This window comes from Anaerococcus tetradius, assembly GCF_947087635.1.
GTDB lineage: Bacteria > Bacillota > Clostridia > Tissierellales > Peptoniphilaceae > Anaerococcus > Anaerococcus tetradius.
In genome coordinates, this window is the sequence record NZ_CAMUDP010000006.1 from 1 (window position 1) to 57,671 (window position 57,671).

Here is a 57,671-nt window from a genome sequence, read left to right on the forward strand (position 1 = left end):
TATACCAGAAAAAAAGTGATGAGCAGAATAGATTTACCTATTCTGCAACATCACCATTTTCGAGACGAAGCAAAGCTGAGTCCGAAAAACTAAGCGAGAGGCCAAAGGCCTCGAGAGGATATTATAGTTAATGACTTCTGTAAAATTACGACGTCAAAAATCAATGGTTACAGAAGATTAAAAACTGTAACTGGGATTAAAATGGGAACATTTTTAAAAAAGAATAAATTGAATAATAGTTCGAAGTGGTTTACATTTGGGCAAAAAATTAGATCATAACTTAATGGTATAAGATAAATCGTGTTGGTAGAAGTAATTGATACTTATTTCAGAACGATTTTTTTGTAAAAGAGAATAAACTTAATAATAGCTTAATGTACTTTATACGAGGAAAAAAGTAGACCCTTGTTTTTGAACTTATCCCTAAACTTGGACCTAGTAGCAGAGTTAGTGTTAAAATTTACTCTGCTTTTTTTAGCTAAGAATAGGCTTTTTTGTTATAATTATACTAACAAGGAGTGTATATATGGAAACTACTATTAATCTTTACCAAAAACTATGGAAGGCTTCTGATGATCTTAGGTCTCAGATGGATGCCAATGAATATAAGAACTATTTACTAGGAATAATTTTTTATAAATATTTATCAGATAAGATGCTTGATGAGGTTGGCAAGTTACTGGAAGTTGATGATGCTGATCTTAATGAGATTCAAGCTATGTATGAAGAGGAAATGCAAGGAGATGATGCTGACCTTATTGTTGATGAGCTTAGGAATAAATTTTCCTTTGTAATTTCTCCAGACCATACTTTTACTCATTTTATAAAGCAAATCGAAGAAGGAAGCTTCCAGCTAGATGATCTGGGTCAGGCCTTCAATGAAATCGAGCGAGCTGACAAGGACTTCAATGGACTGTTTGAAGATATAGACCTCTACTCAAACAAGCTAGGCAAGCTTCCCCAAGAGAAGAACAAACGCATATCAAAGGTTATGAAGCAATTTGCTGAGGTTAACTTTGCCAACTATTCTGGCGATGTCCTTGGGGATGTTTATGAATATATGCTTGCAAACTTTGCCTCAGAATCAGGCAAAAAAGCAGGGGAGTTCTATACTCCACAGCCAGTATCAAGGCTTATGGCAATGATATCTATGGATGGCAAGGAAGATAAGGCGGGCCTTACTGTATTTGACCCGACTCTTGGTTCTGGCTCCTTGCTTTTGAATGTAAGAAACTTCTCCAATGAAGCAAATCGCATCAGATACTTTGGCCAGGAGCTAAACAACTCTACCTACAACCTATCTCGTATGAATATGATCCTCCACGATGTGCCACTAGAGTATCAGAGCTTAAACCAAGGCAATACCCTATCAGATGATTGGCCAGTAGATGAGCCAACTAACTTTGATGCTGTTTTGATGAATCCGCCATATTCTGCCAAATGGGATGCGAGCAAGGGATTTTTGGATGATCCACGCTTTTCCGAGTACGGAGTCCTTCCACCCAAATCAAGGGCGGACTTTGCCTTCCTCCTCCATGGCTTCTACCACTTAAAAAATAACGGAACTATGGCAATCCTTCTCCCACATGGAGTATTATTTAGGTCTGGGGCAGAGGAAAAGATTAGAAAAATAATGCTAGAAAATGGCTCCATAGATGCAGTCATTGGCCTTGCACCAAATTTATTCTACTCTACAGGAATCCCAGTAAGTCTTATAATATTAAGGAAAGATAAGACAGATAGAAGTGTTTATTTTATAGATGCTAGCGAAGAATTTGTAAAAAAGGGCAACAAAAACGAACTAACCGAAGAAAATATCCAAAAGATATACAAGGCCCTAAGGTCTAGGGAAGAAATAGACAAATTCGCCCACCTAGCAGGGTTTGATGAGATAGAAGAAAATGGCTTCAACTTAAATATTCCAAGATATGTCGACACCTTCGAAGAAGAAGATCCCATAGACCTAGCAGAAGTATCAAAAGATATCAAATCCATCAATGAAGAAGCCGATAAGCTAAAGGCAGAAATACTTGCTGATATGAAAAACCTTGTGGCAAACACAGATGAAGCCAAGGCAGAGCTTGAAGGATTTATGGAAATCTTAGGTGGTAATTTATGAGAAAGGTTCCAGAGTTAAGGTTTGATGGTTTTGAGGGGGAGTGGGAAGAGAAAAAATTAAAAGAAACTTCTAAAATTGTTGGAGGAGGTACTCCAAGTACAAAAAATGAAGAGTATTGGGATGGTGAAATAAATTGGTTTACTCCGTCAGAGATTGATTCTAGAAGGTATTTTTCATCAAGTGAAAGAAAGATTACAGAAAAAGCTTTAAGTAAAAGTTCAGCAAAACTATTAGACAAAAATAAAACTGTTTTGTTTACATCAAGAGCTACAATAGGAGAGGTGGGATTATTAAAAGAGGATTCTACCACTAATCAGGGTTTTCAATCCTTAGTAATTAAAGATGATTTTGACTTAAATTTTATGTACTCTATAGCTAAAACTTTAAAAATAAAAGCATTGAGTTTATCAGTTGGTTCTACATTTAAAGAAATATCTAAATCATCTTTTGAAGATATAGAGGTATATACACCTATAAAAAACGAACAAGAAAAAATCGGGGAATTGTTTAAAAAGATTGATGCTCTAATCGAAACCCAAGAAGGAAAAGTTTCCAAGATGGAAGATTTCAAAAAATCTATGCTTCAAAATATGTTTCCTAAAAAAGGCAACCTTGTCCCTGAGTTTAGGTTTGATGGCTTTGACGGAGATTGGAAATCTATAATACTAAGTGATGTATCAAATAGAATTACTAGAAAAAACATAAAAAATCAATCAAAATTACCTTTAACTATATCATCTGAGCTTGGTTTGGTTAATCAATTGGATTACTACAATAATAGAGTTGCTAGTAAAGATATATCAAATTATTATTTAATAATGAACGGAGAGTTTGCTTATAATAAAAGTACATCTTTAACAGCACCATATGGAGCAATAAAACGATTGGATTACTATGAAAATGGTGCGCTATCAACTCTATATATAGTTTTTGAAATAGTTAATAATGATTTGGATTTTATGAAATATTATTTTGAAACAAGTTTATGGCATAAAGAAATATATAAAGTCTCACAAGAAGGTGCAAGAAACCACGGTCTATTAAATATTGCCACAGATGATTTCTTTTCTATGAAGTTGAAAATACCAAATCTAGAAGAACAAGAAAAAATAGGAAACTTCTTCAAAAACCTAGACACCCAAATCGAAAACGAAGAAAGATTACTAGAGTCATATAAAATGATGAAAAAGTCCCTCCTCCAAAAGATGTTTGTATAGGAGATATTATGGTAGAGATAAAATTTGAAGATGAATTAAAATTGGAAAAAGACCTGATCGACCACCTTATTTCCGGCAAGAGCCAATGGACCTATGAGCCATCTATCAAGACCCATGAGGACCTTTGGAATAACTTTAGGAGGATACTTGAAACTAACAACAAGTCAGTCCTTGCCGACTATCCTTTGACTGATTCTGAGTTTCGCCAGATTCAAAATGCCATGACTTTTTCCTCCTTTTATGAGGCGGGCAAGTTCTTGGTTGGGGAAAATGGCCTTGCCAAAATTATTCTACAGAGAGAAGATTCAAGCCTTGGCAAGGTTAGTCTTGTAGTTTTCAAGAGGGAGGATGTAGCTGGTGGCTCTTCAGTATATCAGGTTATCAACCAATTTGTCGCTCCAAAGACCATGGGCCTAGACCAAAACGCCCGTTTTGATGTGACCCTCCTTATAAATGGACTTCCTCTTATTCAAATAGAGCTAAAGAAGAAATCAGTTTCTCATATGGATGCCTACAATCAAATAAAAAACTACATAGCAACGGATAAGTACAGGGGACTTTTCTCCTGCCTTCAATGCTTTGTGATTTCCAATGGGTCGACTACCAGATACATTGCTGCCAATACTGATACTAAGCTTAACAAAAAGTTTCTAACCAGGTGGAATGACAGGGACAACCATCCAGTAGATGACCTCTTTGGCTTTGCTAGAGAAGTCCTTTCTATTCCCCAAGCCCACCAACTAATCAGCCACTACAGTGTGCTGGATAATGATGGGGAAAATATCATCCTCCTCCGTCCTTATCAAATACACGCCATCAAGGCCCTGAAAGAAGCTGCAAGTAAGCACGAGTCTGGCTATGTCTGGCATACAACTGGTTCTGGTAAGACCTTAACTTCCTACAAGGCTAGTAGAAACCTCTATCAGATACCAAGGATTGAAAAAACAATATTTATAGTAGATAGGGTCGATCTTGACCAGCAAACCACATCGTCATTTTTGGCCTATGCGGCAAACGATACGGTAGATATAGAATCGACTGACAATGTCAAAAATTTGAAATCTCATCTCCTATCAGATGATAGGTCTGTGGTGGTGACTACTGTTCAAAAGCTTAACTATATGATCAATAACAGGGATAAGTGGTTAACAGATAGTCAGGTATGTAAGCTTAGGAAACTAGAAATAGCCTTCGTTATAGATGAGTGCCACAGAGCTATATCTCCATCTCAGCAAAATATTTTGAAGAAATTTTTCATCAATTCCTTGTGGTATGGCTTTACCGGTACGCCAATTTTTGCAGAAAACAAAAAGGCTGCCGTGGGAGATTTGCCACAGACTACAGAGGAACAATTTGGCAAAAGGCTTCACGAGTATACAGTCAAGGAAGCCATAGGCGATGGGGCAGTGCTAGGCTTTCAAGTAGAAAATATGGATATGATTGGCGAAGGTGTATATGACATAGTGGCAAGTGTCAAGTCGGATATGGATGTTTACAAATACGAGAGAGAGGACCTAGAGCCATATATACCAGATACGGTTTACGAAAATGATAAATACAAGCTTGCTGTCATAGATAAAATTATTAATGGAATGGCCAGAAGATTTGCCCTAGATAGAGGCAGGGGCAAAACCTATGGAGCCATACTTACCACATCATCTATCAAGGATGCTAAGGATTATTATAGGCTCTTTAGACAAGTGATTGAGGGTAGGTCTGATGTAAAAGTTTCTGATAGGATCAAATCTATGGTGGCTGATTTTCCAAAACTTGCCATGACATATTCTATTGCGGAAAATGATGAAAGCACCACAGAAAACAAGGAAGCTATGAAAGAAGCCTTGGCTTACTATAATGATGAATATGGAACAAGTTTCTCCTTAGAAACCATAGGCTCCTACAACCGCAACCTAAACGAAAGGCTTGCCAGGAAAAAGGATAAGTACAAGTCTAGGGCTGAGCAGGTGGATATAGTTATAGTGGTCGATAGGCTCTTGACTGGATTTGATGCACCTAGTATGTCCCTACTTTTGATAGACAGGGCTCCTATGACTCCTCAAGGGCTTATCCAAGCATTTTCTAGGACCAACAGGCTCTATGATGAGCGCAAGGCCTATGGGCAGATAATAACATTTAGGATTCCAAAAGCCTATGAAGAAGCCATCGAAAATGCCTTCAAACTCTACTCAAATGGTGGGGAAAACTATGTGACTGCACCAAGCTATGAAGAATCCAAAGAGAAATTTGAGCGAAGTGTAGAAGAACTCTTGACCTATGAGCTAGTAGAAAATCCAGAGATTGAGTATGGCATAGAAAAAATGGTTAAATTTGCTTCAGCCTTTCAAAAATTCGACAAGGCCAATGCAGCTGTAATGGTCTACAGTGAATATGAAGAGGATGAAGAATATTACAAAAACGCTATAGATAAGAAGACCTTGGAAAAGTATTTTGACCAATATAATTATATAAAAGCCTTGCTGCCAAAAACAGAGGAAACAGACATCAATCTCCCACTAGACCTGTACTATGAACCAATATCAATCCACCAAGGAACTATAGACTACAATTATTTATCAAGCCTCATGCAAGAAAAAGCTAAAAATAGGTCAAGTAACGATGCAAAACAAGATAGTGAAATAGAAAAAACTATAGAAGAACTAGCAAGAACCAACCCAGAAAAAGCAGAAATCTATAGAGAAATTTATCAAGAAATGACAAAAGATCCAGACAAATTTGTAGATCAAAATATCGAAGAGTTGGCAAGAATTAAAATAAATAAAATAATAGAAGAAAAAATAAACAAATTCGCCGACCACTACAAGGTAGAAAAAGACGACCTAATTTTCTACATCAGCAACTACAAAGACAAACAAGAAAATAGCAAACCTCTAGGAGAAGACGAGCTAATAAAAAATGCAGACAAAGATGCCTACAACAAAGAAAATGGAGAAAACATCAGTCTGTTGAGATATAGAAAATTAATAAGAACTGCAGCAGCTGACTTTGTGAAAGGGGAAGTGTTATGTATGTTGATGGATTAATATTTGCGAAAGATGAACAAACAATAGATGTTGATTTTATTAGAGATTTTGTTGAAAGTAATCCAATTGTAGAGGATATCAAGAGTAAATATTATAATAAGGATATTAGATTTGCTTATTCCCAAGGATTAAAAGGCAATGTTATAAACGTATATATTTATTTAGAAGGTGATAGTTTTAATACGGCTAAAATTTTATCATCCATTAAAGAATTATTAAATGTACAAGAAATAAGAAAGAAGTTTTATGTAATATATGCTTTTGATGGAGTGTCTGATTATTATAGTAGGCGACTATTCCCACTAATCACTGAATTTGAAAGTAAGTTAAGAAGCTTAATTTACATGTCTCTAATTAATAATCATGGTATATCTTGGATTAGTGAAACAATTGATAAAATAGACTACGAATTAGATGATTCAAATAAAATAAAAAAAGAGTTATTGAGGAACAGTAATGGATCATTTGATATAGATAATGCTTTACAAAATTTTACACTATCTACATATGAGAAGTTTCTATTTACTAGATACTCAGATAGTACTTATGAAGAGATTGTTAAAAATATAGAAGCGCAATATTTTGAAAATATACTAGATGACTATTCAATATCTCATATATTAATGCAGAAAGATAAAAAAAGTATTTGTAATAGATATATAAAAAATATTAATGAAATAAAATTTAAATCATTGTTTAAAAAAATACAAAAAATTAGAAATAAAGTTATGCATGGCAAAGAAGTAACATTAAAAGATTATAATGTAAATAAAGGAGTTTTAAGCGAAAGTATTTTTTTAATTGAAAGTTCAACTGAACTATATATGAATAATGAATATTATATTAACGAAAATAATATATATGGTTCATTTAGAAAAACGAAGTACGAATACCTAAATTTAGATGAAATTGCTTCCAAATTTTTAGATGTATATGAACGTACTTATAAGAAAGAAAATGAAATGAACGTTAAGGCTAGGGTAAAAAAGCTATGGGATTAGTTGTTTCAAATAATATAAATATTATTTAATCATATTATTAATAGAAATTCAGTCTGGTAAGTTAATGCAGCAGAATATTTTTGTTCATTTTGTAAAGTCATCTCCTTTATGTCTGTTTAATCAAAATTATTTAGCAATATCTTGACCTTTTAAATCTTGCCCGACTTTTACCCAAACCTATTTCATTCACTTACCCCCTTGACACCACCAACCCCTCCCCGGTACCATAACATATAGAAATATTTCTATATGAGGTGGATTATGAGTGTTGATTATGAAAATTTATCTAAAAAGCTAAGGGTGATTTCTGATTCTAAGAGGCTTAAGATTATTTATATGTTATCTTGTGATGAGCTTTGTGCTTGCGAGATACTTGAGAAGTTTGATATTACTCAGCCTACTTTATCTTATGACATGAGAAAGCTCGAAGAAGCCAGTCTTGTAACTAGCAGGAGAGATGGTAAGAATACCTACTACTCTTTAGATAAGGATAGTTTGGATGAGATTGAGGATAGCCTAAAGCTTATATTTCATATCCAAGATGATTGTATTTGCAAGGAGTAAATCCAAAGCAAATATTATATAATATAAAACTTGCTAGAGGGAATATTTATAGGATTAAGAAAAGTCCATTTATCTTAGGTGTTGGTCTTATTTTAGCCCTAGTTATTTTTCATCTTTGCTTTAATTACTCAAAAGACTTCTTGGGTTTTCTTGTGGGGTTTTGGCTATAGGCTTATTTTTAATTTTTACTCTAGGTCAAGGTATAAGGGAAAACGGATTTGTTTTATTTTTAGGTAATACACCTATACTAAAGTTTGTCTCTTTTGAGGATATAAAGTGATTAGATAGTTCTTATGATAAACTTAGTGATTTGATCCTTGGGATTAAGGCATATTCTACCACTTATAAACAAACTTACAAGATAAGCGATAGGGACAAACTTGTTAGCTTTCTTTCTAAAAATCTTAATTCTAAATCTAATTTTAAATGATTTAAGGCATGAAAAAACCCCTACATCCGTATTCCAGATTTTGGGGGTTAAGTCACTTGCTTGTTAAAGCGTTTTTATTTAGAATCAAAAATATATTAGAATAAATGAAGGCGATATTATAAGGTTTGTTATTCTTCCATTAATAAGTAAGCACTAATAATTAACATTTTTATATTTATTCCTTTACTGGCAACAGTATGCTGACTTTAGCCCCACATTCATCAGTTCTATTTTCTAAAATAAGATTTCCTCCATGCATCTTAATAATTTGTTCTGCAACAAATAAGCCTATACCATAGTTTTCTTTTGAATGCCTACTTTTATCTCCTTGATAGAATTGATCTGTTGCATATAATAGGTCTTCACCTGTAAAACCATGTCCTTGATCAAGTATTGATATTTGAAGATTATCATTCTTGGAACTTATAAGTAGCTTAATGGTTGAGTTTTTAGGACTGTTTTCTTCTGCATTACTAAGAATATTTAGAAAGGCTCGTTCAAAATTTTTTAAATCTACTATTAAAAAATCATTCTTATAGCTAATATCTTCTAAAAAATTTAACTTATAAGTTGATGTGAATTCTGTAGCTAGTTTTTCAATGTTTTCTACAAATTCTTTTGCTCTAATTTGAGTAAAGTTTAATTCATTTGCTTGGTTAGATTTATTAACAAGCATTAAAGTTTGGATATATTTATCAATACGGCTTGTGTTTTTTCTAATATAATTTAGATATGTTTGCTGTTCTTCTGTTAGGTTTGTTTCTCCCAATAACTCTGAATTTCCATTTATAATTGAAAGAGGAGTCTTTATATCATGGCTTAATGCTGAAATCTGATTTCTTTTTTTCTCTTCCTCTCTCCAGTTTGTCCTTAAAGATTCACTTAATCCTACTTTCATTTTTTCTAAACTATCTAATATGGCATTAAATTCCTGAACATTTGACTTTTTAACTTGGAAGTCTAAGTTTTGTTTTCCGATTTCTTCCGAAGCTTCTAGCAAAGGATTTAATTCTTTTGCTAATTTCTTTGCCCAAATTAATGTGATAGTAATAATACTTATAAGACAAAATATTATAAGTAAGCTTAGAAATAAATTATTTACTTGTGGTAGATTTTTTTGCATCCAAGGACTTTTATAAAAAGGCTTTAGGTCATAAGCTACAAGTACATATCCATCAGATCTTTGTATTTCCATAAAGGATAAGTTTGAATTAGAATTAACAGATCCCTTATGATAGTTAAAGGCTATATCTTGGATATTCTTATTCATATTTGTTTCTATAACTTTTTCGTCTTTTGATAGAAATAGATAAGATGTATTATCTGGAAGTAATGATTTTTCGAAATTTTTTGAAGTGGCAATATCTGTCCTTTTTTCAAGAATTAAATTCTCAGTATAATTTGCTGGAAATATCCACTCAAACTTATAAGAAGCAGATATAAAAACTAGGATTAGTCCGACGGAGAGTACTAGCCCTAGCCCAATACTTAACAAGTATTTAAAAAGTATATGTTTAAGAGATTGACCTTTTGTTTTTAATTCCATTTATATCCGATCCCCCATACTGTTTCGATTGGATTTTCCTCATATTTTTGAAATTTTGACCTAATATTTTTTATATGTTCTGATATTGCAGATGCATCTCCTATACCATCAAATCCAAAGACAAGCTCATATATTTGCTCTCTTGAAAATACTTGTCCTTTTCTTTTTGCTAGTAATTCTGAAATTTGATACTCAGATTTTGTTAAATGAACTTTTTCATCTCCTACAAAGACTTCATTGGAAGATAAATCAAAACGAATCTCGCCGAGATTTAGACTAGTGTGTCGTTCTCTTTTTTCTCGTCTTAAATGTGCTTCTATACGAGCTAGGAGTTCTGCTGCACCGAATGGTTTTGTGATGTAATCATCTCCTCCAATTAATAAGCCTTCAACTATATCTTCTTCCATAGTTTTTGCCGTTAAAAAAAGAATAGGGCAGTCTACTTTAGCTCGAATATCTTTACAGAAACTAATTCCATCAATACCTGGCATCATAACATCAAGTAGAATCAAATCATATTTACTAAGCTTACTATTATCAATCTCTAAAGGATTTTGATATACATCGACTTGATGGTTGTTCTTTTTCAAAATGTTTTTTATTAGATCAAGCATATCTAGTTCGTCATCAACTGCAAGAATTAAAGACATTTTATCACCTCCTAATTTTAAATTAAAAACTTTTATTCACTAACAGATTTCCCATCCCACTTATTAAACCAAATAATTGAGGAAATAAATAAGATTAAGATAACAAACAAGGCTACAAAGCTCCAAATTCTAAACTCCTTATAAAAATAGGAAGGATCCGAAACTTTGCGCATAATAATATACATAGCTGGAAGCCTAGATGACCAGGTACAAGGAATAAAATACCAAATACTATCGCCAATGACAGTCATTGAAAGTAAAGCAATCATTGTTTCTAGAAAACCTAATCCAATAGATGCACCACTACTTAATACGATTGATACCCAAAGATGTATCATGTATAGAGAAAGGCTGCTAATAACAATTAGGGAAAATTCAATAAGCCAATCTAAGGTATTTTGATAACCAGTTAGTACTGCAAAAATTATAATAGCTAAAGCAAGAGAAATAACAAATCCCAATTCTAATACAAGGAGTTTTCCTATATAGGCTTTGCTTCTAGATTTTGTAGTAGATAAAAGCACTTGAAATTTTCCAGCACTCATTTCCATATCAACTACTTTTGAAGTTATAAAACTTAATATTATTGGCATTACCGCTCCTAAAAGTACAAAATAAGTTTGTATTATATCGCTTTCTTCAAAATTTTTTAATCCTGTGGTTTTTAATGCCACATAAAATAGTAAAGAATAGGCTATAGGTAAGAATATGTGAATACAAGGAAGCCAGGTGCCTTTAATTTTGTATATTTCTGATTTTATTATATTTATCATTACTTTACCTCTTGTTTTGAAAACCAATTTGCGCTTATTATTGTAAGTAATGTAAATAGACATACAGATAATATACAAGGAATATATAATGATGTGCTTGATATTATTGGATTTGATGCTTCCGTCAAAACACCACTTGGTAAAATACCCATAACAGGAATCATTAACCTAATTCCCCAAGAATATGGGCAATAAATCCAAAAAGCACCGTCAGACAACAATATTCCTGCTCCTAAACCTAATACTGCATTTACTGCAATACTTGCGATAAAGCCAAATTTTTTTGCTAAGAAAAAGCATAGAGGGATTTGCCAAATATTAGTTATTATTAGTAAGAAACTTGCAAATAGTAATGTTGAAAATCCATAGTTTGGTGTTAATTGTCCTCCAAGAAAAAATTGAAAAATATACACTCCTAGCATATGAATTATAGCAGCAATACTCATATAAATAAATGCTGTAATTATTTTTGAAACCCATAACTTTTCAAGCTTAATATTTAGAGGGAAAACTGCTCTGTAGTTTAATTTCCTACTTTCTTTTCTATCCATCATTGCTGGGATTAAGGCAAAAGTTGCAGGCATTATTATGACGTACCACCAGTTATAGGAATTAGTAGTGAAATAACTTGGCATAAGAAATAATGACAATAAGATTAAAGTTATTGGCATAATTACTAATAATTTCTTCAAGAAACTATGCTTATGTTTTAAATTTTCTGCAAGAATATAATTTATCATTTTTTACATCCCCATTCCATTTTTTATAACATTCATAAAAAGTTCTTCTAAGTTGTCATCATGATTAATAATGTTTTGATATTGCAATTTTCCATTATTAATAATCCCAATATGATCAGCAGTTTGTTCAACTTCTGCTAAAATATGACTAGACAAAATAACGGTTATTCCTTTTTCTGGGAAAGATCTTATTAAATCACGCAATTCCTGAATTCCTAGAGGATCAAGTCCGTTTGTTGGTTCATCTAAAATCAAAAGCTTAGGATTATTTAATAAGGCAATGGCTATACCTAGCCTTTGTTTCATTCCTAAAGAAAATTGACCACTTTTCTTTTTGCCAGTATCTTTTAAACTAACTATTTTAAAAACTTCATCAATCCTAGAATCTGGTAACCCTAGTAGGAGTGTCCTTACCTTTAAATTTTCCCTAGCTGATAAGTTCTCATACAAGGCAGGCATCTCTATCAAGGCACCAATATCCGATAAATCCTCACGACTCCACTCATGACCTTCAAAAAAGATTTGACCAGATGTTTTATGAATCATTCCAGTAATCATCTTCAATGTAGTCGATTTACCAGCCCCATTAGGTCCTAGCAAGCCATAGATAGAATTCTCTTTTATTTTTAAAGAAATACTATCTACTGCTTTTTGCTTACCAAAGCTTTTAGTAAGATTTTTTGTTTCTAATATCAATTTATCCATAAATGAACCTCCTCTTCATTTTATAAACTTAGTATAAAATACAAATTTAAGGATTCCATAAGGAAGATAAGATTCTTTAAAAAATTAACATATTGTTTTTATCCTAAAAGTAGACATATTCCCTGGTACTGGGACTGGGACGGGACTAAAAATTTGAAAACGTCCTATAATTAGATGGATTTAGTGATATCTGGAAAGCTGATGTTGCAGTAAAGATTAGGCTATTTGCAAATACCGGCTTCGAACTGGCCTTTAAGTTTTTAGCTTTAATTTGTGAGCGGTTCACCTATAAGAGGTGAATAAATATGATATAATATAGTAGATTGAATGTAGATTTTAAACTTACAAGGCTGAGAAGTTTATGCAAAACTTTGGTGTGATTATTTTTGGAAGGTTAATGGCATGATGTCACTCTTTGTAGCAAACGATATCATGGACTTTTTATGCTTTTCTTGCATGATTTTTATAAAATAGATCTCATCCTTGCACTTTTATAAGCACTTATAATCGGAGGGAAGAAGTATGAAGAGAAGAATTAGAGAGTTTATGGTCAAGCTATTTTCCTTGACCCTAGCCATCACTATGTGCATACCAACCAATGTCTATGCCATATCCATGGCAAAAAAGCCAAAACAAATGCCAACATCAATAAGAATAGCAGACTCAGGAGAAAAAAACCAACAAAGCTATATAGACGATGACCAAGAAAGCACTGAGGAAGATCCTAACAATGAAGAAAGAAAAGAGCAAACAGAAACACAAACATCCATGGACCAAAACCCTCAAAGGCTAGAAGAAAACAAAAACAACTACACCATAAGCCAAAAAGCCAAACTAAATAACAAAGAAGATGCCATAATCTATGAAATAAAAGTAACAAAAAAACAAGCATCAACAAAATCAGACTCCCCACTAAATCTAAGCCTTATAACATACAAGACCCAAGCCCTAAAGGACATCAAAATAACAAAAATCCTCCTAGACGGCAAAGAAACAAAAATACAAGAAAACAAGGCGGACGATGACAAGAGCCTACATAGCAAAACAATAACAACACCAAGCATAGAAAAAGAAATAACCTACACCCTAGAAGGAACAATCGACAAAAAAACAATAGACAACAAAAAACTATACTCCTTTGACCTATCCCTAGACCAAGGTCAAACAAACATAGACCTTCAAAGAATATCCTACAAATTCATCGAATACCAAAAAGAAGATGACCCAGAAGAAAAAGAACTAAGACTAACCCACATCAAAGAAGGCGAAGACGAACTTAGAACCATAAACTACAAAAAAGAAGAAAGCGAAGAAAAGGCAGACGAAATAAACTACACCGACTACCTAATCTCCAAAGACAAGGCAGACGAAGAATCCAAAGCCCAAGAAAAAAACAAAATCGAATACAAACTCTCCCTAACAAACATAAAAGAAGAAAACACAGAAATCTATCTCGACTACTACAAGGCAAGCGACAAAGGCTTTGCCCTCCAAAAAGAATACTCAACAAAAATCCCTTACCAAGAAAAACTAGACCTAGACCTACCAGCTTCCTACATCCTAAAACTATCAGTAAGAAGCAAGGTAAACAAAAAAGATACGAGCATAGAAAAATACGCGATAAACTCCAGAGAAGTAAAAAGCCCACGTTTCGTAAAAGAAGAAGATTCAGATGTTAGCAAGTATGCCTTAAAAAAATTTCCCTATATTAAGGGCTTTAATTTTTTTGTGATAAATTCTATGTCAAGTAAGCTAGCTTGGGAGATTGATGAAATATATAGGAACTTTACTTGGAATTATTCTTTCGAGCCTGATGTAGACATACAGATAAAGGCAGAAGATGTAGATATTAGAACTGGCGATAGGAGGATAAATATTTCTATTAGTCCTAAGCTAAAAACAGATTCATCTTATGGGAGTAGGCAAGATTACTTAGTCGAAGATGGAGAATTTACTTTTCCATTAACTAGATATCTTGAATTCGTTAAGCTTAGGGCAGAGATAGGGGATGAAATTTTGACCCCTTCTATAGAAATAAATCCCCTTATAAAGGCTGCCACTCTAAAACTTTCTAATATTAATCTAAAAGAGGGAGATAAATTAAATATAAGCTTTATCGTAAGATTGAAAAACCCTAGGAGGGAAGAAGGCTGGAAAGTAAGGGTTAATGATGACATAGTATTTAAAACTTCTAGGAATGTTTATAGAATCACAGATAGGATACATACTAAGAAGTTTAGGAATACGCAAATTCCAATAGATGATGACTACACTCTTGTTGCAAACTTCGTATATAAAAATTTTAAGGATGGTAATGAAGATTCTACACCGCCTCCAAGTGTGGGCGATACGGGAAGTATAAGTCTTCAAATTAAAGGGACTGATGGCAAATGGATTGATGTAGATCCTTCTTTTTCTGCCAAATATAGGGGTCCTGTTACATTTGATAAGCTCAAGTCGAATCTTGAATATAGGCTCAAATACAAAGTTTATGAGAAGCTCGCAAAAGAATGGGGAACAGATCAAGTAAGAATTATTCCCTTTGATATCAAAAAAGTAGATAGAAAAACTAAAAGCCTAACAGTGGATATAGTAAATGGAAATGTACTTGGTATTTTTAATAATAAGTTAGGCTTTAAGATTCCCCTAAGGATTAGCAAGGTTAATGAAAAGGGCTTGCCATTAAATGGTTCGAGATTTCATGCTAGAAAGATTATAAATGGAGAACCTCTTCCTATGCTAGATGAACAAGGAAAGCCAACTGGTGAACAATACTATCCCAAATACTACAAGGAGAAATTTGACGCTAGCTCACAAGCAAGTGCCAAGCTAGGGGATAACTACTTTAGAGGACTAAGCCCTGGAATCTATGAACTATGGGAAGAAAAGACTCCAGATGAAAGCTATATAAAACCGTTAGATGAGGACGGCAAGGCTTTGAAAGGCTACTTCAAAGTTCAAGCCAGAAAAGATGAGAATGGCGAGGGTAAAAAACCATCAGATGATAATTATTTGGAGATTGAATTTGATTTTGACCATGAATTTAAAGAAAGCGATGCTTGGAATGTAGATTATCCAGAGGCGGATAGGAAAAAACTAATTGGAAAAACCATAAAGGGTATAGGAAGGGCTAGGAAAGATAAGGATAAAAAATTTTGCAAATATATCGAAATTGTTCCTGATGATGGACGTTCTAAACCAGCTGCGCCAGATCTCCCCTACAAGAAGATTGATGAGCTTAGGGTAAGAAATTATAGGAAGAGGACTAGGCTAAAGTTTTTCAAAATAGACGGTAAAAGCCACAAAAATATTAAAGATGCCGAGTTTACTTTAAGAAAGATTCAAAGTGAAGAAGTCGAAAAAGACGGGAAAAAAGTTAACAAAGTTAAAGTTGATGCTAATAACAAACCGTTCTATGAATCAGTAAAAACGATAGATGAAGGTGGAAGAGAGTCTACTGATGACAAGGATAAAAATTATGCCTTAGCCAAATCGAGCGAAAATCAGGGTGTCGAATTTACGGGCATAGAAGAAGGGACTTATATCCTTGAAGAAGTAAGGTCAGCTGCTGGCTACAAGCTAAGGGATTTTTTTCTTACTATAAGCTTTAGCTTAGACCAAGACGGTTTTTGGAAAGAACTTGTCAAAGGCTACAAGAAAGATAATCATGGCAAATACATAGAAATGGATGCATCGGATAGCTTCTTTAATGTAGATAGGCAAGGAAACTTAGTAAGTATTGCCAACGAGAAGGAAAATATCGACTTCAAATTCAGAAAGCTATCAGACCAAAAGGATGAAGGAGGAGAGCAAATTCCCCTAAAGGATGCCGGCTTTGTTTTAAAAAAAGTTAGAGATTCAATGAAAGTCAATGCCAAAGCCTATGAATATTACGAAGATGACCTTGACGGGAAGGCTAAGGGGGAATTGAAGAAATACTCTCATGATGGAGAAGTAATCGAATTTTATAAGTCGGGTTCGGTTCGAAAATTAAGCGAAGCTTATAAAGTTTATGATTTTGATGAAGCTGGAAAATTAATTAGGCTTAATGGAAAAGATGCCAGTGAGAAAGATAAAAAAGATATAAGGGATAAACTTATACAAAAAGACTTAGGAGCAGCTACGAGGGGCAAATACTACCAAACAGCTTCTTCCCAAGCTTATGGTAGTGTAAGCTTTAGCGATTTGGGAGAAGGTATCTATGAACTTATTGAAAATCAAATCCCCACAGGTTACCTTGGTGCCAATAGACAATATTCATGGATTTTTAAGGTTGAGAAGAAAGATAAGGGGCTAGAAATAAAACATGACCTTAAAGTAGAAAAAGACTACTACCGACAATTTCCTAAGCTAGATTCCAAAATATCCTACAAGGAAGCCTATACTGATAATTCAAATGTTAAGGAGTCTTTGAATGATAAATTTTCCTACGAGATAACAAATACCAAGCTAAACAAAGACGAAAAGCCCATAGATGGGACAGAAAATGAAAACCAAGCTTTTAGCTATCCGTATACAGGAGGACTTGGCACAAACCCAGCCTTTACTATAATAGGACTAGCTATGATGACAGCAGGAGCTATTTACTTGGCAAGAAAGAAATAATAAAGAAAAAACTAGGAGTTTTCCTTTTGGAAATTCTCCTAGTTTTTTAGAATAAGGTACTGTCGTGAGTTTCATCTCTCTTTTTGCCGAAGCCTAGCTTGCCTAAGATTAGGCCAAGGATGAAACAGACTAGGGATGGCAAGAACCATGTGAAGCCGAATTGAGCGAGGGGTAGGTTTTTGATTGCAGCTACTAGACCTCCTAGGCCAAAACTTTTGCCGAAGGTTTCGATTATTGCTGTGATTATTACCCCAGCTGCCATTAGGATGTAGGCCATATTGTAAGGCACTCTCTTTTCGAAGGACATATAAAATACTAGGGCTATGATTAGGGGATAGCCTATGTATAATACAGGAACTGCAAGGTTTATGATGGCATCTACTCCTAGGGATGATAGGAGGAAGCTTGATATTGTAACGAAAATAACAGTGTAATCGTATTTGATTTTGCCATTACTTAATTCTTCGATGAAATTACCTGCTGATGAGGTTAGGCCAACTGCTGTTGTAAGACAGGCTAGGCTTACTGCAAAGCTTAGGGCTATCTTTCCAAAGTTACCTAAAAGAAGGTCGACAAGTTTGATTAGAATTTCTACACGAGAATCATTCATACCAAAGATTGAGCTTGCACTAGCTCCAAGATATGTTAATCCGCCATAAACTATAGCAAGGGCTATAGAAGCAACAATGCCTACTGAGATTATGAAGCTTCTTCTTTCTTCTTTGCTAACTTTGCCATAACCCTTTCTCAATAAATCAGCTACTACTATTCCTGCAAAAAGGGGTGAGGCAAAGGCATCGAGGGTTTGATAGCCTTCGTAGAATCCTTTTACGAAAAATCCTTTTTTGATTTCTGTTTGGACAGGCGTGCCAATAGGAGTAATAATCGCCTTTACTATTAGTACAAAGAGGAAAAATAAGAGGGCGGGAGTTATGTACTTGCCTATAATTGTAACTACGTTACTTTCCCTATATGAAAGTGCGAAGGTTATTGCAAAAAATACGAAAGTTACAAGCCAGATTGAAACATTTGGTAGAAATGGCTTGAAGCCGACTTCATAAGTTGTCGCTGCTGTTCTTGGAATCGCAAAGGCAGGGCCAATACAAATTATTGCAGCAAGGGTTAGAATTTTAGAAAATCTTGGGCCTACACGTTTGCCTATATCGACCGCACGACCACCAGCCAAAGCTGTTATAAATACTGTTAAAATTGGAATGACAGGGTCCGCCAATAGAAAGCCTATCATAGTAGAAAGCCAACCGCTACCGGTGATTACTCCTAAATAGGGAGGGAAAATCAAATTTCCAGCACCAAAAAAAATAGCGAAAAGCGCTAATCCACTGACAAGAATGTCTTGTTTTCTTTTGTTCAAATTACTCTCCTTTATATTTATCCAAAATGGTGTAGTATTTATTATACCATCAAAATCTGAATGTACACTAGTAAATTACATTATTTTAACAAAAAATTTTTATTATTGCAGGAAAAAGGATTTAGGAGGATCTTAAGAAAATAAAAAATTATTGTTTAGAAAAATATAGATTTATTTGACATAGGATTTACTAGCTACAAATTTTCTGGCCTTTGAATTTAGGTTTTGCCCCTGTGGATTTGCATTAACTTATATTTAGAATAAATATTCGTAAATATAGCTAAAGATTTATAAAACAATAAAGGATAAAGTTTCTTTAAATTGCATATATATATATATCGATAAAAATACATAAAAAGTTGTTGCCATTATTGGCTAGTGCTATAATGATTTTGTTATTATTAAGACAAAGGGGCTGTTGCAGAATGAATAAATCGTCCCAATATCATTAGAAGAACCTCCAAGGAAAGTCTCACCTTGCCGACGGGCTAAATGCCTCCATCATCCGGAAGGCACTAATATGCCCACCGGCAAGGAGAGGCAAAAATTCCTAAGAGAACTTTCTAATGATGGGACGATGATTATTCATAATTCTGCAACAGCCCCTTTTTGGATGTAGGAAATTATTTATTAGGAAGAATGGCCTTGATTTAAGGCTCCATCGACGTTAGTTTGCAGATTAGAGCTTGAGATTTCCATCTCGCAAGGACTCGATTAAGCTCTGCCATTAATTTGCTTCGTTACTTGTGGCAGACCATTAGAAATGACAGGGAAATACCATAGTGAGACAATAGAGTGGCGATTGCCATGCATCCTTAATGGAATATTAGAGGGAGGGACTTTATAATTTCTTATAAGGGCCGACGCAAACGACGTAAAACCGACGCAAATTTTTGCGTCGGTTTTGAGGTATAATATTTTAGAGGTGGTGATTTTTTTGGAGAGTAATACTTTAGAATATAAGGAAAAGATTAGCAATTCATTTTTGAAAACAGTATCTGCATTTTCTAATTTTAATACTGGTCAAATAGTTTTTGGTATTAGAGATGATGGGCATATAGTTGGTCTTGATGATCCTGAAAGGGCTTGTCTTGATATTGAAAATAAGATAAATGATTCAATTAAACCTAAACCCGATTATAGTTTTAGTATAAATAGGAAAAATAAGCTTCTTACTTTGACGGTAAAAGAAGGCCATTATAAGCCATATTTGTACAAGGGCAAGGCCTATAGGAGAAGTGGTACTTCAAGTGTTGAAGTTGATCAAGTGGAGCTTAGAAACTTGGTTTTGCTTGGGGAAAATCTGTATTTTGATGAGTTAATAACTAATGAAAGTAATTTAAGTTTTGAATATTTGTTTGAAGCTTTGAAGGATAGGCTCGATATAGAGATTCCCTCCAAGGACCTGCTTAAAACCCTGGGCTTATTAAGAAATGATGGGAAATACAATATAGCCGCAGCCTTATAGCTGATAAGAATAAATTTTCCGGTATAGATATTGTCAAGTTTACTTCCTCTATTAATAATATTGTCAAGAGAAAGACTTTTTCCAATGAATCTATATTAAAACAGCTCGATAGCTGTGAAAGTATGTTTAAAGATTATTATAGGATTGAAGAAATTCGTGGTATGAAAAGAAGAGTAAGGTATCTAGTCCCATTGGAAGCCTTCAGAGAGACAATAGCAAATGCCTTAGTTCATAGGATGTGGGATGTGGATAGCAATATTAGGGTTTTGATGTTTGATGATAGGATAGAAATTTATTCGCCAGGATGGCTCCTTTCAAGTTTGGATGAGCAAGAGTATTTGAATGGCTATATTTCTTGCCTTAGAAATCCTATAATTGCAAATGTATTTTTTAGGTTGGGAATAATTGAGAAGTTTGGTACTGGCATAAGAAGAATAAAAGATTCTTACCTTGAATTTAGTCATCAACCTGTTTTTAAGGTTAGTTCTAATAGTATTATTACTGTTCTCCCGACGGCTGATATGAAACTTAATCTTAGTAGAGAAGAGAAAAAAATATTAGATGCTTTTGGAGAAAATATGCTTCTTTTCTCGACTGATCTTACAGGAAAGACTGGATTTGGTAAGGATAAGGTCTTAATAATCCTAAAGAATCTGATAGAAAAGTCCTATGTTGAAAGGATAGGAAGAGGTAGGGGAACAAAGTATAAGCTCTTATAAAAAATCTTTGTCCTTTCCTTAGATTGTAGTTTGAAGCCTAATCAAGCAGTAATCCTTAATGGGATATTAGAGGGAGGTACTTTATAATTTCTTATAAGGGCCGACGCAAACGACGTAAAACCGACGCAAATTTTTGCGTCGGTTTTGTCTTTTTCTATATTTTCTTTTTTAGGATTCTCATTGCCCAAAGAATTGATATTATTGAGACTCCTACATCTCCAAATACTGCTAGCCACATATTTGCTAAGCCTAGGAGGCCTAGGATTAGGATTATGATTTTTATTAGCATTATGAAGATTACGTTTTGTTTTACTGTTGAGTTGGTTAGTTTTGCGATTTTCATTAGTTTTGCCATTTGCGAAAATTCCCCATTTGCTATTAGGATATCGGAGGATTCTATGGCGAGATCTGATGCAGTTTCTCCCATGGATATGCCTACGTTGGCATTTTTTAGGACGGGTGCATCATTTATTCCATCTCCTACAAAGACAGTTGTTTCTCCTTGGTCTTGGTAGGATTTCATTATCCTAAGTTTTTCATCTGGCATTATTTCTGCATAGTAGTTTGTAAGATTGAGTTTTTTTGATGTCTCTGCTACAGCTTGGCGGCTATCGCCTGATACTATGGCGATTTCCTTGAAGTCTTCTTTTAGAGCCTTTATTGTTTCCTCACTTCTATCCTTGATGTCATCTTCTATATAGATGCTTGCTTGAAGTTTTTCGTCTACGGCAAGGTAGATGGCTCTTTCGTTTTTGTCTGAAAGACCAAGGTACTTATTAGATCCTACCTTGATTGTTTTTCCATCTTTGCTTTTTGCCACAAGACCCAGACCTTTTTCATTCTTGATTTCTAGGAAGAGGTCTTTTTCTTTTCTGTCTAGTTCATCTACAATGGCTTTTGCTATAGGGTGAGTGGACATGTTTTCAATGTTGTAGAGATAGTCGAGGATTTCTTCTTCTTTTAGGCCTTTTTCGATTTTGATTTCTTTTATTTTAAATTTGCCTGTGGTAAGGGTTCCTGTCTTATCTGTTAGGAGGACATCTGCCTTGCCGAGACTTTCGAAGTATTGGCTGCCCTTAACTAGGATGCCATTTTTGCTTGCTAGTCCAAGTCCCGACATAAAGGATAGGGGAACTGATAATACTAGGGCACATGGGCAGGATAGGACTAGGAAGGTTGCTGCACGAAGAAGATAGTCTTGCCAGCTTCCACCCAAAAATAGGGGAGGAATTATAGCAACAGCTAGAGCGAGACCCACTACTATCGGTGTGTAAACTCTTGCAAAGCGGGAGATGAATTTCTCACTGTTAGATTTGCTTGAGGCTGAGTCTTCGATTAACTCCATAATCTTGGCTGCTACTGAGTCATCAAATTCTTTTTCGGCACGAATTTTGATTATGCCTTCTACTACTAGTGAAGAGGATATGGCTTCATCGCCTACTTCTACGGCTACTGGCATTGATTCACCTGTAACTGATGATGTATCGAGGATAGCAGATCCTTCTATGACCTTGCCATCTACGCCGATTTTTTCACCATCACGAACGAGGATTATATCTCCTATTTCTATATCATCTAGGTCGACTTCTTCTGTTGAGCCATCAGGAAGAACTTTGTTAGCTATCTCTGGCACTAGGTCAAGAAGATTCTTGATGTTATCTCTTGATCTTTGGGTTGCTATTTCTTCGAAAAGTTCACCAAATGAGTAAAAGAGAATAACTGCGACTGCCTCTATGTATTCACCTATAATAAAGGCTGTAATAGTAGCAAGGGCCATGAGGAAGTTCTCATCTAGGGCTGAGCCCTTTTTTATACCTTGAAAGGCCTTATATATTACTTCCTTAGAAGCTAGGAGGTAGAGGATAAGAAAAGCCCACATCCTAAAACGTCCCAAAAAGTAAAACTTGCTCATAGCTTGAAGAAAGACTGTCAATAGGGCAAGGGCTATAAGTTTTAGGAAGGTGTCCCTATGCTTATCTGTAATATTGTTAAACATTTTTCCCTACCTCAAAAGGAGTTTGCAACCTGGCTCGATCCTATCTGCTATTTCATTAACTTTTGCCAAAATTTCATTTGCCATATTGTCATCTGCTATTTCTATTTTTGCTTTTTCAGTTAGGAATGATAGGCTTGCATCTATAACGCCTTCGATTTTTTTGATTTCGTTTTCTATTTTGTTGCCGCAGTTGGCACAGTCTAATCCTTGGATTTTTAATTTCATTTTCATAATTTACTCCTCTATATGTTCTAAACCTGTTTTTATAATTATTTTTACGTGATTGTCTGCTAATTCGTAGATGATGGACTTGCCATCTCTTTCGCCTTTTACTAGATTGGTCTCTTTGAGATATTTTAGTTGGTGGGAAATAGCTGATTGGCTCATGTCGATAGCTTCTGCTATGTCTCCTACGCTCATTGGTCCATCAAAGAGCCTGTACATTATCTTCATCCTTGTCGAATCTGAGAAGACTTTGAATAAGTCTGCTAAGTCGATTAGGGTGGTGTCGTCTATGTTTTTTAGTGAATTTCCCATGAGCCTCCTTTCATATGAATAGCTGTTCATATGAGTATTATATCATATATAAAAGCGATGTCAATAGGCTTATTGAATTTTTTATGAAAGTTGTCAAAAGGCTAGATGGATTGAAATGTAAAAGATTTTCAGTATATTTATATAGCAAGAAAGACGGATTTATATAAAAAGGAATCTTATATGAAATTTAATTTACAATCAAATTATAAGCCTAGAGGCGATCAGCCTATAGCTATAGATAAATTAACAAAGGGCATAGAGGATGGCAAGCATCACCAAATCCTAAGAGGGGTTACAGGTTCGGGTAAGACTTTTACCATGGCTAACATCATCCAAAATGTCCAAAGACCTACTTTGGTCCTTGCCCACAACAAGACCCTAGCCTACCAGCTTTTTACGGAGTTTAAGGAGTTTTTTCCAGACAATGCCGTAGAGTATTTTGTTTCTTATTACGATTACTACCAACCAGAAGCCTATGTTGCAGCTACTGATACCTACATAGCCAAGGATTCATCTATAAATGATGAGATTGACAAGATGAGGCATTCTGCGACTATGGCTCTTTTTGAAAGACGAGATGTTATAATAGTTGCTAGTGTGTCTTGTATTTACGGTTTGGGAGATCCTATAGAGTACCAAAAGCTTGTAGTTTCTCTAAGGCCTAGTCAGGAGATTAGCCCAGAGGATGTTATGAGGAAGCTAATTGATGTCCAATATGTTAGAAATGATGTGGATTTTTCTCGTGGAACTTTTAGGCGTAGGGGGGATATACTCGACATTTTCCCAGCTGGTTTTGATCAAAAGGCTATTAGGATAGAGTTTTTTGGAGATGAGATTGACGAGATAAGCGAGTTTGACGCTCTTACAGGTAAGGTTACTGCAAAAATTAGCCACGCCTATATTTATCCTGCCAGCCACTATGCGACTTCAAGTGAAAAGACCGAAAAGGCGATTGTTTCTATAGAAGAAGAGTTAGAAGAAAGACTTTTTGAACTTAATAGGGAAAATAAGCTTCTTGAAGCCCAAAGGCTTGAGCAAAGGACCAAGTATGATATAGAGATGCTTAGGGAGATTGGTTTTTGTTCAGGAATTGAGAATTATTCAAGACATTTAAGCCAAAGACCAGCAGGGTCTAGGCCTTATACTCTTATAGATTATTTCCCAGAAGACTTTATCCTTATGGTTGACGAATCCCACGTTTCTATTCCTCAAGTAGGGGGAATGTATGAGGGGGATAGGTCCCGTAAGCAAAACTTGGTCGACTATGGCTTTAGGCTTCCTTCAGCCCTAGACAACAGACCCCTAAAGTTTTTTGAGTTTGAAGATTTAATCAAGCAAGCAATCTATGTTTCGGCAACACCTGGCCCTTATGAGTTGGAAAAGACCCATGGTCAGATGGTCGATCAGATTATAAGACCTACCGGCCTACTAGATCCATTAATCGAGGTAAGGCCAACCAAAAATCAGATTGATGATCTTATAGAAGAAGTTCATAAGACCATAGAGAAAAAGGAAAGAGTCCTTGTTACTACCCTTACCAAGAAGATGGCAGAAGACCTTACGACCTATCTTACAGAAAATGGCATCAAGGTTAGGTATCTTCATTCTGATATTAAGACTATCGAAAGAAGTGAGATTATTAGAGAGCTTCGCCTAGGAGAGTTTGACGTATTAGTTGGAATTAACCTCCTTCGTGAGGGATTAGATATACCAGAAGTATCTCTTATAGCAATTCTTGATGCGGACAAGGAGGGTTTCCTTCGTTCAGAAACTTCTCTTATCCAAACCATAGGTAGGGCTGCGAGAAACTCTGAGGGCAGGGTAATCATGTATGCTGACACTATTACCAAGTCAATGAAAAAGGCTATAGACGAAACTGAACGCCGTAGGAAGATTCAAGAGGACTTTAACAAGGCCCATGGCATAGTTCCAACTACAATTAAGAAAAATATTGCTGAAATCATCCAAATCACCAAGAAGAAGGAAGAAGAGGAAATTGAAGAGTTTAGCAAGGACGATATAGAAACAATCTTAATCAACATGGAAAGCGAGATGTATAAGGCAGCTGAGGAGCTAGACTTTGAGCGTGCAGCAGCCCTTCGTGATCAGATTAAGGCTATGAAAGATAATTTTACAGGAGTGATTAATTGACAGAGATTAAAATAAAGGGAGCGAGGACTAACAATCTAAAAAATGTAGATATAAACTTGCCAAGGGATAAGATGATTGTCTTTACCGGTCTTTCTGGCTCAGGCAAGTCTACCCTCGCCTTTGATACTATATATGCAGAAGGACAGAGACGTTATGTAGAAAGTCTTTCCTCCTATGCTAGGCAATTTTTGGGGAATTTGGATAAGCCTGATGTGGATTCGATCGAAGGTCTTTCCCCATCCATATCCATTGACCAAAAGACGACTAATAGAAATCCAAGGTCTACTGTAGCTACAGTTACAGAAATCTATGATTATTATAGGCTTCTCTATGCCAGAGTAGGAGATGCCTATTGTCCAGTCTGTGGCAAGGCTATTGAGGCCCAGACCATAGATCAGATGGTTGATAGGGTAAAATCTTTAGCTGATAGAACTAGGATTCAAATTCTTGCGCCAGTTATTAGGGCTAAAAAGGGAACTCACAAGAAGGCCCTCGAAAATATCCAAAAGGACGGCTATGTGAGAGTTGTTATAGATGGAGAAAAGTACGAGCTTTCAGATGAAATCGAGCTTTCCAAGACCAAGAAGCACGACATATCGGTAGTAGTTGATAGGATTGTAATTAAAGAAGGAATTGAGGCAAGACTAGCTGATTCTATAGAGACTGCCTTGGCTCTTTCGGATGGACTTGTGATAATTGATGTGATAGACGGAGAAGATATCCTACTTTCATCAAAACTTGCTTGCCCAGAAGGTCATATAAGCCTTCCTGAGCTTACACCCAATATGTTCTCCTTCAATGCTCCAATAGGGATGTGTCCTGATTGTAATGGTTTGGGCTTTCACTTGCAAATCGATCCAGACCTAGTCTTGCCAGATCACAAGCTATCCATAAATGAGGGAGCTGTGGATTGCTATGCTACATCAACTAAGGGTTCTTACTATTATGAAATTATAAGAGCCATAGCAGACCATTACAAATTCCCTCACGATAAGCCGATAAAGGATGCTCCAAAGAAAATGATAGAGGATATCCTCCACGGGACAAAATACGACCTATCCTTTGTTTTTGACAGTCATTATTCTGGAAGCAAGAGATATACGGGACCTTTTGAGGGAGTAATTAAAAACCTCTACGACCGTTATCAAAGAACTAATTCTGATGTCCAAAAGAAGAAGTTTAGAGAGTATATGTCAGAAGAAGAATGTGAGACTTGTCACGGAGATAGGCTAAAGCCAGAGGTGCTTGCAATAAAAGTAGGGGATAAAAATATATCAGAACTAAGCAAGCTATCTGTTGAAAAATCGGTTGAATTTTTTGAAAATCTAAAACTCAGCCCGATGAAGGAAAAAATTGCCGAGCTTATTATAAAAGAAATCAAGGCGAGACTCTCCTTCTTAAAAGACGTAGGTCTAACTTATCTTACCCTAAACAGGGCGGCTGCCACCCTTTCTGGTGGAGAAAGCCAAAGAATAAGACTTGCTACCCAAATAGGTTCGGGTCTTGTGGGAGTTTGCTATGTCCTAGATGAGCCTTCCATAGGACTTCATCAAAGAGATAATGACAAGCTTATCAAAGCTTTGAGAAATCTAACTGATATTGGCAACACCCTAATCATAGTTGAACATGACGAAGACACTATGAAGGAAGCTGATTATATCGTTGATATTGGTCCTGCCGCAGGCATCCATGGTGGAGAGATTGTAGCTAAGGGTAGCCTAGAAGACATAATGAAGGCTAAAAATTCCATAACAGGAGCTTATCTTGCAGGCAGGAAGAAAATCCCAGTACCTAAAGAACGCAGGAAGAGAGATTCTTATATAGAAATAAAGGGAGCAGCTGCCAACAATCTAAAAAATATTGACGTAAAAATCCCTCTAGGAGTCCTAACAACAGTAACAGGAGTTTCTGGATCGGGAAAGTCTTCACTTGTAAATGAAATCCTCTATAAGGCTGCAACCAAAAAGATTAACAAGAGCAAAGTCAGAGCAGGAAAACACGAAGATATCCTAGGACTTGAAAAAATCGATAAGGTTATAGCAATCGACCAATCACCAATAGGAAGAACTCCACGTTCAAATCCAGCTACCTACACTAAGGTCTTTGATGCAATTAGAGATGTCTTTGCCATGACCAACGAGGCTAAGATGAAAGGCTACGATAAGGGAAGATTTTCCTTTAACGTAAAAGGAGGAAGGTGTGAAGCTTGTAAGGGAGATGGAACAATCAAGGTAGACATGATGTTTCTGCCAGATGTTTACGTTCCTTGCGAAGTCTGCCATGGTAAAAGATACAACAGGGAAACCCTCGAAGTCAAATACAAGGGTAAGGACATATCAGAAGTCCTCGATATGACTGTGGAAGAGGGGATAGAATTTTTCCAAAACCACCCAAGTATTGTAAGAAAACTTCAAACCCTCTATGATGTAGGACTTGGCTATATAAAAATCGGTCAGCCTTCCACAGAACTTTCTGGAGGAGAGGCCCAGAGGGTAAAGCTTGCGACAGAACTTGCCAAAGTATCGACGGGAAAGACCCTCTACATCCTAGATGAGCCAACAACAGGCCTTCATATGGCAGATGTCCACAAGCTAATAGAAGTCCTCAACAGACTAGTAGATCAAGATAACACAGTTGTAGTAATTGAACACAATCTAGATGTAATTAAAGTCTCCGACTATCTAATAGACCTAGGTCCAGAAGGAGGAGACGGAGGAGGAAGGCTAGTAGCAAGCGGAAGCCCAGAAGAAATAGCAAAAGTGAAAGAATCATATACAGGTCAATACCTAAAAAAGATTCTATAAGAGATTTATAAAGCCTAAGCGAAAGCTTGGGCTTTTGTAGTAGAGCAAGCAGAAAAACTACCGTCGAGGAGATATTCGACCGCCTTGTCATCCTGAGGAGCCTAGCGACGTGAGGATTTCTTCCCCCCCCTGTCATCCTGAGGAAGAAGCTTTGCTTCTGACGTGAGAATCTTTTTCTTTGACGTCTTATCGTTACTTGGCTCTTAGATTTACTAATCAGATTCCTCGTCGAAATCTACGATTTCTCTGTCGGAATGACATTATCATGTCATCCTGAGGAGCCTAGCGACGTGAGGATCTCTCCCACCTGTCATCCTGAGGAGCGTAGCGACGTGAGGATCTTTTTCTTTGACGTCTTATTGTTACTTGGCTCTTAGATTTACTAATCAGATTCCTCATAGAAATCTACGATTTCTCTGTTGGAATGACATTATCATGTCATCCTGAGGAGCCTAGCAACGTGAGGATATTTTTGTTGTATAATAATCTTATGGAAATTAATAAGAAACGTTTTAATGATTTGGATTCATTTTTGAAAAGGAAATTTAATAAGAAGATATTGAAGCTTCCTCTAGATGGGGGTTTTACTTGTCCTAATAGGGATGGGACTAAGTCCTATGATGCTTGTATTTATTGCTCGGCTAGGGGTTCAGGTGAGTGGACTATGTCTAGCAAGAGTATTAGGGAGCAGATTTCTTATCAGAAAGAAAGACTCAGCAAGGCTGGGAGAGATGAGGCCTATATAGCTTATTTTCAAAATTTTACCAATACTTATGGGGAAGTTTCTTATATGAGAAAGATTTTTATGGAGGCCATAGAAGAGGATGATGTGGTGGGTCTTGCCATAGCTACTAGGGCGGATTGCCTAAATTCTTCTGTTCTAAAGCTTTTGGAGGACTTATCCAAAAAGACCTTCCTAATTGTCGAACTTGGTATGCAAAGTGTGAATGAGAAGACGATTTCTTTTGTTAACAGGGGTTATAGCCATGAAGAGTTTGATAAGGCTTTAGCAAAACTTGAAAAGATGGGAATAAATATCTTAGTTCATATTATAGTCGGCCTTCCTTACGAGACAAATGAAGATTATATGAATGATGTTTCTTATATCAATTCTAAGAAAATTTGGGGAGTGAAAATCCACAATCTTTATGTAGAAAAAAATACCAGGCTTTTGGATTTCTATGATAAAGAAGGCCTATCCTATGCAATGACTAAGGATACTTATGTGGGTATAGTGGTAGAGATGTTAAGAAGGATGAAGAAAAGCCTTGTTATTAATAGGCTTACTGGGGATGGACTTAGGGATGAGATAGTTTTTCCAGCTTGGTCTAAGAATAAGGCGGCAATTTTATCTAGTATTGACAAAGTTATGAAAGAAAATGATTTTAGACAGGGGGATTTATGTCAAGAAGATTAGACTCAAAGTTTTATGTTAATTCGTTGGAAGATGGCTTGTATCAGAACAAGAAAAAGACCTTGCTCTTGGTAGTTGACGAGCAACCAAAGCTTATGACTACTATGGAAAACGGTGAAAAGACTATTATTAACACTCTTAGCCTAGTTAAGGCCTTCAAGGAATACGACATGGCTTATCTTGCAACAGAACAATATCCAAAGGGCCTTGGCAGAAGTGATGATAGGCTTTTGGAAGAGATTGAAGAAGGAAAGATTTTTTCTAAGACTCTTTTTGATGCTGCCATTGATGAAGTTAGGGAATTTATAGAAAAAGAAGGCATAGAAAAAGTCCTAGTAACTGGAGCAGAAGGCCATATTTGTATCTATCAAACAGCAAGAAGCTTCTTAGATATGGGTCTTGATGTATTTTTGGTAGAAGATGCTATTTCTTCATTTTCTGAAGGACTAAAGTTAACAGCTATGGGAAGTCTTGAAAAGATGGGAGCTGTTAGGGTGAATACAGAAATGATTTTGTTTGACCTTGCAAGAGATGCCAAGGATTCACATTTTAAATTTATTTCTGCCCTAGTTAAGAGCGCAAGATAGAAGGCTTTTACTAATGATTTTTTGCTTATTGCATAAGAATTAATATAGTTTTCTTTATTAAATAATTTATATAGCTAGGTAAGTATTTGAGCCTCCTTTGAATCATAGTAATTGCAGACTTTTTTATCATAGCTTATATTTTACTTAATTACCATCTTGTAGTAATTATCCATAAGTGATATAATTTATTCAAAAGGAGGCTCTATGAAAAGAGAATATAAATTATCATCAATTGTAATTATTCAGTTTATATCAATAATAGTAGCTTTAATTACGAGTGCTTTATTTACCTATATAAGCAAAGATTCAATAATCATTACCTTAATATCTGGTCTTGTTACATCAATAATAACGTTTCTATTTCAATTTGCTATTGCAAGCGGTCTTATCAGAAATAGGATGGGATCTGTTGGAGAATATCTCAACCAGATTAATCTGATTAATGGTAGAATTATCCTAATAAACTTCTTACTATCTTTACTTTTAAGCTTGGCCATAGGTCTTATGAGTCTTATGGGTGGGGGCATATTTATTGCATCCTTACTCGCAGATTCTGTTTCAAAGATAATTGGAAGCATGCTTATAGTGGGACTTATAATTATATGTTCGATGATTTTTTCTGTACTTATAAGCTACTTGAATTTCTATTGTGCAGATAAACTAGTAGGTTCTGGAAAGAAAGAAGGACTTGGCGAATCTATAAAGCATATCTTTAGGATTGGTAAAGACTTGTTTGTAAAGACAATTTTAGTTTATCTAAAATATATTATAGGTCCAGTTATTCTCTTAGGAGCTTTGATGACTCTTGCTATGATTTTTAACAAAGATTCTGGACTTGGAGGAATTTTATTAATTAGCCTTATAGTAATGCTTATTGCTATATATTCAATAGTTGCTCCAGCTATAGTAATGGCAAGACTTTCAGATAACTATCTTGACTATATCGAAGAAGAAAATCTATAAATGAAAATGCTAGTAAGTTTTTGACCTACTAGCATTTTTTTCTATTTAATTATTGGCGCCTTGCCTTCTTTTCTTAATACTTCCAAACGACTTATGGCATAAGCCCTCCTATCTTCTGGAGCCTTGGCCATTTTTTTCATCTTTGTTTTAGCAAAGAGGTTTGTGTAAGAACCATCTGCCCAGAAAATATTTCTCTTTAGATAGGCAGTTACTAGGGCGTAGATAGGATTTAAGAGATTTACGAAGGCGTAAGGGAAAAAGTTTAGAGGACTTACTCCCAAGGTTCTCATCTGATAGGCACCACATGCTGTCCATGGGAACATTACAGCCCACAAGGTACCTGCATCTTCTAGACTTCTTGATAACATATTTCTTGATAGACCCAATTCGTCATACTTATCTTCATACAAGGGAGCTGGAACTCCTATACCTAGGAATTGATCACACATGGTAGCATCACAGAAGATTGATGTTAGCATGGTAATAAAGACTAGGCCGCCAACAGAGTGGATTCTTTCTTTTAGGTGAGCGAAGAGCTTTTCTATAATACCTGCTCGCTCCAAGGCTCCTCCAAAGGAAACAGCAAGAAGAATCAAGTTTATAGTCCACATCTGATTATTCATGCCTCCCTTGGCTAGGGCCTTATCTACAAAGTCGTTGCCAGTTGCTATATCTGGGCCGTAGTGGAGGATAGAAAATATTTCTGCTAGGCTTCTTTGTTTTTGGAAAATCAAAGAAAATACTATACCGACAAAAACAGAAATCATAACCCCAGCAAGGCCTTCTATCCTAAGTACACATACTAGGATTATCAAAACCACAGGTAAGAGGACTAGGGGATTTAGGTTAAAGTTACTAGCAAGGGCTGTCTTTATTCCTTCTGCTATGTTTGTATCATAATTTACAACATTTGCCCTAAGACCTAGGATAGAGTAGAGGATAAGGGAAATTATAAATACGGGCCCTGTTGTAGAGACCATGGCTGTAACGTGATCGAAAAGTCCAGTCTTGGCAACTCCTGCTGCAAGGTTGGTGGTATCTGATAGGGGAGAGAACTTATCTCCAATATAGGCCCCTGAAATAACCATGCCTGCAGTAATGGCAGGGCTAATGCCTAGACCTTGACCTATGGTCATAAAGGCGATACCGATTGTTGCTGTAGCAGTCCAAGATGACCCGCAGGAAAGACTAACTAAGGAAGTTATAATACAACCTACAGGTAAAAATAATTTAGGGCTTAGCAATTCCAAACCATAGTAAATTAGGGCTGGGATTGTTCCAGAAATCATAAAAGATGAAACCAAAAGCCCTACTGTTAAAAGGATTAGGATAGCATCAAGGGTTGTTCTTATTCGATCAATCATACCATCGAGCATTTGCCTGAAAGATTTGCCACAGCGAAGTCCAACCAGACAGGCTACAATTATTCCGCATATGAGGGGAAGGTGGGCTGCATCGTAAATAGTTTTATCGCCATCTTTGGCGAAGACAAAAACATAAATCATTAAAAAAACCATTGTCAAAATGGGTAAGATTGCTTCAAATAAATTGGGTAGTCTTTCTTTCTTGACCTTTTCCATAATAATAACTCCTTTTTATAATATCGTAATAAACTGATAAGTATATCCTACAACCAATTGACAAAGTTGTCAACAATTAATTTCGTATATTAGCAAATTAGCAAACTAAATTATATATAAAGACTTATGCTTTCTTTTAGTTTGTATTTGTTATAGAATATTAGTAAGGATTTGATAAGCATTTTTCCGAAAGCATTTTGATAAATAAGTTTAGCCTTGGATATTATTTACATAAAAATTTAAGGGAACATCATAATTTTGACAAAATTTATTGAATATAGTTGATTTTAAAAGTATAAGTGCTATACTAAAGTAATCTAGGAGGAGTTATGAATATTATTATATTGGGAGCTGGTAAGGTTGGCTCCTATTTAACAAGTGATCTGGCGGAGGATGACCACGATATACTAGTTATAGATCACGATAAGGATGTTTTGGATAAACTTATTGCTGCAAACGATATTATGGGAATTGTCGGAGATGGGCGTGACCCAGAAGTTTTAATCGACGCTAATGCAGCTAATTGCGATTTATTTATTGCTATAAGCTTATCTGATGACGTGAATCTAATAGCTTCAACTATGGCGAAGAAGATGGGAGCTAAGAATATCATCATAAGACTTAGGGATCCATATTATATTAAGCATAGGGAAATCATAGAAGAGATTACTTCTGCAACGATGATAGTAAATCCTGAATCTATAGCAGCCAAGGATATACAAAGGGCCCTAAAGTATTCTCACGCCCTCAATGTTGAAGGCTTTTTTAGAGACCAGGCTATAATGATGGAGATAGTTATAGGAGAAGGCTCAAGCCTTGCTGGATCTAGGATATCTGACCTTAATGCCTATTCAGCTAACTACCACACCCTAATAGGAATTGTTAATAATAATGGCAGGATTTCTATTCCCCATGGTTCTTATGTTCTTGAAAAGGGCGAAAAAATTTATGTAATTGGGGAAAGGGAAGGGGTAGATAGGTTCTACAAACAAGAAGCCCTAGATAGGTATAAGATAAAAAACGTCTTGATAATAGGGGCGGGTGCTATAACAGAGCATCTTACGGAGCTCTTGTTAGATAGGGGCTTTAGTGTAACGGTTGTAGAAATTGATAAGGAAGTAGAAGAGTCAATCAATAGATACATCTTAGTCTATATCTTCCTCTTTATAATCTTCATGCTTGTAGTAACTCTAGATACCAACAATTTCGAGGCGGCTTTTTCGGCTGTAGCTACAACCTATAACAATGTTGGTCCAGGTCTTATTGACTTTGGGCCTATAACAAGCTTTGCTGCAATGAGCAAGCTATCAAAATTAACATTAAGCTTTGCCATGCTTTTTGGCAGGCTTGAGCTTTATCCGATGATTCTCTTATTTGCAAGAGATACCTATAGCAATGTGAGAAAATAACACTAAAAAGACTGTGAGAAAAACTCATGGTCTTTATTGTTTTCTAAGTCTTATATAGCTGTGGTCAGGACCTTCTTTGCTAATACTTTTTTAAAAAGGGTATAATGCATGTATGATTAAACTAATAACAATTGATGTGGACGGAACCCTAGTTACTCCACTAAAAAAATTAACGAAAATAAATAAAGACGCAATAAAAAAAGCAAAAGATAAAGGAATCCATATAGCTTTAGTTAGTGGCAGGCCTTTTCACAGCATGATTCACCTAATTAAGGAACTAAAGCTAACAGAAGAAGGCCATTTTACTATCTGCCAAAATGGATCCTATATTTTTGATAATGTTAGCCAGAAGGCGATTTCTGGCACCTATCAATATCCAAGGGACTTGATGGAAGTAGATAAGCTTCTTTCTGGCTACAAATTAGAACTATCTTGTATGGATGATGTGGGCTTTTATTCTAAAAGACAAATTCCAAACTTATATACCATAATTGACGCAAAAATAAATAGGATGCCGATTCAGACGGTTTCCTACAAAGATTGGCAAGAGGATAAAAAGTTTGGAAGATTTTTGATTTTGGGAGGGGCAAGTGAGATAAAAAGATTTATCAAAAATATGCCCGAAAAGCTAAAAACTGACTATTATTCAGTTCAAACAGCTCCATTTTTGATTGAAGTTATGAATAAAAACACCAATAAGGGTTTTGCTACAAAGCTTATGGCAGACAAGCTCGGTATAGGGATGGATGAAGTTATGGCAATTGGTAATGAGAAAAACGACATACCTATGCTTGAAAAAGCTGGTTTTGCAGTAGCCATGGAAAATGCTGTTGATGAATTAAAGACCCATGCTGATTTTATTACAAGGTCCAATAGGAAGTCGGGCGTAGGCTATGCTATCGAAAAACTTTTGGCTAATGATTGTAAGATTTTTGTCTAGCTTATCTAGGGAAAACCATTTGACAAAGCCTAGTTAAAAGCTTACAATTTAAGTGTAATCAAATAAAGCAAGGGAGTTCTATATGATCTGAGAGGAGGGTGAAGCCCTCGACCTTACCTGATTTGGATAATGCCAACGTAGGAAAGCAATAATATATATGTGAATGACTTGTTTTATCTAGCGATAAGGAAGTCATTTTTTGTTTATAAGGAGGTTTTATGAAAGTAGCACTAACAATAGCTGGCTCTGATTGTTCAGGTGGAGCTGGTATTCAAGCAGATTTAAAGACTATGAGTCTAAATGGAGTATTTGCCGAATCTGCCATAACAGCTCTTACAGCACAAAATACTAGGGGAGTTACAGGGATAATGGATGTAAGTCCTGACTTTTTGGAAAAGCAAATTGATGCAGTATTTACAGATATTAGACCAGACTCAGTAAAAATCGGCATGGTTTCTGATAAGAATCTCATAAGGGCTATAGCAGGAAAGCTTAGGCAATATAAGGCGGAAAAAATCGTCCTCGATCCTGTAATGGTTGCAACATCTGGGGCAAAGCTTCTAAAAGACGATGCAATAGATGCCCTAAAGGAAGAACTTTTTCCGCTAGCTAGCCTTATTACACCAAACATCCCAGAAGCTGAGCTTATTTCAGATATGAAAATAAAAAGCGAAGAGGATATGAAAGAGGCAAGTAAGCTTATCTATGACAAATACAAGGTCAATGTACTTCTGAAGGGAGGTCATGCTATTAATGATGCCAACGACTATTTGTATGCTTTTGGCAAGGGGGTTTGGATTAAGGGAGAAAGAATCAACAATCCTAACACTCATGGAACAGGTTGCACCCTATCATCTGCTATTGCTTCAAACCTTGCCAAGGGATATGAGCTAGAAGAAGCTATAAGAAAAGCGAAAAAGTACTTGGAAGGCTGTTTGAAAGATGGACTTGATTTAGGAAAAGGGTCAGGTCCAATGAATCACGCCTTTGACATCAAAGATATTTACAAAAAATAAGGAAGTCTTATGGAAAAGAAAACAAGTATATATGATAACGCCTTGATTTGGTTCGGGGCTGGAGTTTCTATCGCAGAAATTCTTACGGGAACTTATTATGCCTCTATGAGCTTTAAAGAAGCCATGCTTGCAATCCTCATAGGCCATATTTGTGGTTTTATCCTCATGAGTCTATCAGGACTTATTGGAGCAAAAACAGGGCTATCTGCCATGCAAGCTACTAAGCTTAGCTTTGGAAAAGTTGGCGGTATATTTTTTGCAAGTCTAAATTTCCTCCAACTAGTTGGTTGGACAGCCATCATGATTTATGATGGAGCTATATCTTCTGGGGAACTTTTTTCTACAGGAAGTAAAATTTGGGCAATAATAATTGGTTTGTTGATAATAATTTGGATAGGGATAGGAATTAGTAATCTTGGTAAGCTAAACACTGTATCAATGATAGCCCTTTTCGCCTTGACTATACTTATGTCAAGAAAGTCCTTTACATCTAGCCTATCTAGCAATCTATCAGCCGATGCCCTATCCTTTGGTCAAGCCATAGAACTTGCCATAGCCATGCCTATGAGTTGGCTTCCTTTGATATCAGACTACACATCAAAGGCAGAAAAGCCAGTAAAAGCAAGCTTTGTTTCAACAGGAATCTATTCTCTAGTATCTATTTGGATGTACACAATAGGCCTTACTGGAGCGATGGCTACTGGACAGACAAGTCTATCAGCAATATTTTCCTATTCAGGAATAGGAAGTCTTGCCATAGTCATAATTATTTTATCAACAGTAACAACGACCTTCCTCGATGCCTACTCAGCAGGAATCTCCTTTGAGGCAATTAAAGAAGGGGCAAGTGCAAAGATGGTCGCAATAATTGTAAGTGCCATAGGAATCCTAGGAGCCTTGCTCTATCCTATGGATGATATATCAAACTTCCTCTACCTAATAGGCTCAGTATTTGCTCCAATGATAGCGGTTCAAATTGCAGACTTTTTCATCAAGAAAGATAAAAGTAGTCTTGATACAAAAATAAATATAGTTTCTTGGGTCATAGGCTTTATAATCTACAGGATTCTCCTTAAACTAGATATAGTTATAGGAGCGTCAGTTGCATCTGTCATCCTAACTATCCTAGTAAGCTTAATCTTGAGAAAAATATTTACAAAGTCTAGGCTAAGCGATTGACAAAAAGCTCTTTTAGTAGTATCATATTCAAGTCAACTTAAAGTTTCTTTTATGGAGCTTTTCGATGAAATCGCAAATCCTGAAGGCGATTAAAAAATGTCAGGACGAGTAAAGCCGCCACCTACTAAGAGCGGTGTCTAAATATAGTAGGCGAAAAATTTATAGGAGGAATTTTATGAAATATCAAAAAACATGGACTGCAACTCCTGATCAAATCGACAGAAAATGGTATGTCGTTGATGCAGAAGGCATGGTTCTAGGTAGACTAGCAAGCCAAGTTGCAGCAATCTTGAGAGGAAAGAACAAAGCAACATTTACTCCACACTATGATACTGGAGATTATGTTATAGTAATTAATGCTGACAAAGTCATTCTTACAGGTAACAAAGAAGACCAAAAAGAATACCAAAGATACTCAGGTTACAGTGGCGGACTAAAGATTACTAAATTCAAGGATATGAAAGCTAAAAAACCTGAATATATAGTAACACACGCAATCGAAGGTATGCTTCCACACAACAAACTAGGTAGAGCTATGGCTAAGAAGCTTAGAGTGTATGTAGGTGCTGAGCACAATCACGAAGCTCAAATGCCTGAAGTTTTGGAATTAAATTAAGGAGGGCTTAGATGGCAGAAATTATTCAATCAACAGGAAGAAGAAAAACATCTGTAGCTAGATGTACTATGGTTTCTGGTAGCGGAAATATCCTAGTAAACGGAAGAGACCTAGACGAATACTTCAACTATGAAACATTAAAAGTAATAGCAAGATCACCACTTGCTTTAACAGAAAACTTAAACAACTACGACATTAAACTAAACGTTAATGGCGGAGGATATACAGGTCAAGCTGGAGCAATAAGACATGCAATCGCAAGAGCACTTCTAGTTGCTAACCCTGACTATAGACAAGCCCTAAAAAGAGCAGGTTTCCTAACAAGAGATTCTCGTAGAAAAGAAAGAAAGAAACCAGGTCTCAAGAAGGCAAGAAAATCATCTCAATTCTCAAAGAGATAATTACGACAAACAACCGCAGGATTTTTCTTGCGGTTTTTTATTTATTCTAAAAAATAAAGGAAGGAAGCTTATGCAGAAGATAAATTATGATCTCAAGATGGAAGAGATTATCAAGGAAAATAGGAAAAATGGCAAAAAGCCAAGCCTGTTGATACAGGTTTGTTGTGCACCTTGCTCAACTGCTGTACTAGAAAGAATCTATGATGACTTTAAGATTGATTTATTTTACTACAATCCTATGATTTATCCGGCAAGTGAACTTACAAAGAGGGTTGAGACCCTAGAAAAGCTAAAAGAAGAACTAAAGATAAGTTCCAAAATCATATTTCCTGCCAATGATATAAATGATTTCCATGAAATCGCAAAAATCAGAAAGGATGACCACGAGGGAGGCAAGGCTTGCTATCTTTGCTATAAGCTAAGGCTAGAAGAGGCTTGCAAGTATGCCTTGGCCCATGGCTATGAATATTTTTCTACAACTCTTTCTATATCTCCCTACAAAAATAGTCAGTGGCTTAACGAAATAGGAGGAAATTTGGAGGAAGTCTATGGGGTGAAATACCTATATTCTGATTTCAAGAAGAAAAATGGTTACAAGAAATCTATTGATTTATCCAAGGATTACGGTCTTTATAGGCAAGATTATTGTGGCTGTATCTTCTCTTTTAAGGAGATGGAAGAAAAACATAGGCAGGGATAGTAATTTTTCTTCTGATAAATTTTTGTTAATAGAAGTTTGCTTTTTTGATAATTGGGTAATATTCTAATAGGAGAGGATTATGAAAGATTTATTGCTTATCAAAAAAATACAAGCTAAAGACGAATCTAGGGACTTTGTTCCCGTAACTTTTGATTTGGATGAAAGTTTCGAGAAGTCTCTTGCCGTGGGTATTTTTGATGAATTAAATAAGAAAAACATAATAAAAACTAATAGATTTACTATTAGGGAGCATTCTTTTACTATTGAAATCCTCCCTATCTCAATCACAAGGGTAATTGAAGAAATTATCAAAAGAGGTTTGTACATATATGGAGTCTATACTCTATATGATAACTATTTAGAAGAAGGAGAATTAAAATAATGGATAGAAAAATTTTAGACCTAATCAATGAACAAATGAACTTTGAGTTTGAATCAGCTTATATCTACAAGGCTATGGCTGCCTATACTGATGATTTGGACCTCGAAGGCTTTACAATTTGGATGGACCAACAAGTATCTGAGGAATTAATCCATGGAGAAGGAATGAAGAATTTCCTTCAATCAGTTGGCTACAAACCAGTATATAAGGCTATTCCAGAACCAAGAGCTGACTATGCTTCTGTTTTAGATGTTATGAAAGCTGCCCTTGAACATGAAAAGGAAGTTTCTAGAAGAATAAATAACATAGCTAAAGAAGCTAATGGAGTTGATGAAAGGGTTAGAAGTTTTATCCAATGGTATATTGATGAGCAAGTAGAAGAAGAAGAAACCTTCAATAAAATAGTTACAAGACTAGAAAGAGTTGGAGATGATTGGCATTCAATTTATATCCTAGATACTGAATTAGGAAAAAGACCAGCACCAACAAATACTCCAGCTAATGCTCAATAGCTTACGATAGAAATAAAAAATAAGAATATTTTCGCCCAAATTAAGGAAGAAGGAGCTTATGTTGAAAAGTTTGCTTTTTAAGATGAGCCTATGTTTTTCGATAAGAAAAAACTATCTTTGGGCGATTCTTTGTAAATTAGGGGCGGCATACATGTGTGCGCTCCTATTTTTTTGATGATAATTTGTTAAGGAGCTTCCTAACTATGGTTTTGGAAGGAAGATAGAAATTATAGGGAAAGAATATGTAGGCTCTTTTACCCTATGGACAGATTTTTAAGACCCTTATATTTGCATATAAGCAAGCTACGATGGCAAGTCTTTTTTGGATGATAAGCTAAGTCCCTGCTATTTAGGAAAAAATCAAAGCTTCATCCAAGAAATTAAAATCATAATAAGGAACCTTGAGATTTAAAAAAATTAAGTTAAGATAATAAAGTTTACTTGCGGAAATATTAAGAATATGTATAATAGAATTAAGAATATATAAAAGGAGTTACTTATGATGACAATAGCAGCACTAATACTATTTCTAGTCTTCGGCGGAGGAATGATAAAGTTTATATTTAAGTTAGGCTTTGGGATAATAGGCATAGTCCTTTCTGTAATATTTTTGCCAGTAATAATTATCCTAGCTGTCATCGCCTTGCCTTTAGCAATTATTGGAGGCTTAGTCGGTCTTGTCCTAAAACTCTTGCCTGTTATATTAATTGGAGGCTTGGGATATTTTGGATACAACTATTACAAAGAAAATTACCAAACTTGGTAAAAAGGCTTAGCTTTGTCTAAGTCTTTTTTAGTTAAGAAAAAAGAGCGAGAATCGAGTGATTCTCAGCTCTTTACTTATTTAAAATAAATTTTTCGATTGCTTCGCCAACTGCGCCTTCTTCGTTAGTCGCTTGGGCAACGTAGCTAGCAGATTCCTTGACTTGGAGGTGGGCGTTAGCTACAGCTACTGACCTGCCTGCTTCTTCTAGCATAGCTACGTCGTTGTAATTATCTCCAATAGTAAGAACATCATCAAGGCTTATAGCATAATACTCACATACTTTCTTTAAGGCATTAGCCTTATTTACTCCTTTGGCGTTGATTTCCATAAACATGTCTGATGAATAGGCTATCTCAACATCGTAGTTGGTAAGATAGGCTATGTCGATTTCAAGACCTTGCAGATAGTTCATATCCTTGTTTTTTAGGATTGCCTTTAGGATAAGCTTATCTTTGAGAAAGTCAATATTATTATCCCCAAGGGGGGTAATTTGAGTTTCCGCATAGGAGTCGCTATCAAGGTTAAGTCCGTACTTGTTATCAATGGTATAGATATAGCAAGTTTGATTATTGGCATAGGCATAGTCGAGAATGGTCTTTGCATAATCGTATTTAAGGCCTTGGGAATAAACAACCTCACCTGTCTTTATATTCATAATTACTGCTCCATTACAACAAATAATGAAACGATTATCCCTCACTAGACCAGCCTTCTTAGGTATATCAAACAGTTCATAAGTTCCACGACCTGTTGCAAGCATAACTATCACGCCCATCTCTTGGGCCTTTTTTATGGCATCCACATTTCTTTGTGGAACATTTTTGTCGTGATCAACAAGAGTTTCATCAATATCTGATGCTACTAATTTAATCATAGTTTGCCTATTTATTTTCCTTCAGAAACTTGATTATATCTTCTGATTCGTAGAGATAAACTCCATCGTGGTAGAGGCATGGTACTTGTCTTTTGCCTCCTTTATCAATCAATTCAAGCATGGCATCTCTATTTTCATTTATATCAACAATTTCTAATTCTATATTTTCTTCTTTCATAAAATTTTCTACTTTTTTGCAATAAGGACATACAGTTCCTACAAATAATTTATAGTCTTTCATAAATTTCACCTCTTTTTTTAAAAACTTTCATAAAATCTCCAATATGGTATATTATACTTATTATAAGATAATTTTAAAGCTTGTAATTTTTAAGCTTAAATAAAGGTGGTTACATGAAAAACAAAATTTTATCTTTTATAAGATTTATTCTTGTAGTGGTTATCTTAGTGTGTTTAGTTATACTAGGAAGAAGGGGCTATGATTATTGGACAAACATTAAAAATAATAAGCATATAGCAGGTCTTATAGAAGAAAGTGAAAAGCAAGCAGGAGATGACAAAGATAAGGATGCTAATCTAGATCCAGAAGCTAAGTTTAAGAAACTTGAAAAACAAAATCTTTATCTACTAAAGAAGTTCAAGAAAGAAAATAAGGATGTTGTAGCTGTTATAGAAATTCCGGGAACAGCTATCAAATATCCAGTACTTCATGCAGATGACAATCAATTTTACCTAAGAAAGGGTCTTAATAAGCAATACGACATAGCAGGATCTATCTTTATGGATACAAACAATTCGCCAGACCTAAGTGATGATAACACTGTAATTTATGGTCACCATTTGGAGCTAGAGTCAATGTTTACTCCTCTTGATCAGTACAGAAAGCAAGAATTCGCCGAAAAACATAGGACTTTGTATGTTACAACCGAAGAAGGCCTAAGAGAGTATCAAATATTTTCTGCCTATGGTATCCCTTCTGATTATGATTATAGGACCTTGGAATTTATGTATGATGCAGACAAAGTACCATACTTTAAGAAATTGAAAGATAACTCAGAAGTAAAACTTGAAACTAGGGATTTCACAGAAGATGACTCAATCATAACCCTATCAACTTGCCAATACGACTACTACGATCAAAGGCTAGCAGTGCATGCAGTTAGGATAAGATAGTGGATAGATACCAAGAAGAAAATAGAAGAGAAATAATGATCACAGAAGATGAAAGAGGGCTTATTCTTAGGGAAAGCTCCTTTGACCCAACCCACATTTTCGAATGTGGTCAATGCTTTAACTTCTACATAGAAGATGACGGATCCTACACAGCAGTCTTTATGGGAAAAATCATTAATGTCTTAAAGCTAGAAGATGGCCTAAGTCTTATTAGAAATGTAAGTCTTTGTGACTTTTATGATATCTTTTATGATTACTTTGACCTAGGGACTGACTATGAAAAAATCAAGGAGAAAGTCGCCATTGATCCAATCATGCAAAAGGCTACAGCCTATGGTGGGGGAATAAGGATTCTCAACCAAGAGCTTTTTGAAACAACCATATCCTTCATAATTTCTGCCAACAATCAAATTCCAAGAATAAAAAAGGCGGTTAGGATTCTTTCTGAAAGATATGGAAAATATATTGGCGACTACAATAATAGGAGCTACTATTCTTTTCCAAGGCCAGAAGATCTTATGAATGTCGATCCAGATGAACTAAGAGAATATGCTAGGGTTGGCTTTAGGGATAAGAGAATAGTTCAAGCAAGCAAGATGATTTATGAAGGTCATTTGGATTTTTCTAATGATAAAAACTTAGCCAGTGATAAACTTCAAAAGAAATTAATAGACCTACCAGGCATAGGTCCTAAAGTTGCCGATTGTATCATGCTCTTTGCCTATCATAAGAGGGAAACCTTCCCGGTGGATGTGTGGATAAAAAGAGTTATGGAAACCCTATTCATAAAAAAAGAAGTTCCAAAAAAACTAGTCGATGATTATGCAAGAAAATACTTCGGAGACTTGGCAGGCTATGCTCAACAATACCTCTTTTATTATGGAAGAGAAGAAAAAATTGGAAAATAATAAGCTCCTCCTAGGGCTTGGGTCTTAGGAGGAATTTCTAAATTTAAGAAAAATATGGTTGACAAATCATGCAATATGTGATATTTTATTAGTACAAATGTAAGCGGTTGCAAGAAAAACTTACAGATATATTTTTAGAAAAAGATGGAAATTACTTAGAAGAAAATTTTTTCTATAAGATATAGGAAAGGGTTTTATTAACTGGCCGTTAAGGAGGATTTATGGATATATATGATATCGCCAAGGCTTCTGGTTATTCAACGGCCACGGTTTCTCGTGTTATAAATAAACAAAATAATGTCAGCAAGAAGGCTAAGGATAGGATTGAAAAAGTAATCAAGGAAAATGGCTATACGCCAAATAGGATTGCAAGATCTCTTGCCAAGAAATCCAGCCAGCTAATTGGGATTATGGTTCCGGATATAAGGAAATTTTTCGAGTCTCAGTCAGCTTATGAGTTAGAAAAGATACTTGAAGCATCTGGATTTTCTACAATCTTGTGTGTTACTACCGATGATATTAGAAAGAAGAAATCCTATTTGGACCTACTTATAGAAAATCAAGTAGAGGCTATTATTGGAGTAGGTTCAACCTATGAGCAAGATGAGTTCTACAAGAGCCTAGTAGAAGTTAGTAAAGATATTCCTATGGCAATGTTAAATGTAAGCCCTACCATAAATAGTGATAGGATTGTAAATGTATATATAGATGAGATTAATGCTATGGATCAGGCTGTGAGTCTTTTTAAGAAAAAAGGCTACAAGAAGCCCCTTTATGTTTCTTTAGACAGGGGCTTTCATACTAGATCCTACATTGCGAAGAAGGCTGGTTTTATTGAAGCTTTATACAAATATTATGACGAGGTAAACTTTGTTGAGTATAAGATAAAAAGTGTAGAAGTTTGTGATATCAATCCTCTTATAGATTTTATTGAAGAGAACGATTTTGATTCTATACAATTTGAGCTTGATAGCCTAGCTGTTGTTTTCTACAAGCATTATGTAAATGCAGGAAACAAGGTTCCAGAAGATTTGGCTATTATAGGTTTTGATAATATTGACGCTACTGAATATACCAATCAAAGGATAAGTACGATTGATCAGAGGATTAGAAGGCAGGTGGAACTTGCTTTGGACAATCTTTTTAAACTTATGAAGGGAGAGGAAAGTGAAAATGACTTGATGATAAAAGCAGAACTTGTTGAAAAAGAGACTATATGATATGAAAGGAGAGATTATGAAAATTAGATTTAAGACAATAGTGATGGCTGTTATTGTTGCTCTTATCTTAACATCTTGTGGATCTGGCAAAAAAGATCAAGACAAGATTATAATAAGAGTCGGCCACAACCAATCTCAAAACCATCCAACCCATTTGGGTCTTTTGGCTTTTGAGAAATATGTAGAAAGTAAACTTGGAGATAAGTATGACGTGCAAGTCTATCCATCAGAGCTTTTGGGTTCACAAATAGACATGGTTCAACTTACTCAAACCGGAGCAATCAATATATGTGTTGCATCCAATGCTATTCTTGAGAGTTTCAATGATGTATGGGAAATATTCAACTTACCATACTTATTCGCATCAAGTGAAGCCTACCACCATGTTATGGATGATCCTGAAATCGTTCGTCCTATCTTTGAATCAACTAGAGAAGGAGGCTTCGAGGGAGTAGCCTGGCTTGATGCTGGATCTAGGTCTTTTTATACAAAGAATAAACCAATCAATTCACCAGCTGACCTAAAGGGATTAAAGATTAGAGTCCAACAATCACCTACCAATGTTAGAATGATGGACTTGTTAGGTTCTTCTGCTTCTCCTATGGGCTTTGGTGAGGTTTATACAGCCCTTCAATCAGGCATAATTGATGGAGCTGAAAATAACGAGATGGCTCTAACTGATAATGGCCATGGTGAAGTTTGTAAGTATTATTCTTATGATATGCACCAAATGGTTCCAGATATTGTTATAGCTAACTACCAATGGCTAGAAAGTTTACCAAAAGAAGACAGAAAGGTCTTCGATGAGGGCTTTAAGATTTTAAATCAAGTCCAAAGAAAAGAATGGAATACAGCAGTAGAAAATGCGAAAAAGAAGGCTAGTGAACAGTTAGGAGTAGAGTTTATCTATCCAGACCAAAAGCCATTCGTAGATGCTGTAGCTCCACTAACTAAGGAAGCCTTGGAGAAAAATAAAAAACTAGCTCCTTACTATGATGCTATCCAAAAATATAACAAAGAATTCCCAGCTAAGGAGGGCTGATATGAGAAAAGTTTTAGATAATATATTAAAGTTTTTGACAGGTATTAGCCTTTTAGTTATGTTTATCCTAGTAGTTTGGCAAGTATTCACCAGATATATCCTAAACACCCCATCTACTTGGTCAGAAGAGCTAGTTGCCTATCTTTTCGCTTGGTCTACTCTTTTTGGAGCAAGCCTTGTAGTTAGCGAAAAGGGACATATGAACATACCTGTTATAGCAGAAAGAAGTAATCCAAAGATTCAAAAAGTCCTTGCGATTTTCTCAGAGCTAATGATACTTATCTTCTCCCTAGCAGTTCTTACCATAGGAGGAGTAATTATCACCAAGCTTGCCCTAAATCAAACCACATCTTCACTAAAGATTGCTGTAGGTTATTTCTATATCCCTCTACCAATTACAGGACTTATCAACATAATCTACACTCTATTAAATATATCTGATATCCTAAAAGGCAAAGTAACTTTTGCTAAGGCCAAATCAACAGAAGAGATTGCTTCAAACATGGCAAATGATACAGAAGAAGTAGCAAAATATGAAGGAGGAAATCTATGAGTGCAAATGCCCTAGCCATAATATTAATATCTTTAGTTATACTCTTGGCTACAGGAGTGCCAATAGCCTTCTCCATCGGTATAGCATCAATCATTACAATCATAACAACAGTACCAGCAAATGTAGCAACCCTAACAGCAGCCCAAAGAAGCTTTGTCGGCATGAGCTCCTTTACCCTAACTGCCATACCTTTCTTTATCCTGGCGGGTAATCTCATGAATGAGGGCGGTATAGCAAAAAGACTAGTCGACTTTGTAATGGCAATCCTAGGCAAGCTTCCAGGAGCTTTACTCGTAACAAATGTAGGAGCTAACGCTCTTTTCGGTGCTATATCAGGATCAGCTTCAGCAGCGGCAGCAGCAGTAGGATCTATGGTTAAAGCAGGAGAAGAAAAACAAGGCTATGACAAGGCAGTATCTGCATCTACTAACGGTGCATCTGCTCCAGCAGGTCTATTAATACCACCATCAAACGCCCTAATTACTTATTCCCTAGTATCAGGCGGAACCTCAGTAGCAGCCCTATTTTTGGGAGGCTACATACCTGGACTTATCTGGTCAATAGTGTGCATTATAGTTGCAATAGCAATAGCAAAGAAAAAAGGCTACAAGGCAAACGAAGGAAAGTTTTCCTTTGCAGTTCTAGGAAAAGCAACCCTAAGAGCTCTTCCATCCCTAGGTTTAATAGTAGTAGTAATAGGAGGAATCGTTGCAGGAATCTTCACAGCGACAGAAGGATCTGCCATATCAGTTCTTTACTCCCTAATCCTTGGCTTTATCTACAAAAACTTAAACCCACAAAAGGTATGGACTATAGTTGTAGAATCAGCTAAGATGAGTGCCATAGTAGTTTTCCTAATTGGTCTATCAAACATCCTTTCTTGGGTAATGGCCTTTACTGGAATCCCACAAATGGTAGGAGAAGCCCTCCTAAAGGTATCTGATAATAAATATGTGATTTTCCTAATCATGAACATAATCCTTCTAATATCAGGAACCTTCATGGATGTAACACCAGCTATCCTAATCTTTACTCCACTATTTTTGCCAATAGCTACACAATTTGGTATGCATCCAGTTCAATTCGGTCTAATGATAGTTTATAACCTATGTATAGGAAACATTACACCACCAGTTGGTAACACCCTATTCGTAGCCATCAAGGTTGGAGATACTAGCCTATCTAAGGTTATGCCATATATGTTAAAGTTCTATATTGCAATACTTATAGGACTCTTACTAGTAACCTATTTACCAATGACATCTCTAATCCTCCCAATAAAGGCTGGATTAATATAAGAAAAATTAGTTTGGGGAAATTTTAAAGGAGAGAATATGAATCGTAAAATTGTAACTTTGGGAGAGCTTACTTTGAGACTTTCACCATTTGATTTTGAGAGATTTGTCCAAACTGACAAATTTGAAGTAATATTTGGTGGGGCTGAGGCTAATGTAGCCATAGCCCTCGCCAATCTTGGCGATGATGTTAGATACATAACAAAACTTGTAGAAAACGAAATGGGTCAAGCCGCCCTAAACAATATAAGTAGGTTCGGAATAGATACCGATTACATAGTTAGGGGAGGAGAAAGGCTTGGGATCTATTATGCAGAAAAAGGAGTCGGCCTTAGATCGCCAAAGGTAATATACGATAGGAAAAGCTCCTCCATGGCAAAGGCAAAAATAGAAGAATTTGACTGGGATGGAGTTTTTAAGGATGTAGGTCTATATTTTACAACTGGCATAACAGCAGCCATATCAAAAGAAGGTAGGGACCTTGTCCAATATTCCATAAAAGAGGCAAAAAAAAGAGGTCTAGTGGTTGTCTTTGACCTAAATTATAGGGCGAGTCTTTGGTCTCTAGATGAGGCTTGCGAATTTTATGATAAAGTCCTACCAATGGTAGACATCCTAATAGGAGTTTTGCCTACAAGACATGAATGTTTTAAGGGGGACTTCAACCATGAATGTCTAAGCCAAATGCTTAAAGAAATTCACGACAAATATCATATTAAATACACAATATCATCAATCAGAAACTCTTTTTCAGCATCTATAAATTCCCTTTCAGCTGGCATGTACAATGGCAGGGAATACCTAAAAAGTCAGACCTATAAGTTTGATATTGTAGATAGGATAGGGGGAGGAGATGCCTTTGCAGCAGGGCTAATCCATGCCTATGTCAATGGCTACGACATCCACGATGCCCTAGACTTTGCCATAGCCCTATCAGCGCTAAAACATTCCATAATCGGTGACTACGCTCTCTTTACAGAAAAACAGGTAGGAAGGCTAGTAAGTGGTGATAAACATATGCTATCCTTCTCATGATGTTGATAAATTAAAAGAGTTTAAAATCTTAAAGGATAAAATTTATTAAAAATTTCCACAAAAAAAGCCCGACTAGGGCTTTTTTACATATTTTCGTTTTCAACTCTCAAAGTTTCATCTAGGAGGCTTAGGTAGTATTTTTTGGCCACTTCTATATCAAAAATTGACGAATCGTTAAAATAATCTGCTATTTCATCTATGAGATTTTTGATTTTTTCATCTTCTCCATATTTATCTTTGAGCTTTTCTGCTTTTTCTATTAATTGGTTGATTTTGTGGATTAAACCCATGGTCTTTGCTTCCTTGTCATTTTCTTTAAGGAGTTGTCTAAGGGTCCACTTTACGTTATTTTCTGTGATGCCGGCCTTGTGTTGAACATTTGCTTGGTTTTCTCTTAGATTATCTATGAGATTGAAAAGTTCTTCGTTTCCAAAACCGTTAAATAGGATGAAGTCGAAGTCCAGTATTTCATCATCACTTACTTCAAGTTTTTCGCTATCGTAGCCTTCAAAGCCCAAAAGGTGACCGATTGTGTAATCAAGATGGTCTTTTCCAACTTCTATTATTTTAATGCCATTTTCATTAGCGATTTTCTTAAATATATCGTATTTTTCCATATCTATTGGATTATAATATAATATTTCTGCCATATTTACCTCTCTTTACTTATACATTATAAATATACTAATATGAAAGGAATAAGACAAACTTTATATTTTACTTATTGTGGGTATAAATAAATTAAGAACTTGTACGGAGGCAAAGATGACAGACTTCAAAGACAAACTAAATGAACTTTACAAAAAACAAGTAGAAGTTGATAATTTTATTAAAGAAGCTAGGGCCTTATTAGTAAGCCTTAAAGTCCATGCCATAAAAGTTGGCAAAAATGCAGATTTTACTGCTAGTAGATTTCTAAGGGGAAACTTCTTAGGTAATGTCCTTAGGTCTAATAAAAATAACAATGTAAATAAAAATATAGCTAGGGTTCATGATGAGCTTTTGTTCTTCCAAAAAAAACTCTTGGTTTTTGATGAAAAGCTTGCAAAAAGTATCCATCTCCCTAGTTTAACAAGCGACTATTATCCAGTAGGAGGCAAGCTTTCTGATATAGGCTTTAGGATGAAGCTAAGATTAAAGGAAGAAGACATAAGAAAGACCCAAAGGTCAATGGAAAAGATTTTAAGAAGGCTAGTAGTAGAAAGAAAGAAAATTGCCTACGATATAAAAAAAATCAAAGAGAACAAAGACTTATAGATTATTGGACTGGATAGAAAATATAAACTCCATGGCTTAGATTCTAATATTTTCTAGCAGTCCCTTTTTATTAAAAAATTTATTTTAGATTAATATAGATATAGAAGGGAGCTTATATGATTAAAGTAACAAATTTCACAAAGATTTATTCAAATGGCAAGAAGGCTGTTGATGATATTTCTTTTACTGTAAATGATGGCGAAATTTTTGGATTTTTGGGACCGAATGGGGCTGGTAAGTCAACGACAATCAAGTCCATAGTAGGCATAAATTCCAAATCATCTGGAGAAATTAGCATAAATGATTTAAGGCTTGAAGATGACGATAAGGCCTACAAGAGCGAGTTTTCCTATATTCCAGACAATCCTGACCTTTTCGAAAACTATTCTGGCTATGAATACATAAATTTTATTGCAGATATCTATGGCATAGATACGGATACTAGGAGAAAAAGACTTGACTACTACTTAGGATATTTTGACCTAAAAGATGCAATGGATGAGCAAATTTCAAATTATTCACATGGTATGGCCCAAAGGCTTGCCCTAATTGGTGCATTGATCAATGACCCTAATGTGATAATTCTAGATGAACCTATGGTAGGCCTTGATGCCAAGTCCGCCTACAATCTCAAACAAATCCTAAGACAAAGGGCAGCAGATGGCAAAATCGTCTTCTTCTCAACTCACGTCATGGAAATAGCCCAAGAGCTTTGCGATAGGCTTGCTATAATCAATAAGGGAAAAATTATAGCAGTTGGAACTTTTGATGAAATAAAAGAGACTTCTAATAAAACAGGAAGCCTTGAGGAAATCTTCTTGGAGCTTACTGATGAATAACATAAAAACAATAATCAAATACGCTTTCAAGGAACAGTTTTTTCCGTATTTTCCATCTAAAAGGCCTCAAGGTCTTCCCAAAAATTACCTCCTAAGGCTCATATCCATCCTCTGGTCATTTCTTTTCTTAGGATTTATGTATTATATAGTAATGGGAGCAGCCCTAGCTATATTTATAGAGATTGGTAAAGAAGATATGTATTTTACGATCTTTGGTATGCTCACAAATACGATAGTAATATTTATATATGGGATAAAAATGTATGGTGATTTCTTTAATGAGAAATCTATAGAAAACTATGTCCCTATGCCAATTGGCCAAGGAGAACTCTTTTTAGGAAAGATAATCGGGGCAGTCTTGTCATTTTTCGACTTTTTCCTATTTTTCCTCTTGGGTCTAGTCCTATATTTTTCACAAAAAGCTATGGATGTAGGAACGCTGATTTTAGGAATCATTAATTTCTTTCCTATGATTGCAATTCCCTATAGCATACTTGCCATTATCCTTCTTAGCATAAAAAGATTTACTAATGTAAATAGATACAAGAAAGTATTCAAAAATCTAGGATATCTAGTGATGTTTGCGGTAATTGGAACTATCTATTATTTCTCCTTCCAACAAAATAAGGGAGGATCTAATGATAATTTTGATAGATTAGCAAATGGCCTAGTAAATACTTTCGGCAAAAACTCTGGCGTATCTAATATTTTCTTTAATGCCAAACTATTCGGCCTATCTCTTACAGGAAGTCTTTTTCAAAGGCTTATAGCAAGTCTGAGTCTTCTTGGCCTTGCCCTAGGCTTACTCTTTATAGCTTATAAGCTTGCCGATAAAAATTACTATAAGGCAGTTTTTGATAGGGCCATCACAAGTGAAGGGGCTAAGAAAATTAAGAAAACAAAAAAATCAAAGAGAGTTTCTATCAAAAAATCGAGCCAAGTTAAGGCTCTAGTCAAAAGGGATTTGAGGATCCTAACAAGCAATTTCATGTTTGTCTATACGCCTATGATTATGGCCCTAGTCTTTAGCATGATGGCAATAGGACAAAAAAATACCATAATAAATGATTTTGGAAAAGAGCTTGAGATAAATCCTCAAGCGAGTGTTTATGTCTTTGCCATAGCCCTAGCGATAGGACTAATTATTTGGATAAATGGCAATCTTACAAGCTCTTGCCTATCAAGAGAAGGCAAGGGATTTTATCTAATCCAAAGCCTACCTATAGATGCCAAAAGTCATCTTAGGGCAAGATTAATATCTGCCATGCTTGTATCAAGTCTTATCAATCTAATAATAAGTCTAGTAGTAGGAATTACCTTAAAACTAGGACTTGTAAATATTCTTATGATAATGATAGGTTTAAGCTTATCAGCCCTAGCATCTAATATAGTAGGCCTTCTTATGTCGACTGTAGGAATTAACACCAGCTGGAAAAATCCAAAAGAACTCGCCCAAGGAGGAATAAGGGCAATAATCTATTACATCATAAGCATGGTCTTTGTAATAATTCTTGTTGGAGTTTTCATTTTGCTGATGAATATAACAAAAGGAAATCTACTAATAAGTCTAATAGTCCCAATGCTTATACTTGTAATCCTAACACTAATCTTTTATATAATTGCCCTAGGGCGATACGAAAATGGTTTTATGGATGTATGATAGCTACTAATAAGCCCAAGTGATTTATGCTTGGGCTTAACTTATCTTATATAATTTAGGGTGTATAATAAACTTATTAGAATTTAAGGAGCTTATATGAAATTTAATGAAATAGTATATAAAAGACCTGATTTTGATGGTCTTATTAATGAAATATCCGGATATTTGGATGAGCTAGAGACAGCAAGAAGTGAGGAAGACTTCTTTGCAAGTCATAAGAAAATTAACGATAGTTTTCTTTTAGTTGAAGAACTTTATAATATAGTAAGTATTAGAAATTCAATTAACACCAAGGACGAATTTTATGATAAAGAACTTGAGTGTTTCCATGAAAATATGCCACGCTTTGACGAATTAAGACATAGACTTGGTTCAATTAGACTAACAAGTGTTTATAGAAAAAGTTTTGAAGAAAAATTTGGCAAGACTATAACAATGAGAGATGAGCTTCAAAGGGATATTTTCGATCCAGCTATCATGGAAGATAGGGTAGAAGAATCAAAGCTAGTAAACGAATACTACAAGTTAACTGGCGGAGCAGAAATCAATTTTAGGGGAGAAGTCAAAAACATCTCAAGCCTTTTAGCCATTAGTCAAGATAAGGACAGGGCTACAAGGAAGGAAGCCTTCGAAGCCCTCAATGCTTGGTTTTTTGCTAATCTTGAAAAACTTGATAGCATTTATGATCAACTAGTCAAGATTAGAACAAGAATTGCCAAGAAACTCGGTTTCAAAACCTACACAGCTGTAGCCTACAAGCAGATGGGAAGGCTTGACTGGGACAGCCAAGATGCTAAAAAATATAGGGAGCAAATAGCAAAATATATAGTTCCACTTAGCCAAAAAATCTATGCCGACCAAGCAAAGAGGATAGGAATTGAGAATATGAAATACTATGACCTTCCCCTAAGTTTTCTTTCTGGTAATCCAAAACCAGTAGGAGATGAGAAAGTTCTAGTAAAAGAAGCTCTAGAAATGTATAAGGACCTATCCAAAGAAACAGGAGAGTTTTTTACGGCCATGATAGACATGGGAATGATGGATCTAACCACCAAAGATGGCAAGGCTCCAGGTGGCTACATGACTAGCCTTCCTATAACAAAGATGCCTTTCATCTTCTCAAACTTTAACGGAACCAGTGGAGATGTCGATGTCCTAACTCACGAAGCAGGCCACGCCTTCCAAGGATATCTTACCAGAAATATGTATCCAGCAGAAAACAACGACCTAGCCATGGAAATAGCCGAAACACACTCTATGAGCATGGAATTTTTTACCCATCCATGGATGGAAAAATTCTTCGGAAGAGATACTGAAAAATACTACTATGATCACATAGCAGCTGCCATCAAATTCATTCCTTATGGGGCAAGCATAGATGAGTTCCAAGAATTTGTCTACGAAAATCCAACAGCAACTCCTGAAGAAAGAAGAGCAAAATACAGGCAAATAGAGAAAAAATACCTTCCACACCTAGACTATGACGGAAACGAATACTTGGAAAATGGAGGCAGATGGCAAAGACAACTTCATGTTTACACAGATCCCTTCTACTACATCGACTACACTATAGCCCAAATAAACGCCTTCCAATACTTTATAAAAGATATGGAAAATCACGATAAGGCATGGGAATCATATATAAACTTATGTAAAATTAGCGCAAGCCTTCCAAGCAAGGAAGTCCTAAAAGAAGTAGGCCTATCAAGCCCCTTCCAAGAAGGCACCATAGAAGAAATAATCCCTAAACTAACAAAATATCTAGACAGCCTGGATAAGGAAAAAATAAAATAAAAAGCAAAAGCTGATGGTGGAATAATTTATCCAGCCCATCAGCTTTATTTTTTTTCAAGAAACCCACCTAGCAAGACTTATCTTCAAATATTACTACAACAGCACCTTCTTCTACTGAGATTTGGAAGTTTTCCTTCTTTGTTTCGTTGGATACTCCAAGGGCGTCATCTATCGGCATAGGATAGTCTTCTAGTTCGTAGAAGAGACCTTTTAGGCTTAGTCTCGTCTTATCACATAGGGAAAAGATTGAAACGTAAAAGTCCTTGTCTTTATATTCATAAGAAAATTTAGAGTCGACTATAAAGACTTCTTTTTTTTGGGATTTTAATTTGATAGTTAAGCCTTCTTTTTTGTAATGATACATACTTCTAATATTGGCAAGGGTATGGCTTTCCCTACCGCCAAGTCCACCATAGATTACTATATTTGTATAGCCTTTTTTTCTTGCAAACTCTATTGCAGCTACTGTATCAGTGTAATCCTTGATGGGGTTTAGGCTTATTACTCTGCTAAGATCAGGTTTAGTTGATGAGTCAAAATCTCCTATTATATAGTCGACTTCTATATTTTCTTTTTCTATTAGTTTATATCCCCTGTCTGCTGCTATTATCAAGTCGCCTTTTTCTTTCTTATCGAAGAAGCCATCGTAGCTTCCTCCTCCTATAATGTAGCAAGTTTTCATTTTTCACCTCTCCTCTAAGTTTATTATAAAATGTTCTTTTGAGCAATTTTTTATATTTGACGAAAAACTTTTTTTATGTGGTAAAATATACTTGTAAAGTAGGAAGGAGTTAGTATGGGAAAACTTGACAAGAAATCCGAGGATTTATTAAGAGTAATATGTTATGGAATTATCCTATTTTTTGCTTTTTGGTATTTCCCTGTTATCAAGAAGTTATTGGTTCAAGTTGTTGGTGTGATGGAGCCTTTTATTATAGGTGGGATGATTGCTTATGTGGTTAGTATCCCTATGAATTTCTTTGAAAGGAAATTAGAAGAATACTTTCCTAATGAAAAATACAAGAAAAAATTCGCAGGATTTTCTTTGGGTATTTCATGGATACTTATTATTTGTGCTTTAATCTTGTTTTTAAATATCCTTATACCAAGAATCATAACGGTCATATTTTCGTTTTTTAATAGATGGCCGGAATTTATTAGAGAAACCTACGATACCTTAAACAATCACAGCTTAACTAGACCTTATGCAGATAAGTTCTATGACTATGTCAACTCCTTTGGCTGGTATGAAGTTAGAAATGCTGTTATGAACTTTATTTCCGGAAAGAAAACTGACCTTTTTAGTTTTACAACAGGTATTCTAAACTCGGTCGGCTCATCCATCTTTACTATCTTTACGATTATTGTCTTTTCTATTTTTGTCCTAGTTTATAAGAATATGTTAAAGACAAATGGAACAAGGATTATGTATGCTATCCTAAGTGAAAAGAAGGCAGACTATCTAAATAAGGTATTTTCTCTATCCTATAACACCTTCAAGGATTATATCTTCTCAAGGTTGATAGCTGTTGTTACCCTATCAGGTCTAACTTTCTTGGGAATGTTTATAATGAAAATACCTAATGCTGGAATTATTTCGCTTTTCGTTGGGGTATCCGACCTAATCCCTATCTTTGGTCCTATTACAGGAGCAGGTCTATCTGCTGTTATTATATTTCTGGAAAGTCCAATCAAGGCCTTGATATTCGTAATTTATGATGTAATTATCCAACAAATCCAAGAAAATATAATCTATCCAGCAATAGCTGGTGAAAAGATAGGACTTCCAGCAGTTTGGGTGCTTGCCTCTATTACAATTGGTGGATCGCTTTTTGGCATTTGGGGTATGCTTATAGGTATTCCTGTAGCTTCAGTAATCTATACACTCTTTCATGAGTTTATTGACAATAAGCTAAAGGAGAAAAATATTTCTGATGAGATGATAGAAATAAAAAAGAACAAGCAATATACAATAGAGGATATAGATACTCATGAAGTTGACTAGATCAGAATTTGGAAAATTTGTGCCAGTCGTAGACGCTAACTCAATGTATTATGGCGGTTTTCAAAACTCTCTAGAAAAAAAGGGGGTTGGGAAGTTTTACAGGGATCGTTCATGTGTAGTTACAGCCATGACTAATGTCTACTTCTATCTCTTTCATAAGGAGAAAATCTTAGACATAGACCTTTACAACGAATATCATTACTATTTTTATAGGAGGCTTAGGCCCCAGGTAAATGGGATAGCCACAGTAAAATCCCTAGATAGGAGACTTAATAGGGTTAGGGATGATATGGCTATTAAACTTTCATCAAAGACCTTGACTGAAACTTTAATAAACAGAAGACCCCTAGCTAGGAAGATTGACTTCATAGAAGAGGCTCTAGCTAATGATAGTCCGCCCATAATCATAAACTGGTTATCAAAAGATATAGAAGTAATGCGTCATCATGGTGTGTGTATCACTGAGCTTAATAGGCTAGGCGATAAGCATGAAGTAGTTGTATCCAGTTGGGGAAGAATTTATAGATTTTTCCTAGAGGACTTCCAAAAACAAGCAAGAACTTATAGTGGTTTAATTTATTTTAAGGAGAGATAATGCAAAAACAAGCAAGACTCAGCAGAGGAAATGGAGTTATCCTACCAATTTTCTCCATTCCTTCTAATTATGGTATAGGAACTTTCGGCAAAAAAGCCTACCAAGCAGTCGATTTTATAGCCGATTCAGCCATTAAGTATTGGCAAATCTTACCCCTAGGGCAAACTTCCTATGGTGATAGCCCCTACCAATCATTCTCATCTTTTGCTGGCAACCCTTACTTTATCGACTTGGATATGCTAATAGAAGATGGACTTTTGGAAAAAGAGGAGCTAGAAAATCTTAATTTTGGAGATAATAAAAGGTATGTCGACTATGGCATCCAATACAATCTACGCTACAGAATCTTGGAGAAGGCCTATGATAAGGCAAAAGACCTAAAGACCACAGAAATTGAAGCATTTAGGAAAGAAGAAAGTGAATGGATTGAAGATTATGCTCTCTTTATGGCTATCAAAAGAGAGAAATTTGATGTAAGTTGGCTAGAATGGGATGATGAACTTAAAAATAGGGACAAGAAGGCTCTAGTGGAATTTAAGAAGAAAAACGAAGATACG

At 35.6% G+C, this 57,671-nt stretch carries 51 protein-coding genes and 1 riboswitch (1 of these 52 running past the window's edge); of the genes, 37 read left to right on the forward strand and 14 right to left on the reverse strand.

The window, feature by feature from the left end:
* Window positions 1–526: 526 nt before the first annotated feature.
* The 5 genes from P6936_RS02975 to P6936_RS02995 all read left to right on the forward strand — a co-directional run bounded on the left by P6936_RS02975 (window position 527) and on the right by P6936_RS02995 (window position 7,942).
* The gene (locus P6936_RS02975; RefSeq protein WP_276880800.1) at window positions 527–2,119 is read left to right on the forward strand and encodes a type I restriction-modification system subunit M; all 1,593 of its coding nucleotides are present in this window, start codon (window positions 527–529) and stop codon (window positions 2,117–2,119) included.
* The gene (locus P6936_RS02980) at window positions 2,116–3,336 is read left to right on the forward strand and encodes a restriction endonuclease subunit S (protein ID WP_276880801.1); all 1,221 of its coding nucleotides are present in this window, start codon (window positions 2,116–2,118) and stop codon (window positions 3,334–3,336) included. The genes P6936_RS02975 and P6936_RS02980 overlap by 4 nt, the downstream gene beginning before the upstream one ends.
* A gap of 8 nt (window positions 3,337–3,344) precedes the next feature.
* Entirely contained in the window at window positions 3,345–6,377 is a 3,033-nt protein-coding gene (locus P6936_RS02985; RefSeq protein WP_276880802.1) for a type I restriction endonuclease subunit R, EcoR124 family, read from the forward strand.
* Window positions 6,359–7,378, forward strand: a complete 1,020-nt coding sequence (locus P6936_RS02990; RefSeq protein ID WP_276880803.1) for a hypothetical protein — start codon at window positions 6,359–6,361, stop codon at window positions 7,376–7,378. Before P6936_RS02985 ends, P6936_RS02990 begins: the two co-directional genes overlap by 19 nt.
* A gap of 261 nt (window positions 7,379–7,639) precedes the next feature.
* Window positions 7,640–7,942, forward strand: a complete 303-nt coding sequence (locus P6936_RS02995) for an ArsR/SmtB family transcription factor (protein WP_276880804.1) — start codon at window positions 7,640–7,642, stop codon at window positions 7,940–7,942.
* A gap of 605 nt (window positions 7,943–8,547) precedes the next feature.
* Here P6936_RS02995 and P6936_RS03000 read toward each other — a convergent pair.
* The 5 genes from P6936_RS03000 to P6936_RS03020 are packed head-to-tail and all read right to left on the reverse strand — an operon-like array spanning window position 8,548 to window position 12,786.
* Complete coding sequence (locus P6936_RS03000) at window positions 8,548–9,918, reverse strand: sensor histidine kinase (protein ID WP_276880805.1); 1,371 nt, start codon at window positions 9,916–9,918, stop codon at window positions 8,548–8,550.
* Window positions 9,909–10,568, reverse strand: a complete 660-nt coding sequence (locus P6936_RS03005) for a response regulator transcription factor (RefSeq protein ID WP_276880806.1) — start codon at window positions 10,566–10,568, stop codon at window positions 9,909–9,911. Before P6936_RS03005 ends, P6936_RS03000 begins: the two co-directional genes overlap by 10 nt.
* Window positions 10,569–10,600: 32 nt before the next feature.
* Entirely contained in the window at window positions 10,601–11,341 is a 741-nt protein-coding gene (locus tag P6936_RS03010; RefSeq protein WP_276880807.1) for a lantibiotic immunity ABC transporter MutG family permease subunit, read from the reverse strand.
* Window positions 11,341–12,081, reverse strand: coding sequence for a lantibiotic immunity ABC transporter MutE/EpiE family permease subunit (locus tag P6936_RS03015; protein ID WP_276880808.1), 741 nt, complete (start codon window positions 12,079–12,081; stop codon window positions 11,341–11,343). The genes P6936_RS03010 and P6936_RS03015 overlap by 1 nt, the downstream gene beginning before the upstream one ends.
* A 3-nt stretch (window positions 12,082–12,084) precedes the next feature.
* Window positions 12,085–12,786, reverse strand: a complete 702-nt coding sequence (locus tag P6936_RS03020) for a lantibiotic protection ABC transporter ATP-binding protein (RefSeq protein ID WP_276880809.1) — start codon at window positions 12,784–12,786, stop codon at window positions 12,085–12,087.
* Between the two features lie 522 nt (window positions 12,787–13,308).
* On the opposite strand from P6936_RS03020, the gene P6936_RS03025 reads away from it, so the two are divergent.
* Complete coding sequence (locus P6936_RS03025) at window positions 13,309–17,391, forward strand: SpaA isopeptide-forming pilin-related protein (protein WP_276880810.1); 4,083 nt, start codon at window positions 13,309–13,311, stop codon at window positions 17,389–17,391.
* A 46-nt stretch (window positions 17,392–17,437) separates the two neighbouring features.
* On the opposite strand, the gene brnQ is transcribed toward P6936_RS03025, so the two are convergent.
* Window positions 17,438–18,763, reverse strand: coding sequence for a branched-chain amino acid transport system II carrier protein (gene brnQ / locus P6936_RS03030; protein ID WP_004836970.1), 1,326 nt, complete (start codon window positions 18,761–18,763; stop codon window positions 17,438–17,440).
* 937 nt (window positions 18,764–19,700) lie between these two features.
* Here brnQ and P6936_RS03035 point away from each other — a divergent pair.
* Together P6936_RS03035 and P6936_RS03040 are read left to right on the forward strand one after the other, a co-directional pair.
* Window positions 19,701–20,231 (forward strand): helix-turn-helix domain-containing protein, encoded by a 531-nt coding sequence (locus P6936_RS03035; protein ID WP_276880811.1) that lies wholly within the window; start codon window positions 19,701–19,703, stop codon window positions 20,229–20,231.
* Window positions 20,232–20,353: 122 nt separating this feature from the next.
* Complete coding sequence (locus P6936_RS03040) at window positions 20,354–20,950, forward strand: ATP-binding protein (RefSeq protein ID WP_276880812.1); 597 nt, start codon at window positions 20,354–20,356, stop codon at window positions 20,948–20,950.
* A 154-nt stretch (window positions 20,951–21,104) separates the two neighbouring features.
* Here the strand turns inward: P6936_RS03040 and P6936_RS03045 are convergent, their stop codons facing one another.
* From P6936_RS03045 to P6936_RS03055, 3 genes are read right to left on the reverse strand one after another with little or no spacing between them, the layout of a single operon-like run.
* Window positions 21,105–22,946, reverse strand: coding sequence for a heavy metal translocating P-type ATPase (locus P6936_RS03045; protein ID WP_276864839.1), 1,842 nt, complete (start codon window positions 22,944–22,946; stop codon window positions 21,105–21,107).
* Between the two features lie 6 nt (window positions 22,947–22,952).
* Window positions 22,953–23,177, reverse strand: coding sequence for a cation transporter (locus tag P6936_RS03050; RefSeq protein WP_004836972.1), 225 nt, complete (start codon window positions 23,175–23,177; stop codon window positions 22,953–22,955).
* A gap of 3 nt (window positions 23,178–23,180) precedes the next feature.
* The gene (locus tag P6936_RS03055) at window positions 23,181–23,483 is read right to left on the reverse strand and encodes an ArsR/SmtB family transcription factor (protein WP_004836973.1); all 303 of its coding nucleotides are present in this window, start codon (window positions 23,481–23,483) and stop codon (window positions 23,181–23,183) included.
* A gap of 180 nt (window positions 23,484–23,663) precedes the next feature.
* Between P6936_RS03055 and uvrB the strand changes: the two genes are divergently transcribed.
* From uvrB to P6936_RS03080, 5 genes are all read left to right on the forward strand, one after another.
* Window positions 23,664–25,634 (forward strand): excinuclease ABC subunit UvrB, encoded by a 1,971-nt coding sequence (uvrB, locus tag P6936_RS03060; RefSeq protein WP_276862665.1) that lies wholly within the window; start codon window positions 23,664–23,666, stop codon window positions 25,632–25,634.
* Window positions 25,631–28,438, forward strand: coding sequence for an excinuclease ABC subunit UvrA (gene uvrA, locus P6936_RS03065; RefSeq protein ID WP_276880813.1), 2,808 nt, complete (start codon window positions 25,631–25,633; stop codon window positions 28,436–28,438). The genes uvrB and uvrA overlap by 4 nt, the downstream gene beginning before the upstream one ends.
* Before the next feature lie 532 nt (window positions 28,439–28,970).
* Complete coding sequence (locus tag P6936_RS03070; RefSeq protein WP_423775381.1) at window positions 28,971–29,855, forward strand: TIGR01212 family radical SAM protein; 885 nt, start codon at window positions 28,971–28,973, stop codon at window positions 29,853–29,855.
* A complete protein-coding gene (locus tag P6936_RS03075) occupies window positions 29,840–30,439 on the forward strand; it encodes an isochorismatase family protein (RefSeq protein WP_276880814.1) in 600 nt (199 codons plus the stop codon). Before P6936_RS03070 ends, P6936_RS03075 begins: the two co-directional genes overlap by 16 nt.
* 204 nt (window positions 30,440–30,643) lie before the next feature.
* The gene (locus P6936_RS03080) at window positions 30,644–31,402 is read left to right on the forward strand and encodes a hypothetical protein (RefSeq protein ID WP_276880816.1); all 759 of its coding nucleotides are present in this window, start codon (window positions 30,644–30,646) and stop codon (window positions 31,400–31,402) included.
* Window positions 31,403–31,443: 41 nt separating this feature from the next.
* On the opposite strand, the gene nhaC is transcribed toward P6936_RS03080, so the two are convergent.
* Window positions 31,444–32,982 carry a Na+/H+ antiporter NhaC gene (gene nhaC / locus P6936_RS03085; RefSeq protein ID WP_276880817.1) on the reverse strand — a complete coding sequence of 513 codons (1,539 nt, stop codon included), beginning with the start codon at window positions 32,980–32,982 and terminating at the stop codon, window positions 31,444–31,446.
* A 329-nt stretch (window positions 32,983–33,311) separates the two neighbouring features.
* Here nhaC and P6936_RS03090 point away from each other — a divergent pair, with 329 nt between their 5' ends.
* The 10 genes from P6936_RS03090 to P6936_RS03135 all read left to right on the forward strand — a co-directional run bounded on the left by P6936_RS03090 (window position 33,312) and on the right by P6936_RS03135 (window position 40,903).
* Window positions 33,312–34,391 carry an NAD-binding protein gene (locus P6936_RS03090; protein ID WP_276880818.1) on the forward strand — a complete coding sequence of 360 codons (1,080 nt, stop codon included), beginning with the start codon at window positions 33,312–33,314 and terminating at the stop codon, window positions 34,389–34,391.
* Window positions 34,392–34,503: 112 nt separating this feature from the next.
* Window positions 34,504–35,331 carry a Cof-type HAD-IIB family hydrolase gene (locus P6936_RS03095; protein WP_276880819.1) on the forward strand — a complete coding sequence of 276 codons (828 nt, stop codon included), beginning with the start codon at window positions 34,504–34,506 and terminating at the stop codon, window positions 35,329–35,331.
* 59 nt (window positions 35,332–35,390) lie between these two features.
* Window positions 35,391–35,493: riboswitch (TPP riboswitch) on the forward strand.
* Between the two features lie 56 nt (window positions 35,494–35,549).
* Window positions 35,550–36,347, forward strand: a complete 798-nt coding sequence (thiD, locus tag P6936_RS03100; protein ID WP_060929174.1) for a bifunctional hydroxymethylpyrimidine kinase/phosphomethylpyrimidine kinase — start codon at window positions 35,550–35,552, stop codon at window positions 36,345–36,347.
* 9 nt (window positions 36,348–36,356) lie between these two features.
* A complete protein-coding gene (gene cytX, locus P6936_RS03105) occupies window positions 36,357–37,526 on the forward strand; it encodes a putative hydroxymethylpyrimidine transporter CytX (RefSeq protein WP_276880820.1) in 1,170 nt (389 codons plus the stop codon).
* 175 nt (window positions 37,527–37,701) lie between these two features.
* Window positions 37,702–38,142, forward strand: coding sequence for a 50S ribosomal protein L13 (gene rplM, locus P6936_RS03110; protein WP_004836987.1), 441 nt, complete (start codon window positions 37,702–37,704; stop codon window positions 38,140–38,142).
* Between the two features lie 11 nt (window positions 38,143–38,153).
* Window positions 38,154–38,543, forward strand: a complete 390-nt coding sequence (gene rpsI / locus P6936_RS03115; protein ID WP_276880821.1) for a 30S ribosomal protein S9 — start codon at window positions 38,154–38,156, stop codon at window positions 38,541–38,543.
* A 70-nt stretch (window positions 38,544–38,613) separates the two neighbouring features.
* Window positions 38,614–39,243, forward strand: coding sequence for an epoxyqueuosine reductase QueH (locus tag P6936_RS03120; protein ID WP_004836989.1), 630 nt, complete (start codon window positions 38,614–38,616; stop codon window positions 39,241–39,243).
* 79 nt (window positions 39,244–39,322) lie between these two features.
* On the forward strand, window positions 39,323–39,625 hold the full coding sequence (locus P6936_RS03125; protein ID WP_004836990.1) for a hypothetical protein: 303 nt from the start codon (window positions 39,323–39,325) through the stop codon (window positions 39,623–39,625).
* On the forward strand, window positions 39,625–40,137 hold the full coding sequence (locus P6936_RS03130) for a ferritin (protein WP_276864747.1): 513 nt from the start codon (window positions 39,625–39,627) through the stop codon (window positions 40,135–40,137). The genes P6936_RS03125 and P6936_RS03130 overlap by 1 nt, the downstream gene beginning before the upstream one ends.
* A 499-nt stretch (window positions 40,138–40,636) precedes the next feature.
* Window positions 40,637–40,903: a hypothetical protein gene (locus P6936_RS03135; protein ID WP_155811735.1), complete on the forward strand. Its 267-nt coding sequence runs from the start codon at window positions 40,637–40,639 to the stop codon at window positions 40,901–40,903.
* A gap of 70 nt (window positions 40,904–40,973) precedes the next feature.
* Here P6936_RS03135 and P6936_RS03140 read toward each other — a convergent pair whose 3' ends face one another.
* Window positions 40,974–41,777, reverse strand: coding sequence for a Cof-type HAD-IIB family hydrolase (locus P6936_RS03140; RefSeq protein WP_276880822.1), 804 nt, complete (start codon window positions 41,775–41,777; stop codon window positions 40,974–40,976).
* A gap of 7 nt (window positions 41,778–41,784) precedes the next feature.
* The gene (locus P6936_RS03145) at window positions 41,785–42,018 is read right to left on the reverse strand and encodes a glutaredoxin family protein (RefSeq protein WP_060929168.1); all 234 of its coding nucleotides are present in this window, start codon (window positions 42,016–42,018) and stop codon (window positions 41,785–41,787) included.
* Window positions 42,019–42,131: 113 nt separating this feature from the next.
* Here P6936_RS03145 and srtB point away from each other — a divergent pair, with 113 nt between their 5' ends.
* From srtB to P6936_RS03180, 7 genes are all read left to right on the forward strand, one after another.
* The gene (srtB, locus tag P6936_RS03150; RefSeq protein WP_276880823.1) at window positions 42,132–42,911 is read left to right on the forward strand and encodes a class B sortase; all 780 of its coding nucleotides are present in this window, start codon (window positions 42,132–42,134) and stop codon (window positions 42,909–42,911) included.
* Window positions 42,911–43,819: a DNA-3-methyladenine glycosylase family protein gene (locus tag P6936_RS03155; protein WP_276880824.1), complete on the forward strand. Its 909-nt coding sequence runs from the start codon at window positions 42,911–42,913 to the stop codon at window positions 43,817–43,819. The genes srtB and P6936_RS03155 overlap by 1 nt, the downstream gene beginning before the upstream one ends.
* Window positions 43,820–44,040: 221 nt before the next feature.
* Window positions 44,041–45,039: a LacI family DNA-binding transcriptional regulator gene (locus P6936_RS03160; RefSeq protein WP_276880825.1), complete on the forward strand. Its 999-nt coding sequence runs from the start codon at window positions 44,041–44,043 to the stop codon at window positions 45,037–45,039.
* Window positions 45,040–45,055: 16 nt separating this feature from the next.
* The gene (locus tag P6936_RS03165) at window positions 45,056–46,081 is read left to right on the forward strand and encodes a TRAP transporter substrate-binding protein (protein WP_040349499.1); all 1,026 of its coding nucleotides are present in this window, start codon (window positions 45,056–45,058) and stop codon (window positions 46,079–46,081) included.
* Window position 46,082: 1 nt separating this feature from the next.
* Window positions 46,083–46,634 (forward strand): TRAP transporter small permease, encoded by a 552-nt coding sequence (locus P6936_RS03170; RefSeq protein ID WP_276880826.1) that lies wholly within the window; start codon window positions 46,083–46,085, stop codon window positions 46,632–46,634.
* Complete coding sequence (locus P6936_RS03175) at window positions 46,631–47,932, forward strand: TRAP transporter large permease (protein WP_276880827.1); 1,302 nt, start codon at window positions 46,631–46,633, stop codon at window positions 47,930–47,932. Before P6936_RS03170 ends, P6936_RS03175 begins: the two co-directional genes overlap by 4 nt.
* 36 nt (window positions 47,933–47,968) lie before the next feature.
* Window positions 47,969–48,964: a sugar kinase gene (locus P6936_RS03180; protein WP_276880828.1), complete on the forward strand. Its 996-nt coding sequence runs from the start codon at window positions 47,969–47,971 to the stop codon at window positions 48,962–48,964.
* A gap of 83 nt (window positions 48,965–49,047) precedes the next feature.
* Here P6936_RS03180 and P6936_RS03185 read toward each other — a convergent pair whose 3' ends face one another.
* The gene (locus tag P6936_RS03185) at window positions 49,048–49,614 is read right to left on the reverse strand and encodes a DUF3783 domain-containing protein (RefSeq protein WP_276880829.1); all 567 of its coding nucleotides are present in this window, start codon (window positions 49,612–49,614) and stop codon (window positions 49,048–49,050) included.
* A 115-nt stretch (window positions 49,615–49,729) separates the two neighbouring features.
* On the opposite strand from P6936_RS03185, the gene P6936_RS03190 reads away from it, so the two are divergent.
* From P6936_RS03190 to P6936_RS03205, 4 genes are all read left to right on the forward strand, one after another.
* On the forward strand, window positions 49,730–50,221 hold the full coding sequence (locus tag P6936_RS03190) for a hypothetical protein (protein ID WP_276880830.1): 492 nt from the start codon (window positions 49,730–49,732) through the stop codon (window positions 50,219–50,221).
* Window positions 50,222–50,337: 116 nt separating this feature from the next.
* A complete protein-coding gene (locus P6936_RS03195; RefSeq protein ID WP_276880831.1) occupies window positions 50,338–51,060 on the forward strand; it encodes an ABC transporter ATP-binding protein in 723 nt (240 codons plus the stop codon).
* Window positions 51,053–52,720 carry a hypothetical protein gene (locus tag P6936_RS03200; protein WP_276880832.1) on the forward strand — a complete coding sequence of 556 codons (1,668 nt, stop codon included), beginning with the start codon at window positions 51,053–51,055 and terminating at the stop codon, window positions 52,718–52,720. The genes P6936_RS03195 and P6936_RS03200 overlap by 8 nt, the downstream gene beginning before the upstream one ends.
* A gap of 96 nt (window positions 52,721–52,816) precedes the next feature.
* Window positions 52,817–54,514: a M3 family oligoendopeptidase gene (locus tag P6936_RS03205; RefSeq protein ID WP_276880833.1), complete on the forward strand. Its 1,698-nt coding sequence runs from the start codon at window positions 52,817–52,819 to the stop codon at window positions 54,512–54,514.
* A 67-nt stretch (window positions 54,515–54,581) separates the two neighbouring features.
* Here the strand turns inward: P6936_RS03205 and P6936_RS03210 are convergent, their stop codons facing one another.
* The gene (locus tag P6936_RS03210; protein WP_276880834.1) at window positions 54,582–55,196 is read right to left on the reverse strand and encodes a thiamine diphosphokinase; all 615 of its coding nucleotides are present in this window, start codon (window positions 55,194–55,196) and stop codon (window positions 54,582–54,584) included.
* A gap of 114 nt (window positions 55,197–55,310) precedes the next feature.
* Between P6936_RS03210 and P6936_RS03215 the strand changes: the two genes are divergently transcribed.
* The 3 genes in view from P6936_RS03215 to malQ are tightly spaced (each overlapping or abutting the next) and all read left to right on the forward strand, a layout consistent with a single transcriptional unit that may run on beyond the window.
* Window positions 55,311–56,519 carry an AI-2E family transporter gene (locus P6936_RS03215; protein ID WP_060929157.1) on the forward strand — a complete coding sequence of 403 codons (1,209 nt, stop codon included), beginning with the start codon at window positions 55,311–55,313 and terminating at the stop codon, window positions 56,517–56,519.
* A complete protein-coding gene (locus P6936_RS03220; protein ID WP_276880835.1) occupies window positions 56,506–57,114 on the forward strand; it encodes a hypothetical protein in 609 nt (202 codons plus the stop codon). Before P6936_RS03215 ends, P6936_RS03220 begins: the two co-directional genes overlap by 14 nt.
* Window positions 57,114–57,671 carry the start of a 4-alpha-glucanotransferase gene (malQ, locus tag P6936_RS03225; RefSeq protein ID WP_276880836.1) on the forward strand. 966 nt of this gene lie beyond the right edge of the window, so 558 of the gene's 1,524 nt are visible here — the first part of the coding sequence; its start codon is at window positions 57,114–57,116; the stop codon falls past the right edge of the window. Before P6936_RS03220 ends, malQ begins: the two co-directional genes overlap by 1 nt.

Bases quoted from the DNA above. Each gene is read 5' to 3' on its own strand.
- P6936_RS02975 (WP_276880800.1), top strand. From the start codon at position 527: ATGGAAACTACTATTAATCTTTACCAAAAACTATGGAAGGCTTCTGAT.
- P6936_RS02980 (WP_276880801.1), top strand. From the start codon at position 2,116: ATGAGAAAGGTTCCAGAGTTAAGGTTTGATGGTTTTGAGGGGGAGTGG.
- P6936_RS02985 (WP_276880802.1), top strand. From the start codon at position 3,345: ATGGTAGAGATAAAATTTGAAGATGAATTAAAATTGGAAAAAGACCTG.
- P6936_RS02990 (WP_276880803.1), top strand. From the start codon at position 6,359: ATGTATGTTGATGGATTAATATTTGCGAAAGATGAACAAACAATAGAT.
- P6936_RS02995 (WP_276880804.1), top strand. From the start codon at position 7,640: ATGAGTGTTGATTATGAAAATTTATCTAAAAAGCTAAGGGTGATTTCT.
- P6936_RS03000 (WP_276880805.1), bottom strand. From the start codon at position 9,918: ATGGAATTAAAAACAAAAGGTCAATCTCTTAAACATATACTTTTTAAA.
- P6936_RS03005 (WP_276880806.1), bottom strand. From the start codon at position 10,568: ATGTCTTTAATTCTTGCAGTTGATGACGAACTAGATATGCTTGATCTA.
- P6936_RS03010 (WP_276880807.1), bottom strand. From the start codon at position 11,341: ATGATAAATATAATAAAATCAGAAATATACAAAATTAAAGGCACCTGG.
- P6936_RS03015 (WP_276880808.1), bottom strand. From the start codon at position 12,081: ATGATAAATTATATTCTTGCAGAAAATTTAAAACATAAGCATAGTTTC.
- P6936_RS03020 (WP_276880809.1), bottom strand. From the start codon at position 12,786: ATGGATAAATTGATATTAGAAACAAAAAATCTTACTAAAAGCTTTGGT.
- P6936_RS03025 (WP_276880810.1), top strand. From the start codon at position 13,309: ATGAAGAGAAGAATTAGAGAGTTTATGGTCAAGCTATTTTCCTTGACC.
- P6936_RS03040 (WP_276880812.1), top strand. From the start codon at position 20,354: ATGTTTAAAGATTATTATAGGATTGAAGAAATTCGTGGTATGAAAAGA.
- P6936_RS03045 (WP_276864839.1), bottom strand. From the start codon at position 22,946: ATGTTTAACAATATTACAGATAAGCATAGGGACACCTTCCTAAAACTT.
- P6936_RS03050 (WP_004836972.1), bottom strand. From the start codon at position 23,177: ATGAAAATGAAATTAAAAATCCAAGGATTAGACTGTGCCAACTGCGGC.
- P6936_RS03055 (WP_004836973.1), bottom strand. From the start codon at position 23,483: ATGGGAAATTCACTAAAAAACATAGACGACACCACCCTAATCGACTTA.
- uvrB (WP_276862665.1), top strand. From the start codon at position 23,664: ATGAAATTTAATTTACAATCAAATTATAAGCCTAGAGGCGATCAGCCT.
- P6936_RS03075 (WP_276880814.1), top strand. From the start codon at position 29,840: ATGTCAAGAAGATTAGACTCAAAGTTTTATGTTAATTCGTTGGAAGAT.
- P6936_RS03080 (WP_276880816.1), top strand. From the start codon at position 30,644: ATGAAAAGAGAATATAAATTATCATCAATTGTAATTATTCAGTTTATA.
- nhaC (WP_276880817.1), bottom strand. From the start codon at position 32,982: ATGGAAAAGGTCAAGAAAGAAAGACTACCCAATTTATTTGAAGCAATC.
- P6936_RS03090 (WP_276880818.1), top strand. From the start codon at position 33,312: ATGAATATTATTATATTGGGAGCTGGTAAGGTTGGCTCCTATTTAACA.
- P6936_RS03095 (WP_276880819.1), top strand. From the start codon at position 34,504: ATGATTAAACTAATAACAATTGATGTGGACGGAACCCTAGTTACTCCA.
- thiD (WP_060929174.1), top strand. From the start codon at position 35,550: ATGAAAGTAGCACTAACAATAGCTGGCTCTGATTGTTCAGGTGGAGCT.
- cytX (WP_276880820.1), top strand. From the start codon at position 36,357: ATGGAAAAGAAAACAAGTATATATGATAACGCCTTGATTTGGTTCGGG.
- rplM (WP_004836987.1), top strand. From the start codon at position 37,702: ATGAAATATCAAAAAACATGGACTGCAACTCCTGATCAAATCGACAGA.
- rpsI (WP_276880821.1), top strand. From the start codon at position 38,154: ATGGCAGAAATTATTCAATCAACAGGAAGAAGAAAAACATCTGTAGCT.
- P6936_RS03120 (WP_004836989.1), top strand. From the start codon at position 38,614: ATGCAGAAGATAAATTATGATCTCAAGATGGAAGAGATTATCAAGGAA.
- P6936_RS03125 (WP_004836990.1), top strand. From the start codon at position 39,323: ATGAAAGATTTATTGCTTATCAAAAAAATACAAGCTAAAGACGAATCT.
- P6936_RS03130 (WP_276864747.1), top strand. From the start codon at position 39,625: ATGGATAGAAAAATTTTAGACCTAATCAATGAACAAATGAACTTTGAG.
- P6936_RS03135 (WP_155811735.1), top strand. From the start codon at position 40,637: ATGATGACAATAGCAGCACTAATACTATTTCTAGTCTTCGGCGGAGGA.
- P6936_RS03140 (WP_276880822.1), bottom strand. From the start codon at position 41,777: ATGATTAAATTAGTAGCATCAGATATTGATGAAACTCTTGTTGATCAC.
- P6936_RS03145 (WP_060929168.1), bottom strand. From the start codon at position 42,018: ATGAAAGACTATAAATTATTTGTAGGAACTGTATGTCCTTATTGCAAA.
- srtB (WP_276880823.1), top strand. From the start codon at position 42,132: ATGAAAAACAAAATTTTATCTTTTATAAGATTTATTCTTGTAGTGGTT.
- P6936_RS03160 (WP_276880825.1), top strand. From the start codon at position 44,041: ATGGATATATATGATATCGCCAAGGCTTCTGGTTATTCAACGGCCACG.
- P6936_RS03165 (WP_040349499.1), top strand. From the start codon at position 45,056: ATGAAAATTAGATTTAAGACAATAGTGATGGCTGTTATTGTTGCTCTT.
- P6936_RS03170 (WP_276880826.1), top strand. From the start codon at position 46,083: ATGAGAAAAGTTTTAGATAATATATTAAAGTTTTTGACAGGTATTAGC.
- P6936_RS03175 (WP_276880827.1), top strand. From the start codon at position 46,631: ATGAGTGCAAATGCCCTAGCCATAATATTAATATCTTTAGTTATACTC.
- P6936_RS03180 (WP_276880828.1), top strand. From the start codon at position 47,969: ATGAATCGTAAAATTGTAACTTTGGGAGAGCTTACTTTGAGACTTTCA.
- P6936_RS03185 (WP_276880829.1), bottom strand. From the start codon at position 49,614: ATGGCAGAAATATTATATTATAATCCAATAGATATGGAAAAATACGAT.
- P6936_RS03190 (WP_276880830.1), top strand. From the start codon at position 49,730: ATGACAGACTTCAAAGACAAACTAAATGAACTTTACAAAAAACAAGTA.
- P6936_RS03195 (WP_276880831.1), top strand. From the start codon at position 50,338: ATGATTAAAGTAACAAATTTCACAAAGATTTATTCAAATGGCAAGAAG.
- P6936_RS03200 (WP_276880832.1), top strand. From the start codon at position 51,053: ATGAATAACATAAAAACAATAATCAAATACGCTTTCAAGGAACAGTTT.
- P6936_RS03205 (WP_276880833.1), top strand. From the start codon at position 52,817: ATGAAATTTAATGAAATAGTATATAAAAGACCTGATTTTGATGGTCTT.
- P6936_RS03210 (WP_276880834.1), bottom strand. From the start codon at position 55,196: ATGAAAACTTGCTACATTATAGGAGGAGGAAGCTACGATGGCTTCTTC.
- P6936_RS03215 (WP_060929157.1), top strand. From the start codon at position 55,311: ATGGGAAAACTTGACAAGAAATCCGAGGATTTATTAAGAGTAATATGT.
- P6936_RS03220 (WP_276880835.1), top strand. From the start codon at position 56,506: ATGAAGTTGACTAGATCAGAATTTGGAAAATTTGTGCCAGTCGTAGAC.